The organism is Mucilaginibacter mali, assembly GCF_013283875.1.
GTDB lineage: Bacteria > Bacteroidota > Bacteroidia > Sphingobacteriales > Sphingobacteriaceae > Mucilaginibacter > Mucilaginibacter mali.
Window position 1 is genome coordinate 2071022 of the sequence record NZ_CP054139.1, and the last position, 57671, is coordinate 2128692.

A 57671-nucleotide genomic window follows, 5' to 3' on the forward strand; every position below is an offset into this window, starting at 1 on the left:
AGATCACTTAACGAGCGGCCGGTTTTTGCCATGAATTCCCAAATGATCAGGCCAATCCAAACGCCATCACGCTCAGGGATGTGACCGGCAGCAGCGATACCGCCCGATTCTTCACCACCAACCAGGAATGGTTTACCCGAGTTAACGATCAAATCGCAGATATATTTAAAGCCGATCTTGGTAACGGTATTGTTCAATCCGTAAGCATCGCACAGTTTTTGGATCTTGCTGGTACAGCTAAAGGTAGAATATACCTCGCCATTTTGCTTTTTCACTTTGTACATATAGTGGATCAGCAGTAGCAGGATGTGGTGCGAATCAACAAATTTGCCATCAGCATCATACAGGCCGATACGGTCGGCATCACCATCGGTTACCAAGCCTGAAGCGATCTCGCCGTCTGATAACTTGATCAGGTCTTCAAACTCCTGCAGGTTACGCTGGATAGGCTCAGGAGCCTGGCCATCGAAGCCCGGGTTATGATCGCAATGTAAAAAGGTGATATCAGGAAACAGGCGGCGCATTACATTTTGGCCGGCACCGTACATGGCATCATAAGCCCAGCTCATGCCGCAAGTGCGGATAGCCTCCAAGTCGAAGCTGTTCTCTACGTGGGCAACGTACATGTCTTCCAGGTTGGTAAATTCAACCAGGCCATCCTTTTGGTAATCAGCAACCGATTTTAACTGGATCTCAAACGTATCCGGGATGGTCGATTCTACTTTTTCAATATCATCCGGTGTGGCAGGGCCGCCGTATGATGCTTTAATTTTATAGCCATTGTACGATGGCGGGTTGTGGCTGGCGGTAATAATAATACCTGCCGATGCTTTGTGGCGCACGGTTCCCAGCGAGATCATTGGGGTAGATACAAAAGTATTTTCAGCACGGAAAACCTTTACACCCTGCGATGCCAGTACAGCGGTAGTAACATCGGCAAACAGCGGGCCGGCAAAACGAGGGTCGCAACCTACAACAGCACTTGGGTTTTCAAATTCCTTTTTTAACCATAGGGCGGTAGCATAGGCTACACGCTTAACATTTTCAACGGTAAAGTCGTCTGCAATAATGGCTCTCCAGCCATCTGTGCCAAATTTAATTTTGATCATTTATAGAAGCGATATGTGTTTAAAATCCTATTTTTAGCCCCTTGAAAAAGCTTATACAAGGATAGAAATATTTTCAATAACACAGCTAAAAAATAATAGTTTAAATAATATCAAATAAGCCCCTCCTGATCTGTCCCCGGGAGTGCGGATCTTAAAATAAAAAGCCCCTCTCCCTTGGGGAGGGGTTGGGGTGGGGTTAAAACATCATGTTCAATTCAGACACTATCAGCCGCTTTCAGCAATTAGAAACGCCTTTTTATTACTACGATATCAACCTGCTTAAGCAAACGCTTAAAGCTTGTTATGATGCATCGTCAAAATATAACTTCCATGTGCACTATGCCATGAAAGCCAATTTCAATCCAAAAGTGTTGGAGGCTGTACAGTCGTTTGGGTTTGGCGCCGACAGTGTGAGCGGTAACGAAGTAAAAGCCGCAATTGAGAACGGTTTCGCGCATGATAAAGTGGTATTTGCTGGCGTTGGTAAATCAGATAAAGAGATCAACTATGCGCTGGATACCGAGATCTTTTGCTTCAATGTAGAATCGGTACAGGAACTAACCATTATAAACGAACTGGCTAAAGCTAAAGGCAAGACTGCCCGTGTGGCTATCCGCATCAACCCTAATGTTGATGCTAAGACCCACCACTTTATCACCACTGGTTTAGAAGAAAATAAGTTTGGGGTAGATACCTGGCAGTTACCTAACGTGGTTGAAGCTTTAAATGCTTGCACTAATTTGGAGTTTATCGGCATCCACTTCCACATCGGTTCGCAAATTACCGATATGGAGGTATTTAAGAACCTGTGCGAAAAAGTAAACGTGCTGGATAAATGGTTCGAAGAGCAGGGTTTCGATATAAAAGTACTGAATGTGGGTGGCGGCTTAGGGGTGGATTATTATAATCCGGATACCAATAGCATCCCCGATTTTGAAGCTTACTTTAAAGTTTTTGCCGATAACCTTACGGTTAAAGCAGGGCAGGAGGTGCACTTTGAATTAGGCCGCGCGCTGGTAGCGCAATGCGCTACGCTGATCTCGCGCGTGCTGTATGTGAAAAACGGTTTAAAGAAAAACTTCCTGATACTGGATGCCGGCATGACCGAACTGATCCGCCCGATGCTTTACCAGGCTTATCACCAAATAGATAATATCAGTAAAGGTTTAGACCATGGACCATCGACCATGGACCATGGACTTGAAATGACCAAATACGATGTTGTTGGCCCGATATGCGAAAGTACCGATTGTTTCCGCAAAGATGTAGTACTGCCCGAGTCGTTCCGTGGCGACCTGGTGGCTATCCGCACGGCAGGGGCTTATGGCGAGGTGATGGTATCTAATTACAATTTAAGGGATAGGGTACAAAGTGTTTATCCCGAATAGTGCCTAAATAGCTGTAAATAAAAACGGCTCCTGGTTATTACCCGGAGCCGTTTTTATTTTCTTAAAGAAAAGATTACATTTTTTTAGCAGCAGTGTCTTTCTTAGCAGCAGTATCTTTCTTAGCCGAATCAACGATAGCTGAAGAATCTTTCTTAGCTGAATCAACGATAGCTGAAGAATCTTTTTTAGCTGAATCAGCAGCAGAACCTGAACCAGAACCTTTGCAAGCTGCAACTGATAAAGTGATAGCTAAACCTAAGAAAGCAAATTTGAATGCGTTTTTCATTTTTTTAAAGTTTTATAGTTTTTGCCTCTTAATACCGGGTTTTAAAAAAGGTAACCCAAGATTTTTAATTTTTTTTAAATAAAAATGCCCGGTTATTAACCAGGCATTTTTGCTTCTTGCTAAAGCAAGAATTACATTTTCTTAGCAGCAGTATCTTTCTTAGCTGAATCAACGATAGCTGAAGAATCTTTCTTAGCTGAATCAACAATAGTTGCAGAATCTTTTTTAGCCGAATCTACCGGGGTGCTTGAGCCTGAACCAGAGCAAGCGGCAACGGTTAAAGTGATAGCTAAACCTAAGAAAGCGAATTTGAATGCGTTTTTCATTTTTTTATAATTTTTAGTTTCGTGAGTTTGTATCCTTAATACTATTAATTAAAAAAGGTAACCCACAAAAAATATTTTTAAACAAAAAAACCCGGTCTTATCAACCGGGCTTTTTGTTTTGCTAAAGCAAAAATTACATTTTTTTAGCAGCAGTGTCTTTTTTAGCAGCAGAATCTTTCTTAGCTGAATCAACGATAGCTGAAGAATCTTTCTTAGCTGAATCTACAGTAGCAGCAGAATCTTTCTTAGCTGAATCAGCAGCAGAACCTGAACCAGAACCTTTGCAAGCTGCAACTGATAAAGTGATAGCTAAACCTAAGAAAGCGAATTTAAATGCGTTTTTCATTGTTGTTAAGTTTTTTAAAGTGATTTTAAATTTAGTGTTAATACCCGCAAATATAAAAAGGTAACCCACATATTTTAAAAAAAATAACAAATTACGCCAACAATGTTAAAAATATTACAATTATGGCTTCTTAACTATCGTTTTCTTCACCACTTTTTGTTTGATAACTGTTTTTAATACCGTATCCACCTTTACGGTCGGGGTATCGGCAACCAGTTTGGTGGTATCGGTTTTGCGGGCGGTATCTGTTTTTAACAGGGTATCGGTATGCGTGCTTACGCTTGTAGATGAATCGGTTTTGGTTGAGTTGCCCGACCCGCTGCAGGCGGCTAAAGATGCCGCTATAATTAAAGCAAGGCCGCTGGTTTTAATTGCTTTTTTTATGGTAGTGTTTTTAATTAATGCTAAAAACAAATAACCAGGTGCCTGGCTTTTATGTTTGCATGTTAATAATATAGCTTATTCAGCATCAGCATAAAGAGCGGTTTACCGCAATATTATTACCGATTTATTTTTTTTTATCAAATATGGGTTACAATTTAGCGCAAATTGTATTAAGTAGTGAGTAAAGAGATGAACAACAGCGTGCCTACCGACAGCGAAGTGATATTGGGCATACTGAATAACCAGGATACGGTACTTAAAAAGTTGTACATCGCGTACTTTCCGATGGTGCTGCAGTTAATTATTAATAACAACGGCACACAGGATGATGCCAAGGATATTTACCAGGAGGCCATCATTGTTCTTTATAATAAGGTAAAAGGCGGCGAGTTTGAACTGAGCAGCAAACTAAAAACCTTTATCTACTCGGTATGCCGGCGCTTATGGCTGAAGCGATTGAACCAGATGAGCCGTTACGGTGGCGATATCAGGGATTTCCAGGAGCATTTGCCGGTAGAGCAGGATGTTGACCTGCACGACGAGCGCGACATACAATTTGGTAAGATGCAAAGTTCGCTGCAATTGCTGGGCGAGCCTTGTAAGACGATCATCGAGGACTTTTATATCAACAACAGATCGATGCAGGAGATCTGCGAGAAATTTGGCTATACCAATGCGGATAACGCCAAAACACAGAAATACAAATGCCTGCAAAGGCTGAAGAAATTATTCTTTCAGCAGAAATAAGTAAGAAAATGAGTAACTACCAGTTAACAGAAGCAATTGAGCGCTATTTAAGCGGCGAAATGAGTGGCGATGAACGCGCCCATTTTGAGCAAATGCGTAAGGATAACGCTGATATTGACAACAAGATAGCCGAACACCTGCATTTTACAGGGCTATTAAAACAATATCGCGAACGTATTGAGCTGGAGAATAAACTGAACGCCATCCATAACGAAATGGATATCCATAGCCTGGTTGAAGAAATGACCATTCATCCATCGTGGGTAGTGCAAATGTGGCGTAATCACCACTCTAAAATATCTGTAGCAGCATCGGTGGCCATCTTCGCTGTGCTAACCGTTATGTTATCTACCGGCTTTTTTAAAAAACAGCCCGATGTTCAGTTACTGAGCAGGGAGATGGAAAAAATCAAAAGGTCGAACGCGGCTTTAACGCATGCTACCAGTGCTTTAGCAACCGAAATTCATAAAAAATCGTTAGGGCCGGGTAATTATAGCGGTTCGGGCTTCGCGCTGTCTTCAAACGGATACATTGTTACCAATAACCACATCATAAATGGTAACAGCAGCAAATCGCCCGACTCGATATATGTTCAGGATGCGCTGGGTAATGCCTATAAAGCTAAGCTGGTTTATTCCGAACCTAAGTACGATATCGCCATATTGAAAATAACAGACGATTCTTTCGAAGAACTACCGGCGTTGCCTTATAATTTCAAAAAAGGAAAAAGCGATCTGGGCGAGGACGTGTTTACACTGGGCTACTCAGAAGGTGATGCCCCGGTTATGGATAAAGGCTATTTGAGTTCTGAAAACGGCCGCAAAGGAGATTCTACCGGTTATCGTATCTCAATCCCGGTTAACCCGGGCAACAGTGGCAGCCCGCTGATCAACAGCAAGGGTAATGTGGTAGGTATCATATCAGGCCGCCAAACGCAGGTGGAGGGCGCGTCTTACGCTATTAAAACAGGATATTTATACAAGGCTATACAAAATGTGCCATTAGATTCGTTAAGTGGTAAATTAAGTCTGAGCAACAAGAACACGTTAGCCGGTTTAAGCCGGGTTCAGCAGATCAAAAAAATGAAGAATTACGTGTTCATGGTTAAAGTATACTAAGCAGGTTTATCCTGCAAAACCATACAGAGAGACGTAAGCATTTGCGTCTCTTTTTTTATGTGATTAAATTTGGCGATATGTTAAAATACCTTTTGATATTTTTTTGTGTAATAGGGTGCAGCCAGGTAAAGGCCCAATCTACAGCAAACGATCCCGCGCGCGATGAGTTTATCGATGACATGGCCAAATTTGCCAAAAAACAAAGTTTTGTGCAGGAGATCCCGAGGTTTAAAGGCGGCGCCGGCGATCTGTACGATTACCTGCAAAGCCATATTATCTACCCGCCCGAAGCAAGAAAAGAGCAGTTATCTGCACAGGTATTCGTTTCTTTTTTAATTGACTGGAAAACCGGTTTGCCAAAAGAAGTAAAGATAGTGCAAAGCAGCAACAAGATTTTCGAGGCGGAGACCTTACGCCTGATCAAAGCCATGCCCGCCTGGACACCCGCCAAACAAAACGGTACAAGCGTAGGGATGATCCTTACCATCCCCGTTTATTTTCATCTTGATTAATATTAAACAGCCGCGGTATAATACTCTTCCTTTTCGGTAGTGTGGATGCTGATAACACCCGAAAGGATCAGGTTTACTAATATGCGTTGCGCGTTTTTACGGCTGATGGTAAGTAGTTTGCAAAACTCCTTAATGTCAATACGGCTATTATGCTCAAGGTATTGCATCAGGGTTTGCTCATTGGCCGAGTAGTTGATCAGTACGCCTTGCTCTTCTGCCGAACGTTTCAGCACATCAACCACAATTTTGCTGGCCAGTACGCTTTTATCTTTTACACGCACATATACCCACCATTTGCCATCTTCACCAAGGGCGTAATGGGGTTTGGTGGTACTGTTTTCTATATTGACGATCAGCACCAGCTTATCATCAACATATACTTCCTCAAAAACAGGCTCAAGCGCCGGGCGGATAAAAAAGTTGGCCGCCCTGGTGATCATGTATTTCTCTTCTTCCTCAAACTTTACGCCCTTTATGCTGCCGTCATCGGCCACGCCAATTAGCAAGCGGCCGCCCTGGTTATTGGCAAAGGCCACCATGGTTTTGGCTATCTTTTCGCAGCGCGTTATGGTTTTTTTAAAGTCTAAGGTTACCCCTTCGCCCTCAAATATCAGCTTCTTGATATTCATCTTCAGTTTCCTCTTAGTTCTGTTGGGTAAGATAAGGCGAAAATATTTCCATCCATCTTTCCGGTTTGCTGATAACGGTGAACCCAAATTGCTCGTACAGGCCATGCGCATCGGCCGTAGCCAGCGACCATCGCCTTAAACCCTGCAGGTCGGGATGCGCCATAATGGTTTGCATCAGCCATTTGGAAAGCCCCATACCACGGTACTCATCCAAAACAAACACATCGGCAATGTACGCAAAAGTTGCTTTATCAGTGATTACCCGTGCAAAGCCAATTTGCTTTTTTACATCATAAATACCAAAGCACAGCGCGTTATCTATCGATAGGCGCAGTCTTTCAGGTGGTATGCCTTTTGCCCAGTACGAGTCGTTTTGCAGGAAGTTGCAGATCGTATCAAAATCGAGTAAACTGTTATCGGTTGAGATATGAAAACCTTTTGCGGTTAGTTCGGTAGCGTCCATTTTAGTTTAATTTACGGGCGTAAGCTTCGGTTTGTACAGTTACACATAGCTCACCTTGTGTATTGAAGATCTCAACGGTAAAGGTTTTAATAAACTTACCTTCGGTCATCAGCATGTGCTCGGCTTCGGCAATGGTAGCGTCATCCAGCATAATATCAAAATGTAAATGGGTTGTGGCGGGCTTTAAATATTGTATCTGTGCCGATTTAAGCCAAACGATAACCTGGTGGCCCCGGCGCAAAAATAATTGATGGAAAAGCAGGGGGTAAAAAGGATCGGCAGCGGCAAAGAGCGTTCCCCCGAAAATAGAGTTATTATAATTTTTATTGAAGATACTTTTCCTGATATTTACACTAACGCCCTTAAAACCAGGTGCAAACGATTTTACCCAGATACGCTGGAAAAACAATGGCGGATAGAAACGGATTGCCCATTTTAAAGTTTTTTCGGATACGATCATGGCGGTTAAATATCATAAAAAAAATAATGAAAGCCCAAATTTGTTAATTAAGCACACTGGTATAAATAGCTTAATGATTTGCTGTTTTAGCATACCAGCCATAGCTGCTTATTGATTTGTTTAGCAATAAATATAAATATTAAATGTTCGAAAGAATACGGTCTAAAGTTGTTGATAACAAGGGTCTTGCAGCTTTAAGGGCTCAAAATCAGCAAAAGAAAATTGTTTTTTGCAGTGGATGTTACGATATCCTGCAATCTGGTCACGCGGTATTTTTTAATCACGCCCGCCAGTTTGGCGATATATTGGTGGTAGGAGTGGGCCGCGATGCTACGCTTACTGCCTTAAAAGGTCCGGGCAGACCCGTTAATCCCGAAAATAACCGTGTTTATTTAGTTGCCGCCTTACAGGATGTAGATTACGCCGTATTGAACGACCATACTATTGGTGCCGGTAAAATAGACTTTAAGGAGGTGTTGACCGCCTTGCGTCCCGATATATTTATTTTGAACGATGACGATTCGGCCATTGCCATCAAACAGCAAATGTGCGATGAATTGGGGATAACCATACAATTGGTTGGCCGCGATGTACCGCCCGAATTAAAGGCCACATCTACATCGAACATTATTAACAAGATCAACCACTCGTACAAAGCAGCGCTTCGTATCGATTTTTCGGGCGGATGGACGGACGTGCCTTATATTATGCATGGCAAAAAGGGCTATGTATCAAACGTGGCCATTAAGCCGGTTATCGAACTAAAGAACGGTAACTTCAATTTTTCAGGTTATCCGCGTGGCAGCGGTTTAAGTACCTCTACCGCGGTGAAACTGCTGGAGTTGATCAGCGCGAGGAATTATAATGCCGAGGCCAAAACACTTACCGATATTGCCGAAGACCTGTTTAACCTTGAAAATAAAGAATTAAACTGGGCCATCGGCCGCCAGGATCAGTACGGCATTGTATTTGGCGGTTTCCATTGTTTTGAATCAGGTGACGATTATTCTAAGCCGATTGAAGTGGCCGTATCTAAAGAAACACTTGAAGGCTTCCGTAAAAACCTGTTACTGTTGCATACAGGTATTTCGCGCAACGCGCAGTCGGCAGTAGAGCAGGTATACGAGAACCACGACACACCTGAAGGCCGCGAAGCGCTGGATATTATAGGCGACTGCGGCTACAAGTTCGCGCACGCGCTTGCCGGTGCCGATTATATGGAATGCGCCCGCTTAATGGAGCGTAACTGGAATGCCCAAAAACAATTGGCCAGCGCCAGCACCAACGAAACGCTTGACCAAATGTATGCTTTCGCTAAAGAGAACGGTGCACACGGCGGCAAAATATGCGGCGCGGGTGGCGGTGGTGCATTTGTGTTTTATTGCCAGGATCCGTTTGAACTGAAACAGGCTATGAAGCGCAAGTTTGTTGATTGCTTTGAGATAGATTTTGAGTTTGAATACAGCAATATCAAGCAACTTAATTCGCTATAAATTTAAAATATACTGCGGCAGCGGGAGTTTAATTTGAGATATATTTGTATTTTTCTGTAACTTTTTTGCTTAATATGAAAAATACATAAACAAAGACTTCTTTAAGCGGGTTATTAAGCTATAAATGCTATTAATTCACTTATCAGAAGACCATGAAAAAGCAAATTTTAAGTTTCGCCATAGTCGCGACAATGATCGGTTCAATTGCAGCGGGCTGCAGTTCCGGGAAATCTGCCAGCAGTAGTGCAGATAGCGTAAAAAAGGATTCGATGGCTACCATGAGTGCCCCTAAGGACACGATGATGAAAACCGATACCACAAAGCGGGATACCACCAAGACCCCGCCAAAAATGTAAGTTAAACACAAACAAAACAGGCCCGATAACCGCGGGCCTGTTTTGTTATGCAAAGTTTTATAGTTTTAAACCTTTGCTACTTCCTTTATCTTTTTAACGGCCCTTGTTAAGGTGTTTGTTTTTGCCAGGCATCCAGGCGTTTGGTAATTGATTGATCGCTAATACTGCCCTTATTCAAGGCCAAAACCTCTGCATATATTTCTAAAAGCTTCATTACTTTTCTGCACTTCGCTGTATTTAGCCAGGAACAATTCATCCTGCATACCGCTGCGTTTTAAGGCCGATCGGTTAGCGTATTGATAGATTATGGTATCAGACATGGGGTAGAGATCCTGTTGTATAGGTGCCATCTAAAATACATAGAAATACCTTATTTAAAACACCTGTAACTAATTAATTGCAGGCATAGTTACGTTATCCCGAATGCCCGGAGCAAGCCATTGGCAAACCTTGCGGCCCGAATTTTGTTGTAGAATAGATCATCGTTGAATGATGATCCTATGAAAAAATAAAAGACCTATGAAACTGAAATTTATATTGCCGGCCTTGGCTCTAACGGCTGTGCTGGCGCAAGGTTGCGTAAGCAACAAAAAGTATGCGGAGCTGCAAGCCAGCTACAATAAGCTACAGGACGATACCCGCGACCTGAACGTAAAATATCAAACCAGCCAGCAACAATTATCCGGAGCAAACAGTCGGGTTAAGAGTTTGGAAGACCAGATAGCCGAGGCAAGAAGAAACCAATCGGCCTTACAAGCAGCTTTAGATAAATGTTTGGCATCGGGCAGCCAGGGGAATATGAACGTATCTAAACTGGTGGACGAGATCAACGCATCGAACAAGTACATTAAGCACCTGATCGAAGTAAAAAGTAAAAGCGACTCGCTTAACATGGTGCTGACCAATAATCTTACCCGCTCATTAAGCCGCGAGGAGATGAAGGATGTGGATGTGCAGGTGCTGAAAGGCGTGGTTTATATTTCGTTGTCGGATAATATGCTTTATAAATCGGGCAGCTATGAGATCTCGGACAAAGCCGGCGCTACGCTGAGCAAAATAGCCAAGATCATTATGGATTACCAGGGCTACGATGTGCTGATTGAAGGTAATACCGATAATGTGCCGATCATGCAAACCAATATCCGTAATAACTGGGACCTGAGCGCGCTGAGGGCATCTTCGGTGGTGCAGGCGCTGCAAAAGAATTATAATGTAGATCCTAAACGATTGACAGCCGGCGGCCGTGGCGAGTACAACCCGCTAACGGATAATACCACCGATGCCGGTAAAGCCCGTAACAGGCGCACGCAAATTATCATCACACCAAAACTCGATCAGTTTATGGAGTTGATAGGTAAAGCGCCTGCAACCGCTACTGAACAGAAGTAATGCAAGCCTTAAGCAAAAAGAAGGGGGGCGACTAATTAGTCGCCCCCCTTCTTTTTGCTTAATAATTCGTCATTCTGAACGTAGTGAAGAATCCCAAACTGTGCATTGCTGCCCTGCTTACCGGGGATACTTCACTGCCTTCAGTATGACGTTTGGAAGATCAGTGCCCATGCACCTTTTCACTGGTCAGTAAAGTAACACCATCGGGGAAATTCTCCACACCGTTGGCAAAGCTGTCATGGTCAATATTCATGCGTTCGTTCTCGATATAAATGTGCGAGCCGGCTACTTTAAAGTTACCTTTAATAGTAAATACCGGGTCGGGGTGTTGCGAGTGGATCTCGTTGGTGATATGGCTCGACAGGCCGGCATATTCGTGCCTGTCTAATTGATAAACATCCAACATGGGTTCGGCATGATTGGCATGATACAACCTTATACGATTGGGTTCGGTTACGGTATGAACATCCGCGCCATCCTGCACCATATTGCCGGTAACACGCACCGGGTGGTGGTCATCAACCGTATGGATATCCGCGTCTATTACCAACTCCTGGTCGGGCGAGCCATGGTTTTTATGGTAAAAACTACGGATGGTTAAAAATACAGTGCTGCTATCACCATCGTTATAGCTAATAGTACGGTGGTTACTCAAAAATACATTGGTGCCAAAAATGAATGCGTGTTTCATACTGTAATGCTTTATGGTTAATTGGTTAACTATTAGGATAAGTAGTATAAATGTATAAATGTTTTTGTGTAAACAGAAATAGTTGATAGTTAAATATTTAGATAAAATATGCTTAAACAGGCACTATTGTTGTGCTATTTGTAAGGTGATGGAAGCATCGTTATAAATTAATATTCATCTAAAACAAACTTTATGAAAACGCAACAGGATACAAAGAAGAGTGGAAACATGCAGGGGCAGACAACATCAGACAGGGCTTTCAATAAGCAACGCGAAGATCAGAAGCAGCAGGGTATCAGCAATGCCGGCGGGCAACAGTCGTTCCAAACATCAAGTAAAGATAGTATGCACAAGCCCGGGCATAAAAATCATAAAAAATAATTGCTTCAGAAAACGCCTCACCGAAAACGTGAGGCGTTTTTGTTTGGTAAACAGTTACATAACGTGGTTGCTGTAAAAACATAAATTAAATAAAAAGCTTTTTATACTTTTGGTGTAACATCATTTCAACAATCCTCGTCAAACAAAACAAAAAGCAAGCTATGAAAACTCTAAAACTTAAAATATTATTAGCCGGTTTGGCATGTGTTACAGCGTTTAGTTCGTGCATGATGAATTGCGTGCATGGCTCGGGTAATCAAATAACCGAAAGCAGGAAAGTGGCCGATTTTACCAGTATCGATATATCTGGCGGTTATGACATTGTGTTGAAGCAGGATAGTTCCTTATCCCTGAAGATAACCGCTGATGATAATGTGATGCAATACCTGCGCACCGAAGTGAACGGCGATAAGCTGAAGATCAATACTAAAAAAAATATCTGCGCTAAAAAAGCCATTTCTGTGGTTATCGGTGTACGCAACCTGGAAGAGATAAAAGGGGCCGGCGCTATAGAAATAAAATCAGATGGTAAACTGAATGTTAAAGACCTGAATATTAAATTATCAGGTGCAGGCAAGGTAGATCTTGACCTTAACGCGAATAACTTAACCACCAGGGGTTCAGGCGCTACCGAACTTATTTTGAAAGGGCAGGCATCCAGCCATAATGTTAATATTACCGGCAGTGGTAAATTAAACGCCTTTGATTTTGTGGTGGGTAAATATGATTTGGAAACCACCGGCGCAAGCGATTGCAAGATCAACGTGCTAACCGATCTGAATGTACATTCAACCGGCGCGGCCGATATCCAGTATAAAGGCAATCCAACCAATGTAAATACCAGCAAAACCGGCGCGGCAAGCATTAAAAAGGTTGATTGATTTCTATATAGAAAATTTGCCATTGCTGTAAGGAGCATAGCGACGTGGCAATCTCATAGGTAGGTCAGTATAGAGTGTCCTATAAGATTGCCGCGCTATCGCTTGCAATGACATATTTTAGAGTTTCCTTACCTCCAGGCACCCAGTATAGCACCCATCAGCACCAACGATACTACACTGTAGCCGCCGTTGATAAATATCAAACGCCAGCTTCGCAGTTCAAAAAGGCTGTGTATGGCAATGGCAGAGAAAGTCCAAACGCCTGCCAGGAAACCGGCCTGCGCTCCGGTTGTGGTGGTAGGGGCAGCTAAAAACGCGGCTAAATTTGCCGACATGATCAGCGAGAAGAAAGCCGTCATCCCGAAGGCGCGCGCTTTGTTACCTTTCCTGATCTCATCCTGGCTTAAACCAGTGTCCTTCATCCAGGTATTACCAAAAACCTTTGGCGAATACCATATACCGCCAACCATAAACGACGACAGCGCTGCTACAATAACAGCCAGCCAGTTAATTAATTTGGGATCCATAAATTGTTAAATTGTTTTAGGTGAATTACTGATTAAATATATGACTTATCAAGTAAATTAAAAACAATTGAATGATAATCACCCCTTTAAGGTGGCCGCTTATTAAAACTGTATCATAACCGTACATCAGGTGTAACACTTGCGTACACAATTGCGTCTTGTGATAAACATAAATAGCTAATAATCAGTTTATTGCTGCTGTGGTATAGCTTTAGGAGTATCGCGGTACACGTATCAGCTATCAATACCTTGTCAAAATGATCAAAAACTACATCAAAATAGCCTGGCGGAATATTAAAAGGCATAAAGGCTTTTCGCTTATCAACGCGGGTGGGCTATCTTTGGGTATGGCCAGCTGCCTTTTGCTGCTGCTATATGTGGGCTACCACTTCAATTTCGACAAGCAGTTTGATAACCTCGACCGTATTTATATTGTAGAGAACAACCAGCCCGGCGAGGACAAGATATATACTTTCTCAGCAACGCCGGCACCTATGGCCAATGCTATAAAAACGCAGGCACCGGGTGTGGAGGCCGTAAGCCGATTATGTTCATACACAGCCGGCGGGTTGATATCTTATAAGGATAATGGCCTGAAAAAATCGGGTGTTTTTGTGGATGCGTCATACTTTTCGATATTCAACTATAAGTTTTTGCAGGGCGATGCTGCCAAGGCCCTGGCACAACCTAACAGCATTGTGATCACGCAGGACCTGGCTATCGCTTTATTTGGTAAGGAGGAAGCGCTTAATAAAGTGATCAGGCGTAACGATAAAACGCCGCTTACAGTTACCGGTGTGATAGAAAATCCGGCACCTAATACCACTTTTCAGTTTGATTACCTGCTGCCATGGGCAGTGTTTGAGAACGAAGTATCCTGGGCTAAAACATCGGGCTGGGGCAGTAACTTTTGCCGCACTTTTGTTAAGTTAAAAGATGCAGCTGATTTTAAACCGGCCGATGGTGTAGTACGCAAACTTATCGCCCAAAATAATACCGGCGATAAGGCTGTTGCCATGCTTTTCCCTTATGGCGATATCCACCTGCACAATACTTTCGAGAATGGCAAATCGGTAGGCGGAATGATCAGCCAGCTGCATATTTTTGAGATCCTGGCATTTTGCATCCTGCTTATCGCCTGTGTGAATTTTATGAACCTGTCAACCGCCCGGTCGGAAGAACGCGCGCGTGAGGTGGGTATCCGCAAGGCTATTGGTTCGGGCCGTAACATGCTCATCTGGCAATTCATCAGCGAATCGGTGTTGTTATGTATTTTCTCCATGGTGGTAGCTGTCATCATTTTGGCGGCCGTGATCCCATCGTTCAATAACTTACTCAACATCAAATTGTCGCTGCCTTATCAGCAATGGTATTTCTGGGCAGGTTTGTTAAGTTTGGCGTTAGTTACAGGGCTTATTTCCGGCAGTTACCCGGCGTTTTACCTGTCATCCTTTAAACCGATAAAGGTTCTGAAAGGTACATTTAAGGCAGGTGCCAACGGCCTGCCGGTGCGTAAGGTATTAGTGGTGGTGCAGTTTGTGTTCGCCGTGTTTTTAATTTCATCAACCATCTGTATTTACAGGCAGATCAAATTTATCCAGGATAAAAGCATCGGTTACGATAAAAACAACCTGGTACAAATTAAGGCCGAGGGCAGCCTGGCCAATAAAAGCGAAGTGCTGATCAACCAGTTAAAAAGCGAAGGTATTATCACCCATGCCACTACGCTGCAACAGGATATCACCACCAATGGTAACAATACCTGGGATTTGGATTGGCCGGGCAAGCAGCCTAATAACCGCATCCTGTTCGATGCCTTTTTTACAGGATATGACCTGGTGCATACGGCCGGCCTGACCCTGGTTGCTGGTCGCGAGTTTTCTACCGAATACCCATCTGATACCGCCGGCACCACCATGATGATCAATGAAACAGCTGCAAAGGCCATGAACCTGGCGCATCCGGTTGGCTCTATTATTAAATATGGCAACAGGCCGGTAACCATTGTAGGTGTGTATAAGGATTTTGTATGGGGATCGCCTTATCAAAAAACGGCGCCCATGTTTAGCCAATGTATTGGCAGCAACGCCAGCGTGATAGCTATGCGCCTGAATAACAACAACAGCATCAGCCATAATATTGAGGCTATTGAAAAGCAAATGAAGCTGATCAACCCCGCTTATCCACCCGTAGTGAAATTTGTAGATGCTGATTTTGAAGCTAAATTTCAAAACGAGAAGTTACTGGGTACGCTGGCTAACCTGTTTGGCGGTTTAGCCATTGTAATCTCCTGCTTAGGGCTATTCGGTTTGGCCGCTTATGCTGCCGAGCAGCGCACCAAGGAGATAGGCGTTCGTAAAGTACTGGGCGCAAGTGTAAGCAGTCTTGTAGCCCTGCTATCGAAGGATTTTTTGAAGCTGGTGGGTATAGCCATTGCCTTAGCAGTGCCGCTATCGATATGGTCGCTTAATAAATGGCTGCAAAATTACGAGTACCATATCGGCATCAGCTGGTGGATATTGGCCATGGCGGGTATGATCACCATCATGATCGCTTTAATAACGGTAAGTTTTCAGGCCATAAAGGCGGCGTTAAGTAACCCGGTAAAGAGTTTAAGGAGTGAATAAAAAATAGTCCGGAAGCAATATAGAAAATAACGTCTTCCGGATTTGCGGACTTTCGGAGAAAACGAAGAAATATGATCAAAAATTACTTTAAAACCGCGTGGCGGAGTTTGTGGAAGCATCCTAAAACAACAGTGATCAACCTGGTAGGGTTAACCGTTGGCATTGTAGCCGCGGTGCTGATAACCCTTTGGGTGCAGAACGAATTGAGTTACGATCGCTATCATAAGGATGCCGGTAACATTTATCGTATAAAAACCATCTTAAAGCTATCGCCGCAGCAAACCTGGATCTGGGAAACCTCATCGCATAACCTGGGCGAGTTCGCGCAAAAACAACTGCCGCAGATAACGCAGGTTGCCCGTGTTTCCACTGCCTACGGAGGTTTGCTTTTAGATTATAACAATAAGCAGCTAAAGGAAAAACACTGCGCCTATGTAGATGAGCAATGGTTTAACATGTTTCACTACGATTTTGTGGAGGGCAACGAAGCTGCCTTTAACAAAGATCCATACAGTTTAATTTTAACCGAATCGACCGCTAAAAAGTATTTTGGCCGGGGAGAAGCTATCGGGCGCGTTATCAGGATAGACACCATTAACTATAAGGTGCAGGCGGTGTTGAAGGATAACCCCACCAACTCCAGCTTTCAGTTTGATGTTTTACTGCCCAATGCCGCGCGGACTGCTACCGCCAAGGCTAAAAAGAACGATCTTTCCTGGGGAAATTATAACTATCAAACCTATTTAAAGCTGAAGCCCGGCAGCAATACCGAAAAGTTAGGTAAAGCTTTAACCACCATACAACGCACTAACCAGCAAAAATCATCGGCTTCATTTAGTCTCATTAAGCTTACCGATTTGCATTTTGAAGACGACCTGCAAAGTTCAGAACTGCAGCATGGTAATCATAAAATGGTAAATGTGTTTGGCATTTTAGCGGTATTGCTAATGATCACCGCCTGCATTAATTACGTTAATTTAACCACCGCCCGCGCCAGCGTAAGGGCTAAGGAGGTAAGCGTTCGCAAGATCGTCGGCGCGGACAGGTCGCAACTGTTCGGTCAATTTATGGCCGAATCGTTCATTATTACAGGTCTTGCCCTAATGGCGGCTATTGTGGTCATCCAATTCAGCATGCCGGCCTTTAATAGCATTACCGATAAGCATTTTACCCGGCCATTGGCCAACTCCATCACCTGGATAATTTTATGCTCGACCCTGTTTGCCTGTACCGCACTTAACGGGATTTACCCGGCCGTGATGCTGTCGTCGTTCCAACCCATGAGTGTATTCAGGGGCAAAAGCATGCTGAATATTAAGGACACCGGCTTGCGCAAGGTTTTGGTGGTTACCCAGTTTGCCATATCGGTAATGCTAATAGTGGCCACTATGGTGATTTACCTGCAAATGAGTTACCTGCGCAATACCGACCTGGGGTACAACAAATCGCACATTTTCACCTTCGAATTGCCCTGGAAGGCAATGAGCAGCGACAATAAAAAGAATATCACCTTACTGGCCGCCGTCCGTAACGATCTGCAACAGCAAACCGCTATAGCGCAAGTTACGCAGGCCAGCAATAACATTGTTGAAATGAAGGGTGGTAATTCAGGTGGATTTGACTGGGATGGCCGCGACCCGAAGTTCGATCCGCCGTTTTGTGTCATGTCTGCCGATGTGGACTTTAACTCGATGATGCATTTAAAGCTGAAGGAGGGCCACTGGTTTGGCAAGGCCGATCAGCATAATGTGATCCTGAATGAAACAGCGGTGCAGGCTATCGGTTTGCGGAAGCCGTATATCGGGCAGCGCTTTAAAAATCGCGATGACTCGGGCATGGTGGTAGGGGTGGTAAAGGACTTTCACTACCTGAGCCTGCACGAAAAGATCGGGGCGGTATTGATTGATTGCCACCCCGATTACCAGGCGTGTTTTTACATCCAAACCCGTGCCGGTAATACGCCCGGGGCGGTAGCGGCCGTTAAACGCATCTGGCAAAAATATGTAACTACCGATCCGTTTGAATTTAGCTTTATCGATGACAAATACAACGGCCTTTACCGTGCAGACGAACGGATATCAGTACTGATCACCATTTTTGCAGGCATTGCTATTATGGTCTCTGCGTTGGGTTTGTTAGGCCTGGCCGCGTTTGCTGCAGAGCAGCGCATCAAGGAAATAGGTATCCGTAAAGTATTAGGAGCCAGTGTGAAGAATATTGTAAGCCTGCTCTCGGCCGATTTTGTGAAGATGGTAGTAATAGCCAGTGTACTGGCATTCCCGGTAGCCTGGTGGGCAATGAATAAGTGGCTACAGGATTTTGCTTATCGTATAGAAATAACATGGTGGGTGTTTATAGCGGCTGGTATGGCCGCGCTGATTATTGCCCTGGCTACTATCAGTATTGAAGCGATAAAGGCCGCGGCAAGCAACCCGGTAAAGAGTTTAAGGAGTGAATAATACCCCTCCTAAATCCTCCCCGAAGGGTCAATGTCATTAAGTTAAGGATGATCAGCCGAATAAAGCCTCCTCTAAATCTCCCCCGGTAGGGGAGACTTAGGCTGCACAAGCGCAAAAATCTTAAAGTCCTCCCCTTTGGGGAGGATTTAGGTGGGGCTTAAAAGCTTAACTTAATGACATTGACCGAAGGGGGGGACTTGAAAAGGGTACCATGGTATAACAAATTAATATAAAACAATAGTTCCTCCCCGAAGGGGAGGTTAGGAGGGGTTCATGATCAAAAACTATATCAAAACGGCAATCCGCAATTTATGGAAGGGCCGCGTATTTAACGGCATGAATTTGTTGGGCTTATCGGTAGCCATTGCATGCTGTACTTTACTGTTCTTAACTGTATACTTCGAACTTTCGTTCGATAAATTCAATAAGAACCTGCCCGATATTTACCAGTTCTATTTTACATCGAACCGGGCACAAAAGGTAGAGAAGAATTCATCGATGCCAGTGCCATTAGCGCCGGCTATTAAGCAGGAGTACCAGGATGTGAAGCGCATTACCCGTGTGGCCAATGGCGGGGCGCAGGTAACCTATGGCGATAAGCAGGTAGGCGAGAACATCCACTTTGTTGATGAGGATTTCCTGAAGATCTTCACCTATCCTATTGCAAAGGGCAATGCTAATAACCCGCTGAAAAACCTGAATGATGTGGTAATTACCGAGTATGCGGCAAAAGCCATATTCGGCAGCCAGGAAGCGATAGGTAAAACCATCGAAATGAATTATGATGGCAAGCCGCAAAGCTTTATCGTAACAGCGGTAGCTAAGGATTTCCCGGATAATTCCAGCATCAGCTTTGATATATTAATGCGCTTTGAACATTACCCGGGCTATACAGATAACCTTACCCAATGGGAAAATCAAAATCATTCGGTTTATATCCAGCTGAATAGCAACACCAACGTACAGGGCTTTGAAAAGAGGCTGCAAGCGTTTATTCCCAAGCATTTTTCGGAAAGTGTGAAGAATATCATCCGCGATGGCGCCAAGCCTGATGCTGATGGACATGTAATGACGCTGAATATTATGCCTTACGCTAAAAACCACGTTAACGATGGTTCAAATGGCGCGGTTGAGGGTACTTCGGTAAGCGCGTCGTCGCTTGTGTCGCTGCTATGCATCGGTGTGTTTATCCTGTTTATCGCCTGTATCAATTTCGTAAATCTTTCGGTAGCGCGTTCGTTTACCCGTGCCCGCGAGGTGGGGGTGCGTAAAACATTGGGGGCCAGTAAACTTCAATTGCTTGGCCAGTTTTGGGTAGAAACCATTATGGTATGCTTTGGCGCGCTGCTTATCGGCCTGCTGATCGCGTATATGATCCTGCCGGGCTTTAAGTCGGCTTTTAAAAGCAATATCACAATGCAGATGCTGCTGCAGCCGGTACAATTGCTGAGCATGCTGGGGCTGTTCATCTTCATCACTTTTATAGCGGGTTTTTACCCGGCTTTAATTATGCTGCGTTATAAAACCGTGCAGGTGCTAAAAGGCACGGTAAATGCGGTTAAGCCAGGCAAAGTGCGTAATATCTTGCTGGTGGTGCAATTCTCTATATCAACGTTATTAATTGTCTGCACGCTTATTACCTGGCAGCAGATGAATTATGTGAAAAACATACCATTGGGCTTTAACAAGGCCGAAGTGTTAAGCATACCTGTAGGCCGTGGGCAAGACGGCAGCAAGGCGCTTGCCCTGTTTAGGAATGTATTAAACGGCGACCCAAATGTGGTAGCGTTGACTGGAGCTTATGACAATCTTGGCCGAGGGCTTGACGGCTCGCAGCGTTCGTCGGTAAACGGGTTCACCTATAACGGGCACGAGTTGCGTACAGCTATACAAAAGGTTGATTATGACTATCTTAAAACGCTGGATATCAAACTAATCGACGGCCGTGATTTTTCCCGCGATTTTGCTACCGACAGTGATGCCGTTGTGGTAAATGAAAATATGGCTAAGCTGATCAACGCCAAACATACGGTAGGTACTAATTTACCCATGAACGAGAACCGCCCATCGCGCGTGATCGGTGTGTTTAAAAATTACAATTTCCGCTCCCTGCACGATGAGATCATGCCACTAACCCTGGTGATGGATAAAAATTATAGCGTTAATTACATTTTTGTAAAAGTTAAGGCAGGCAACCTGGCGCAGGCTTTCAACAATATCAGCCAAAAATGGAAGGCCACCTTCCCAACGGTTGATTTTAAAGGCAGCTGGCTGAACGAGAACACCGAAAAGCAATACAAAAAAGAACAACACCTTTCTACCATATTTATTAGCAGTGCTATCATTGCCATCATCATTTCATGCATAGGATTGGTGGCCATGTCGGTAATGATCATGGTGCAGCGTACCAAAGAGATCGGGATCCGCAAAGTGCTGGGCTCAAGCATAACCAATATAGTAATGCTGCTCTCGGGCGATTTTATCAAGCTGGTTGCCCTGGCGGCGCTAATTTCGTTCCCGGTTGGCTGGTGGGTAATGAACAACTGGCTGGCCGATTTTGCCTACCACATCAATATACAGTGGTGGATATTTGCCCTTGCCGGTTTGATCGCTATTACGATCGCCTTCCTGACGGTGAGCCTGCAATCGCTGCGTGCGGCGCTGATCAACCCGGTAAAGAGTTTGAAGAGTGAATAAGACCCCTCCTAACCTCCCCAAAGGGGAGGAATTTAAAAGGACAGGGGATATGTATAATTAAATCAACAATCAAAATTCCTCCCCTTTGGGGAGGTTAGGAGGGGTAAATGATAAAGACCTATTTCAAAACAGCCTGGCGTTATCTGATGAATAACCGGGTTACAACTTTTATCAGCGTAACTGGCCTGGCGGTTGGCATTTGCTGCTTCCTGTTGCTGGCAACCTACCTGATCAATGAGTTACGGTATGATAAGTTTCATGTCAATGCCGCCCGTATAGTGCGGGTAGATAATCATTTTCAATCAGCTAATGACGACCATTCAAATGATGTAGCGGTTACACCTACGGCCGTAGTCCCCGAATTTAAACGCCAGATAGCCGAGGTTGAGGACGGCGCCCGGGTTTACAATTATTCGGATGGCAGGCCGGTCACCGTGCAGTATGGTGATAACGTGTTTAACGAAAAAAGTATGCTGCTGGCCGATGATAGCTTTTTTAAGATCTTCAGCTTTACATTTTTGAAAGGCAATGCTCAATCGGCAATGACCGATCCGCTGGCTGTCGTTATTTCAGAAAGCATCGCAAAAAAATATTTCGGCAGTACCGACCCGATGGGCAAAATATTAAAGGTAAACCAAAAGTATAATATGGTGGTTAGCGGCGTTATAGCCGATGTGCCCGCCTATTCGCATATTAAGTTTGATTTGATGGGCAATTACGATATCATGGATCGTTCCAAAACCCGTAAATGGGATTCGGCCAACGATTACTCGTACCTGTTACTAAAGCCTGGAATCAGCCTGAAAAATGCGGAGAAAAAGATGAATGCATACGCCGATGCTGCTACAAGCAATGGTACTAAGTCGGGCTATAAATCGTGGTTTACTTTAACGCCGCTTACTTCTATACACCTGTATTCAAACTTAAAGGATGAGCTGGAACCATCGGGAAGTATCAACTACGTTTATATTTTAAGCGCCGTAGCAGTAATACTACTGCTGCTGGCCTGTATCAATTTCCTTAACCTGGTAACCGCTAAGGCGGCCGAGCGCGCGCACGAGATAGGTGTGCGTAAAGTAATGGGAGCAGAGCGCACCCAATTATTTATACAGTTTATTGCCGAGGCCGGCCTGATCACCCTTTTTTCCTTACTGATCGGTATTGGCTTAACATGGTTGAGCTTTTCGGCGTTTAGCAATTTTACGGCACAACGTTTAAGTTTTGATACCTGGCAGCTTTCGTGGCTTATTGGCTTACTGGCAGCCTTATTTGTAGCTGTAACTTTTATAGCCGGTACTTATCCGGCCCTGTACCTGTCGGCGTTTAAACCGGTGGTAACCATGAAGGGCCGTGGCAGTAACAAAAGCGGCAACCTGCGTAAAGGGTTAGTAGTATTCCAGTTTGGCATATCGGTGTTTTTTATCATCTGTACCATGATCGTGGGCGGTCAACTGCACTACATTATGCACCGTAATACAGGTATCGACCGCTCGCAGGTATTAGTGCTGGATATCGGCGGGATGCCTTTTGATAAGATACAAGCCTATAAAACCGTACTCGAATCGCAGCCTAACGTTATGGCTTCCACCGCGTCGTACGATTCGCCGGTGAGTATTCGCGGCGGGTACAGTATCACCAAAGCCGAAGGTAAATCGCCCGATTACAGACTTTCGGTTACAGCCATCCCTGTGGAACGGAATTTTATCAATACCCTGGGTATTAAAATAATACAGGGCAGCAATTTTACCCTGGCGGATGAAGAACAAGTAAACACAACCGATGATACCAAGCGCCGGTATAGCTTTATAATTAACGAAACCGCGGCCAGGGCCCTGGGCTGGAAACCGGAAGAGGCCGTTGGTAAAGCTATTAATATGGGCGACAGCCGTGTAGGGACGATTAAAGCCGTTACTCACGATTTCAACTTCGCATCGTTGCACCAGGAAATAACCCCTGTGGTTATTTTTGCCGAGTATTACTGGTTTGGCAAATTGCTGATCAAAACTTCGGGCAAGGATATGGAAAGCACCATCAGCAATATCCAAACCAGCTGGAAGAAGTTTTACCCAAATGTGCCGTTCGATTACCATTTCCTCGACCAGGAGTACGATGCCATGTACCGCTCGGAACAGCGCACCGGTAATATCCTGAATGTATTTACCGCGGTAACTATCTTTATATCGTGCCTGGGTTTATTCGGTTTGGCTGTGTTTACTACAAAACAACGCTTTAAAGAAGTAAGCATCCGCAAGGTAATGGGGGCAAGCGTGGGCAGTATCGTTAAGTTAATATCGGGCGATTTTTTGAAGCTGGTATTGATATCGGTACTCATCGCATCGCCATTGGCCTGGTATGTAATGAATAAATGGCTGCTGGATTTTGCCTATCGCATCAATATACCATGGTGGGTATTTGTGCTGGCCGGCGGATTATCGATATTGATCGCATTCCTTACGGTGAGCATACAATCGGTAAAAGCGGCGCTGCTGAACCCGGTTAAGAGTTTGAGGAGTGAGTAAGAAATTGTCCGGAAGTCCGTATAAGTCGGAAAGTCCGGAAGATAGAATTTACTAATTATATCATCTTCCGGACTTTCGGTCTCTCCCGACTTTCGGACTAAAGTAATTCCCATGCTAAAAAACTATCTGAAAATCGCTTTTAGGACGCTGTTGCGCGACCGGTCATTCTCGGTATTGAACCTGTTTGGCTTAGCTATCGGGCTGGCCAGTGTCATCATGATCATGGCTTATATCCGCTATGAATTATCTTATGATAAGGGTTATAGCAATTATCCGCAGGTTTACCGCTTATTACAGGTAGATAAGCCCGGTTCGGTTAGTCCGCTACGGGTAAATGTAAATATGCACATGGCCGATGTTTTACAAAAGGAGTTTCCGGCTATCGTCGCGTCTACGCCACTGGGTTGTTCTACCATGCAGTTTAAATATCATAACGATATTGTAAAAGTGACAACGATAGATGCGAAGGCCGATTTCTTTAAAATATTCAACTATCAATTTTTAAGCGGTGACCCCAAAACCGCACTACAGCAACCCGGCAGCCTGGTGCTTAGCCAAACTGTGGCGAAGCAGTACTTTAACGGGATCAACTGCATCGGTAATACTATTACCGATAATTATGGCAATATCAGGCATGTGACGGGTGTGGTAAAAGACATGCCGCAAAACACCCACCTAAGGGCTGATGTGGTTATATCAGATGATAACCCCGACCAGGAGGTTTTCAATATGGAAAGCTACACCTCTATGCCGCAGTACGTATTGCTGAATAAAAATACCAATGCAGCACAGTTAGAACAACAATTTAAATCCATCTACAAAAAATACAAATTCCCCGAGGGCACGGGCGTGCGCTTGCAACCGGTTACCGATATCCATTTAAGATCGCACTATTTTAGCGAGATATCGGTTAACAGCGATATTAAATACATCTACATATTTGCTTCTATCGCGTTGCTTATCCTGTTTATCGCCTGCATTAATTATATTAATTTAACTACCGCCCGCTCATTGCAGCGTGCCCGCGAAATTGGCTTGCGCAAAGTATTAGGTGCGTTAAGGAAGCAATTGATCGTGCAGTTTTTAACCGAATCGTTCCTGTTTTTCCTGATCAGCACCATATTGGCTATTGTTATCGCTTACTCGCTTTGGCCGGTTTTTTCGGCAAAGATAACCGCTTACCAGCAGGTGCCTTTGTTTGATATCGCTGGCATGCTCGGTATCGCGCTGATATTTGCTGTTGGCGGTCTGCTTTCGGGGGCGTACCCGGCGTTTTTCCTTTCGGCGTTACAGCCGGTTAAGGTGCTGAAAGGTTTATCTAAGTTCGGTATCAATATCAGTCTTCGTAAGGCGCTGGTTGTTTTGCAGTTCAGCATTTCGGGGGTAATGATCATTGCCACCTTGATTGTCAACCGGCAGCTTAGTTATATCAGCAACGCGCGCCTTGGTTTTAACAAGGATAATTTGATAGACGTGCCTTTTTTCATCCGCAAAAGCCAGGTTACCGCTTTTAAAAGAGAGTTGCTTAAAAACAAGGATATTAAAGCGGTTAGCGTAGCATCGTGGCGTATGGGACAGGATTATGGCATGTGGAATAATTATAAGGACCGTACTGATACTACCAAAGACATAAGATACAACTTTACCTACGCCGACCTGAATTTTGTGAATACCATGGGGATCCGCATTTTAGAGGGCCGCAATTTTTCACGGGCATATGGGCGCGATATGTTATCGCCCGATTCGGCATGGCGGCTTTCAAAAAAAATGGGAGATGACGAACGGGCGGCTTTCCAGGCATCGTTTCCAATTATGCTTAACCAGGAGGCGGTTAATGCACTTGGCTTGAAAAACCCGGTGGGCAAGGTATTAACAAAACCCATAAAAGGCACCGTTATTGCCGTGGTAGAAAACTTTAATGGATTATCGCTGCATCAAAAAATAGGCCCTGTTATTATAAAAAGCGATCCGGAATGTGAGCAGGGCGATATGTACATCCGTGTTTCGTCGGCTAATATTTCGGCAAGCATTAGTTATATCGAAAGCAGGTGGAAAAAGTTTTATCCTGATAAACGGTTTGAGTTTGCTTTTACCGATGATAAATTGCAGCAATTATACACGGCAGATCAGCGCTTAGGTTCATTATTCAATATATTTTCTTCGCTGGCCATTATTATTGCCTGCCTGGGTTTATTCGGTCTGATATCGCTAACTGTACAAAACCGGGTAAAAGAAATAGGTATACGCAAGGTACTTGGCGCCAGTGTTTTAGATATCGCTAATTTGGTTTCTATGGATTTTATAAAGCTGGTAGTGATATCTTTCGTTATCGCTTCGCCCATAGGCTGGTATTTTATGAATAAATGGTTGCAGGACTTTGCTTATCGCACAAGTATCGATTGGTGGGTGTTTGCACTGGCCTGCGGCATTACCTTATTCATCGCCGTAGCTACGCTAAGCATCCGATCGGTAAAAGCGGCAATTACCAACCCTGTTAATAGTTTACGGAACGAGTAGGCAGGAGTCCGCAAGTCGGAAAGACCGGAAGTCCGAAAGATATGATCGGTTATATCTTTGGACTTCTGTCTTTCCGGACTTTCCGACCAACCTTTTATCTTCCGGACTTTCCGTCTTTACCGACTTCCGGGCTAACTGTATCATAACCGAACGCTCCGTGTTACATAAGCGGACGGTGAGTATCGTTATTTTCTTTTTAATGTATTGATATTCAGTTGATTTAATGTTTGGTACATTATTCAATAGGTTGGTATTGATCTGGTAAATAACTTAGTTGCAATAACAGGTCAATTATTTAAATCAAAACACAACAATTTAAAATGCTATCACTACAGCACATTTCAAAATACTTCCAGGCGGGCGGCAATAAAAACATTGTACTGAACGATATCAGCCTTGAGATAGAAGAAGGCGAGTTTGTATCTATTATGGGGCCATCGGGTTCGGGCAAATCAACTTTGCTTAATATTATCGGTATGCTGGATGAACCATCTGAAGGCTTCCACTATTTTATGGGCCAGGCGGTGCACCAGTTAAAAGAAAAGCAGCGTTCGTCCCTGTATAAGCAATATATCGGGTTTGTATTCCAGGCTTATCATTTAATTGATGAGCTTACCGTTTACGAAAACATCGAGACCCCGCTGATCTACCAGGATATCAAAGGTGCCGAGCGTAAGGCATTAGTTGCTGATATGCTCGACCGCTTCCAGATCGTGGGGAAGAAAGATCTTTTCCCGGCACAACTTTCAGGCGGGCAGCAGCAGTTGGTAGGTATTGCCCGTGCATTGATCGCCCAGCCACGCCTGATACTGGCGGATGAGCCTACAGGCAACCTGAACTCCAAACAAGGCGAGGAAATTATGGAGATCTTCCAAAAATTAAATAAAGACCACGGCGTAACCATTATACAGGTTACCCACTCAGAAAAAAACGCGGCATACGGTTCTAAGATCATCGAATTATTAGACGGTAAAATTGCCTCATCAACCAAATTATAATACACTGATGCGTTACTTTAAATACCTGTTATTACTTACTTTTTTAAGCGCTAAGGCATTTAGCCAAAGCGCCGATTCTGTACTCACCCTGCAGCAATGTATTGATATTGCCATTAAAAACAACCTTGATGTGCACAAAAGCCAGCTGCAAATGGAAGCCGATCGTATTTACTGGCAACAAGCACGCGAAAACCTGCTACCCGGATTCAGTGGCGATGTAAATCATTCGTTAAGTACCGGCCGCAGCCAGGACCCTACAACCTATACTTACGTTAACCAATCGATCACTACCGGCCAGTATGCCTTAAATGCTAACGTTACACTGTTCAACGGGCTTACCCTGCAAAACCGTATCAAACAGCAATCATTAGCTTACCAGGCTGGCCAAATGGATTACCAGCAGGCTAAGGAAAATATTACGCTCAGCGTGATAACAACCTATTTGAGCGTGCTGGATAACCAGGATCAGTTAGCGCAGGTGCAAACCCAGCTTGAAGTATCTAAAAAGCAATTAGACCGTAACGAGATATTGAACAAGGACGGTAATATTGCTCCGCAAACCCTTTACGATCTGCGCGGCCAGTCAGCAAACGATAAACTGTCTATCGTAAACACGCGTAACGCGGTATATGCGGCCAGGCTTAACCTGCTGCAAATTATGAACGTGCCCTTTGATAAGGAAGTAAAATTGCAGCGCCTCACAGCCGACCAATTACCCGGTGCCTACACAGCAACATCGGCACAGATATATACCAAAGCATTAGCAGACCTTTCTTTGGTTAAAGCGGCCGATCTTCGCCAGAAAAGTGCTGAAAAAGCTGTAAGCGCAACAAAGGGTAACCTGTTGCCATCCCTTTCGTTGTCAGGTGGTTTATTGACTAATTACTCCAGTGGCTCAAGTGCCGCCTTTAGCGATCAGTTTAAAAATAATTACAGCACTTACGGCGGCTTGGGTTTACATATTCCTATCCTAAACTCGTTTAAAAGTCGTAACGCGGTAGCATTGGCTAAGATCGACCTGCAAAATGCTAAATATGTAGCCGAAAATACCAAGATACAATTGAAGCAAAACATTGAGCAAGCCTACATCAACATGACCAGCGCTTACGAACGCTACCAGATATTAACCGACCAGGTAGCAGCCTATAGCGAATCGTTCAGGATAGCCGAAGTACGCTTTAACGACGGCGACTTAAACTCGGTTGATTACCTGGTGGCTAAAAGTAATATGGATAAATCCAAAACCAGCCTCATCAACGCGCGTTACGATTACTTTATCCGCACTAAAATATTAGATTACTACCAGGGTAAACTGGCTTTGTAATAGCTGTGGCAATTTAACCACAAAGCACACAAAGATTTTTCACAAAGACCACAAAGAATAAAAACTGATATTCTTTGTGGTCTTTGTGTTTATCAGCAAAAACAAATCCTTTGCGCTCTTTGTGGTTAAATTGCCTATATGGTTCATGGATTTTAAATACCTTAGCGTAAAATTTAACCTGTCATGAAAAAGCATCTCGCCCTGTCTGTTATTTGTTTGTTAGCCATAAAACTGGCATCCGCCCAAATCATCCCATCGTTTGAGTTTGGCCTGAAGGGCGGCATGAACCTTTCTAAGTTTTCGCATACGGCCACATTCGCTACCGGGAACAGGGCAGGGTACCTGGGCGGTGTATGGGCAAGGGTAGGGGGCCTGGGCTTCAACTTTCAGCCCGAGTTGTATATCACCGGCAAAAACGTAACCATAAATAACAACAACGGAACGGTTAACAAGGCATCGTTCACCAGTTTGGATGTGCCCTTGCTGTTGGGGAGTAAAATTGGCGCGTTTGGTGTTGGCGGCAGGTTTTATACCGGCCCGCTGTTCTCGTTGGCACTTTATAAAGATCAAAACCTTGGCGCGGCCTTAGGTAATGTAGCCCGCCTGAATTATAAAGACCAAAGCATGGCCTGGACGTTTGGCGCCGGATTGGATATCAAAAAAATATCTGTAGACCTGCGTTACGAATATGGCTTAAGCAAACAGCCCTACAATAACGGCCAGGACGAAACGCGCGTGAATATTTTTAACCTGACGCTGGGTTACCGTTTATTCTCGTTGTAAATTAAGCGGTTACCGCCGTTACCATCAGCATCCCTATTACACATATTATTGCCATTGCCCAATACATAACCGCAATGCCTGTCATTTTACTAATGGTACGCCAACGACTGCGTTGATATACTACCCGCAGGGAACGGTAAATGTAATAGACCGTATAGACCGTCACAAAAAGGGTAAGCAAATCGCTGAATGAGTGCCAGCTTGCGGGCAGGATGCGCTGAATAAGGAGTATAACGCCCGAAAACAGGAAGAAGAAGCAATGCAGATGAATGCTGTAGATGAGGTGCTCTACATAATACTTCCTGTTCTTCCAGAAGGTGATCTTGAGTATCAGGGCGAATAAGGGCAGCAGTACAAACATTACTTTAGGCGCGTTATGTTTCACGTCTTCCTTAAAGTGTTCCATCGCCTGTTCCTTGCCATATTTTTGTTCGTAAAGCAAAGTCCGCTCTTTAAAAAAGTGATCGAAAAAGCCATCGCGCTTAGCCGCGGGTAGTTTGCTTTGGCTGCGGTTATATAGTTCGGCCGTGCTATCGGTATCATCGCCGGTTCTGGTAATGGTAACCGGCGCGTGGATGCTATCCACCTTTACACCTTCTGCTTTGCCGGCCACGTGGTTTACCGTTTGCGATAATTTATCCCGCTGTTTGGCACTAAGGCTGCTGTCCTTAGCGATATCCTTCTTTACCGCGTCTATGATCTCGCTGTTCGAGTTTTTTTTCGTTTGATCATCGGTTCGGATAATATTATGATCGCCTTTAAAAAGCAGGATGAAGTATACCAAACTGATGAAAATATACATCTTAACAGGGTGCAGGTATTGCCCCCGCCGGCCGGCCATATATTCAATAGTGAGTTGCCCTGGTTTAAGCAGCAGGGGTTTTAGGGTGTGAAAAAACTGGTGATCGAAATGGAAGTAATCGCTTACGGCATGGTTAAGCATGTGGCCAAAACTTTCCTTTATTTCAAGGTTCTCCTGCCCGCAATTGTGGCAAAATTTGCCTTGAAGGTCGGAGCCGCAGTTCAGGCAGTCGTGCTCGTGGCGGTAGTGTTTCTTCATGGGTGATAGAGCCGGTAGATTTTTGTGCTTAAAAATAATAAAAAAGCCCGGTCTGCAATTTTAGCGGCCGGGCTTTTTTATTATTTATGCCTGAATAATTGTTAAGCGTGTTTATAAGCTTCCACCAACGCTTTATTGTGCTTATATCTGAATACAAACGGGAAGATAACGGCAATTACTAACGCGTAAGCGGCAAAGCTTAGCCAGATGTTATGCCAATCCTTTGCTCCATGGGCATCGGTAAAGAATTTTTGGATCACATTTCCACTGATCATACTGCCAAAGTATGCACCGAAGCCGTTCACCATCATCATAAACAAACCCTGGGCGCTGCCACGTATCTCGGGCGTGGTTTGGGTTTCTACAAACAACGAACCTGAGATATTAAAGAAATCGAAGGCCATGCCATAAACAATGCACGACAGGATGATCATCCATAAGCCATCGGCTGGGTTGCCAAATGCGAACAAGCCGAAGCGCAACACCCAGGCCAGCATGCTAAACAGCATCACGTTCTTAATACCAAACTTACGCAGGAAGAACGGGATAGCCAGGATAAACAAAGTCTCGGAAATTTGCGAGATGGACATGATGATGGCCGGGTATTTCACCGTGAGCGTATCCTGATAAGCGGCTATATTTTTAAAATCGTGGATGTAGGTATCACCATAGGCATTAGTTAACTGCAGGGCAGCCCCTAATAACATAGAGAAAGCGAAGAAGATAGCGAACTTAGGCGTTTTAAACAGCGCGAAGGCATTTAAGCCAAGCAGACTGGCAACCGATTTGTTATCAACCTTGCTTAACAGTGGCGGGCATTTCGGCAGGCTGAAGGCGTATAGGCCCAGCATTAACGATACCGCCGAAGCGATGTAGAATTGATTTGGCGATGTTTCGTTATGCGTAAGGCTAACTACCCAAAGCGCTACAATAAAGCCCACTGTGCCCCAGGTGCGGATAGGCGGATATACCTTTACCACATCTTGTCCCTCACCTTTTAATGCTGAATAGGCCACCGTGATTGATAGCGATAGGGTAGGCATGTAGCAGATCATGTTTAACAGGATGATCCAGAAAAAGGTATCCGGGTTGGTTACCATAGGCAGGCAGAACAATACGCCCGCACCAAGGATATGCATAATGCCGTATAATTTTTCGGCGTTGATAAGCCTATCTGATATAATACCTGTTAGGGCCGGCATAAAAATAGCCGAGATACCCATGGTGGAAAAAATAGCGCCAAACTGCGAACCCGACCAGCCTTTATTTTGAAACCAGTATGCACCAATGGTGATCAGCCACGCCCCCCAAATAAAAAACTGCATAAAATTCATCAGTATTAAGCGAAACTTAATATTCATATAGGTGCCGGTTTATATGTTATAGCTATGTTAAATTAAAGCGGGAAAGTAGTGATTTATTTGCGAAAGCAAAAAAATAGGGCAACAGATTTTTGCGGCACCCCAATTTATGAAAATTTTATTCGGTTCGATTACGATAACTTACCCGCTTTACAACATTTGCGTACTATTTACATTAATACTAATTTTGGTGTATGCCGGTTAATCAAAAAATAAAGGTTGCTGTTGATGGTGTGGTGTTTGGATATACATCAAAAGATGGTTTATTAATATTGCTGATAAAACGCGATGTTACACCATTTAAGGGCGATTGGGCGCTGCCGGGCGGTTTGGTGCTGGACGAAGAATCGCTGGAGGATGCTATTTACCGGGAACTGAAGGAGGAAACCGGTGTGCAGATCAACTACCTTGAACAACTGTATAGCTTCGGCAAGCCGGGCCGCGACCCGCGGAATAGGGTAGTGTCTATCACTTATTATGGCCTGGTTAAACCCGACGGCCTAATGCTTAATGCCGGTACCGATGCCGGCGATGCGCGCTGGTTCAACGTGAAGAACATGCCCGAACTGGCTTTCGATCACCGGGACATCGTATCGGTAGCCTTGAAGCGCTTGCAAAGTAAGATCGTATACGAACCTATTGGCTTTGAATTGCTGGATGAAAAGTTTCCCTTCTCCGAACTGGAGAAGTTATACATGGCTGTACTCGACCGGCCTATCGATAGGCGGAACTTCAAAAAGAAGGTCAGCAAGTTCGGATTCCTGATCGAAACTAATGAAAAACAAGCCCTCGAAACCGCTGGCCGCCCCGGTAATTTATTCTGCTTCGACCAGGAGAAATACTTCCAACTAAAAAAAGACGGCATTAACTTCGAGATTTAAAAGATTGATTTATAGTTATTTGTAAAATAATGTAAAATTTAATTTGCGTATTAAAAACGCATATTTATATTTGTGTATAATTAACGCAAATATAAATCATGAAAACAGCAGTAATTATCGCCCGGTTCCAATCGCCATACCTGCACGAGGGGCACCACAGCCTGATTAAACAGGTGATGTCCAACCACAATAAACTGGTAATTGTATTAGGGGTAAGCCCCATAAAAGGCAGCCGTAAAAATCCGTACGATTACTACACGCGTGAAAAGATGATCAAGAAGGAGTATCCCGAGGTGATCGTGCTGCCCATCAGCGATCACCCGAGCGATATCACCTGGTCGCAAAATTTGGATATGATGCTGAGCGGCGTTTTCCCGGCCGAGCAGTTTGCCCTGTATGGCAGCCGCGACAGCTTTATCCCATACTACAGCGGCAAATTTGAAACTGTAGAACTGCCCGAACATGGCGACTATAACGCCACCGAATTGCGTAACCAATTTGCAGATAAGGTTTACGACTCTACCGATTTTCGCGCAGGCATTTTGTACGCTTATCATAATCAGTATACCAAGGTGTTCCCAACGGTTGATATCGCCCTGTTCAGGAATAATAAAACCGAGTTGTTGCTGGGTAAAAAAGCCACCAACAATAAATGGCGCTTTGTAGGCGGCTTCGCCGATCCTGAAGATGCAAATTATGAAAGCGCTGCCGCCCGCGAACTGAAAGAGGAGTGCGGCGAACTGGAGTTTGGCGGGATGAGCTACGAAACATCGCGCAAGATAAACGACTGGCGTTATCGCAGTGAAGCGGACAAGATCATCACCCTGCTTTTCAGTTGCGATTATACAGCCGGCGAGCCAAAAGCCCAGGATGATATCATCGGCTTAGGCTGGGTAAAACTAAGCGAGATCCCGCAGTTGATAGATACCGGGCAGATCAGCGATGAGCACCTGGAACTATTTCAGCATATTTTAAACAAGTACCTTAAAAACTAATGTTATGAAACGCGCAAATTTTGTATTACTGGCCGATGCCTATAAATACTCACACCATAAATTATACATTCCCGGCACCACCCATATTTACAGCTACCTGGAAAGTCGTGGCGGCTTATTTAACGAAACCATTTTCTTCGGCCTGCAATACTTTTTAAAGGAGTATGTGGAAGGAGTGGCCTTTACACAGCAAGACCTGGACGAAGCCGGACCATTTTTAAAACAGGTTTTTGGCAGGGATGATGTGTTTGATAAAAGCCGGTTTCAGTATATCCTTGATAAATACAACGGCAAACTACCCGTAAAAATAAAAACCGTTGCCGAAGGCACCGTAGTGCCCACCGGAAATGTGCTGATGACCATTGAAAACACCGACCCGGAATGTTTTTGGCTGACCAACTTTTTAGAAACCTTGCTGATGCAGGTTTGGTACCCCAGCACCGTGGCTACTTTAAGTCACCAGGTGAAAAAGGTGATCGGCCAGTTTTACAGCGAAACCGCCACCAAAGGCAGCGAAGCCGGGATTGATTTTGTATTGAACGACTTTGGCTTCCGTGGTGTAAGCAGTGTGGAGAGTGCCGGGTTAGGCGGCAGCGCTCACCTGATAAGCTTTTTAGGGAGTGATAATTTAGCCGGTTCTGTACTGGCACAGCAATATTATAATGCCAATAAAGTATATGGTGTAAGCATCACCGCTACCGAACATAGCATATGTACCTTATTAGGTAAAGATGGCGAACTGGATGTGTTCAGGCATATACTGAAAACGTTCCCAACCGGGATCATCGCCTGCGTATCCGACAGCTATAATATCTTCCGCGCCTGCGAAAGCTATTGGGGCGAAGAATTGAAGCAGGACATTTTAAAACGCGACGGCGTATTGGTGATCCGCCCCGACAGTGGCGACCCGGTAATGACCTTGCTGGAGATCTTTAAGATCCTGTTTGATAAATTCGGTTATATTACAAATAAAAAAGGCTATAAGGTGCTGCCACCGCAATTGCGCGTAATACAGGGCGATGGGGTAAATTACCATGCCATTATCGATATCTATAAGGCTTTACAAGCCAATGGCATCAGCGCCGAGAATTTGGTTTTAGGCATGGGCGGTGCCTTACTACAAAAGGTTGACCGCGATACCCAGCGCTTCGCTTTAAAATGCAGTTATGCTACCATTAACGGCCGGGATGTAAATGTTGAAAAAAGCCCCACCGAAATGGATAAAAACGGTAACATTACCGAAAGTTTTAAAAAGAGCAAGGCCGGCAAACTAAAATTGGTTAAAGCAGATGGCACTTACCGCACCGTAAAGCAACACGAATACCCTGAATTGCCCGACGAACTGGTAACCGTTTTTGAAAACGGCGAAACCGTAAAGGAGTGGAGCTTTGAGCAGGTAAGGGAACTAGCCAATAATAATTTATAAGAAATGAAAAAGCTACTGTTTCATATTAACGGATACCGCTACCTGGCCGAAAAGGTATTAGCCTGCGGCAAGTTTGAAGAGGGTGTAGTGGAGATAGACACCTTCTCGGACGGGGAATGTTACCAGCGGATCTGCACCCCGGTAGAGAACCGCGATGTGGTGTTGATCGGCGGAACGGTGAACGATGCGGCGACACTTGAACTGTTCGACCTGGCTTCTTCACTGGTGAGTTATGGGGCAAATTCGCTGAGTTTGGTGGTGCCGTACTTTGGCTATTCAACTATGGAGCGGGCCGTTAAGCCCGGCGAGGTGGTGACTGCCAAAACAAGGGCACGGTTGTTTTCGGCTATTCCACGCGGCAATAAAGGCAATAAGATCTACCTGTTTGATCTGCACACCGAGGGCCTGCCGCATTATTTTGAGCACGAACTTTACCCGGTACATGTGTATTGCAAGGATATTGTGATTGATGCAGCGAGGCAATACGGCGGCAATAATTTTGTAATGGCCAACACCGATGCCGGCCGGGCCAAATGGGTAGAATCGCTGGCTAACGATATGGGCGTTAATGCCGCCTTCATCTTAAAGCGCCGCCTCAGCGGCGACCATACCGAAGTAAGCGCCATCAACGCCGATGTGAAGGGTAAAACAGTGATGATATATGATGATATGATCCGCTCGGGCGGCAGTATCATCAACGCTGCACAAACTTATAAAGATGCCGGCGCGGCGGCCATTTATGTTATCTGCACACACGGTTTGTTTGTAAACAATGGCCTGGAGAAATTAAAGGCAAGCGGATTGATAGAAAAAGTGATCTGTACTGATACACATAAGAACATAAACCCTATCCACGATGAGTTTTTGGAGGTGAGGAGTGTGGCGGATTTGATTTGCGCTGCGGTTTAATTGGTGTGATCAAAAGACCGGCAATGGGCACCAATAATTTATTATTAATAAAAGATATTTAGGGAAACCACTATATTCGACCAAACTTTATTTACAATTTATGAGAAAAATTTTAACCACACTGCTAATTACGGCTGGATTTTGCACGGCCGCTTTTTCACAAACAAAGGGCACTACCGAATTTGGTATTAACGTTGGCTACAATGGCGCCACAGTAACAGCAGGCAACCTTACAAACACCGATTACAAAAGCGGTTTTAACGCGGGTGTTTCTGTTGAACACTATTTTTCGGAAAGCTGGAGCTTTAAAACAAAATTGCTTTACGATCAAAAGGGCTGGGACAATGGTTTTTACGGTACTAAAACTACTAATTACAGCTTAAACTACTTAACCGTTCCCTTGCTGGCTAACTGGCATTTTGGGCGTACTAAGAACTGGTTCCTTAATTTTGGCCCGTATGTAAGCTTTTTATTAGCTGCGTCGGAAAGCGCGGGAGGCCAGGATGTAAAACCTTATTTTAACACTGTAGATGGCGGGCTTGATCTGGGTATTGGTATAAAATTCCCGGTTGCCGAAAAAACGAAGTTCTTTATTGAACTTAACGGCCAGGGAGGTGTTACGGATATTGGTAAAAACAACAGCGGGTCTTCAATTAAAAACAGCCTGTCTTCTATAAATATCGGCCTTACTTTTTAAGCGTAAACAATAGTGTAAAAAAGGGGCTGTATCATAAATCATGGTATGGCCTCTTTTTTATTTGTGCATAATTTATTGGAATAAAGAGGGGTATTTATTTGATATAATAATCTGATTTTCATATATTTATGTATCGAAAGTAGCGTAGTATGTCCTCTAAAAGACCTGTATTCAAGCCCTACCAGCAACGGCAGTTGATGGCTATTCCTCCGACACTTGACGAATTAGTTCCGGCATCGCACCCGGTGCGTGTAGTTAACGATGTGATCGACAGGCTCTATCTGGAACCATTGCTGAAAGCTTATCATATCCGCGGGAGTTCAAGCTATCACCCGCAAATGTTGTTAAAGGTGCTGGTATATGGGTATGTAACCAACACCTACTCCAGCCGAAAGCTGGCAGCAGCCTGCCGGGAAAGCGTTTACCTGATGTGGCTGAGTTCGATGAACTATCCTGATCATAATACGATCAACCGTTTCCGGGGCGTACGTTTGAAGCATGCGCTGCGTGATGTGTTCGAAGATGTGGTGAAACTTTTGGCAGAGGAAGGCCTGCTCAGTATTGAAGAAGTGAATACGGACGGGACAAAGATAGAGGCGAATGCAAACCGGTATACCTTTGTCTGGAAGAAAGCGATTCAGACCAATAAGGAAAAGATGAAAAAGCAGCTGTCAGAGATATGGGACTATGCCCAAAGCGTAGCAAAAGAAGAAGACAGGCTGCCTGATCCGCCTGACTTTACTGTTATTGACAGTGAAAAGGTCAATGCCGCAGTAGATAAACTCAATGAGAAGCTTTCCTCGCGTGAGGATGTTTCCAAACAGGTCAAAAGCAAGCTGCGGTATATCAGCAAACATTACCCGCAGGCCATTGCCCGCTATGAGCAGCAGGAAGCTCTGCTGGGTGAACGCAACAGCTATTCCAAGACCGATACGGATGCCACATTCATGCGGATGAAGGAAGACCACATGAAAAACGGCCAGTTAAAACCGGGGTATAATGTTCAGATATCCACATCCAACCAGTTCATTGTCAATTACACCATTCACTCCAACACCACAGACACCAATACATTAAGTGCTCATTTAGCGCAGCATGAAGTCAGCTTTGGCAAAGCACCGCAAGTGCTTACAGCCGATGCCGGATATGGCTCCGAGGAGAACTACACGCGGTTGGAACAAAAAGGAACAATCGCCTTTGTAAAGTATGGGATGTTCGATAAGGAACAAAATGAGAATCACAACAACAAGCACCCTTTTGCAGCAAATAAGCTTTTTTACAACCAGGAGAAAGATTGTTACATCTGCCCGATGGGCCAGCAAATGAATTTCATCGGAACAAGTAAAAGAAAAACAAGCACGGAGTTTGAACAAACGGTAAAAAGATACCAGGCAGTTAACTGCGCTAACTGTCCGCTGAACGGTATTTGCCATAAATCAAAAGGGAATCGGATCATTGAAATCAATGAAAACCTGAACCGCCTGAAACAAAAGGCGCACGAGCTGTTAAACAGTGAAGAAGGCATACAACGGCGAAAGAAACGCTGCTTTGATGTAGAACCTGTATTTGGTAATATTAAGCAGAACCATGGCTTTAAACGGTTTATGCTCCGCGGCAAGGAAAAAGTAGAAATAGAATGGGGTTTAGTTGCAATCGCACAAAATCTAAGGAAAAAAGCGGCTTAAATGAGTCGTTTTACCACTCAGGTTCGCCCAAGAAAGCTACCCCCTCCCCCTCAAAAAATTCCATAGAAACTCAATACCAAATTCAGCTATTAGGCTAAAAAAATAAAGACCGCATCATTTGATTTATGATACGGCCTCTTTTTATTTGTTCCGATCTACAAATTCATCGGTAGAGAATTTAGATTTTAACGCTTGTGGATATAAACCAGTCTATAGGGATAAATTAATTAATACATTTATGTTAATAAAACCTGCAACATGGGACTTTTTGACTTTTTAAAACCTAAAGACAAGGGCAACAATAAAAACGCCTTTGTAAAACCATCGATAGAGCCTGATATTAAAGGCGGGTTTGATTTAAAGCTATCTGATTTTTATACCCAAACACAATCGGCACAGGTTATTTCGGTAAAAGTAAGTCCCGACTTTTACGAGCTGTTTCCTGAAGCTAAAGCGCCGGCAGAAACCGGCGATAAACTGGAGTTAAAAACCGCAGCAATTAATATTGTTTTTTGGGGACAAACTGTTGAAGTAAGTTTTAACCCGAACGATATCCCTGACAATTCCGAAGCATTTATCACCCAAATAAACAAGCAATTAAACTGGCTGATAAAGAACCCTGAAGCGGTGAACGAAGTGATCATCCGCGATTTGCTACAATTAAAAAACGACAATTGGCTAAATGAAGATGAAACACCGCTCACCAAAGAAAGCTTCTTAAAGTCTATAAGGCTAACATCGATAGGCTTTTATGAAGATACAAATTTCAGCTTGTACTATGACGATGGGGACTTATTCTTTGGCCACACGATCATCGTTGAAATAAATGCAGAAAGAGAAGTACAAGAGGCGTCTATAGCGGGGTAAATATGGCAAGACCTAAACCAGATCCACGTTATATCACCCGGGAGGCATTTATCTCCATAAGAGAAAAAATTGAATGGCCTTACGGTGATTGGATGCAAGATTGGCCCCTCGAAATTTCCGATAAAATAGATTTAGCTTCTTGTCTCGGGTTGTACCCTCGTTTAATCGACGAGGATGAAAAGTTTCTTTTAATGCAAGGCATGTTGTTCGCGTTAGATGAAGCCAACGAAAATGATCTTAAGCTTTACAGTCAGAAAATTACTGAAGTTTTAAAATCTGACTTCGATATTCATAAATCAACAATATACTATTGGACGCTTTATGGAACTGAGTCTGAAGATGGATTTACCATCACTCCATTGATGCAGCGGATATGGGATTCTCAACCCTAAGCACTATATATATTTATAAAGTTTGTTCGTATGCAGCAGATAAAACCCGCTACTGTCTGAATATCAAGACTTAATTTTACATTTTTTACATTTTTATTTACAATCCAAATTCCCCGCGCCGGATGATATCAAGGTAGTTTTGCCCAATCACTTTGATATAAAAAAAAATGAAAACACACTCACAAATCTGCATTTTATTCATGATGCTTGCTTTTTGCACCTATTGCCAGGGACAAAACAAAACAACCCTTTTAAAGGAAAACGCCGCCTCCGGGCCTAAAGAGGTGATCATGCCACAGGCACCAAACAAGCTTGTCCGCAGCATCAGGCAAGACAGCAAGGGCAATATCTGGCTTGCTTCAGCGAAAGGGGTTTTTCGCTACGATGGTAAATCCTTTACTAATGTTACCGATAAGGCGAGTTCGGCCGGCTTTTTTTCTGTTTTGGAAGATAGAAAAGGGAATTTTTGGTTTAGTTCTGCTGGTTCAGGGGTTTATTATTACGATGGGAAATCCTTTAAAAATTATACCATCAACAATGGACTTCCCGGTAATGGGGTTACCTGTATTTATGAAGATAAAGCCGGTAATATTTGGTTCGGCACGGAATCAGGAGCAAGCCGGTACGATGGCAAATCCTTTCGGACCTTTAAAATGAAGGAAACACTGGCGCCGCCCGGCGCCGGCGATTCTGTCCACGTATCAACTTTCGAAAGCGAGCTTTGGAGGCATAATGATATTAATGCCATTATTGAAGACAAAGCAGGCAAGTTATGGTTTGGTACCAAAGGCGATGTTTACGTTTATGATGGTAAAACATTTACCGCTGTCAAAAACACTAACGGCAAATCGTTTACAAATGTTGGTACCATAACAGAAGATAAAAAGGGCAATATCTGGCTTGGGGGTAAAGATGGCCTATGGCGTTATGACGGCCACATGTTTACCAATATCTCCCCAAACTTTATTAATTATATCTACGAAGATAAAACAGGCAATATCTGGACTACTTCGCAAAGTGCCAATGACCACGACTGGACACTTTCCCGTTATGATGCAAAATCACTGACCGACAAAGCGCCGGTTGTAACCGAGATCAAATCAAAATATAAAGGCAATAAAGGAATACTTTACGGGATCATGGAAGCTAATGACGGAAGTATTTGGTTAGGATCAGGCGATGGGGTTTCCCGGTATGATGGAAGTACGATTACGGAACTTAAAAACGCGGCCGGTCGGCAATAATGTGTATTGCTGATCTTAACATCATCTGTCAGTTATTTCAATCAATCTAATTCTTGTAGTATGAACAATAAGCTATTAACCAGTTACTTATTTTTAATTATTACTTCTTTTTTCCTGGGTTGTAGTGCAACCGGGGAAAATAAAAACAATACATCGTCGAGCTCCATATCCTTACATGTTGGGGATGAAAAATATTTTACTATAGATACAAAGGAAAGCGTTGTAGCATGGACAGGTTCAGGTGTTCACGGGAAGCATGACGGGTATGCCTATATATCAAAAGGAGAATTGATGATTGAAAACGGCCAACTTATGGGCGGTACTGTTGAAATAGACATGACCAAAACTGAGGGGCCTGGTCACGCGACGAATAATAACCTTATTAATCACTTAAAAGGTCCTGATTTTTTTGATGTTGAGAAATTCCCCTTTTCTACAATCGTAATTACCAAAAGCGCAGCAATAAACGGTGAGAATAAAACAGTTACAGGGAAGCTGATGATTAAAGGTATCACAGAGCCGGTTACCTTCCCGGCCAGAATAGAAATCAGGGACGGAATTGTAAAAGCGAGTGCCAGGCTGATCATCGATCGGACAAAATGGGGTATCCGTTACAATTCAGGAAAGTTCTATGATAATTTGGCTGATAGAGCTATTTCGGATTCCATTGGATTTCAGATCAATATCGTAGCAAAAAAATAAATAAGCTTGATACACAGCCTGAACTATGTAATGCCTTAAGACACGCGCGTGCGCAAACAATGGTTCAGGCTGTGTGTATCAAGCTTATTTTACAATTTTTACAATTTTATTTACAATCCAAATTCTTCATCCGGAAACATATCAAAGTAGATTTGTTTCATCAAAACTTATAGGACATGAAAACTAAAAAAACGAACAAATTATTTGTGTTTATTCCGGTTATCATCCTGGTACTGTTTTTACTAAATTCTTTTGTACTAAAAGAAAAGAAAGCGATGGTAAAAACAACAGGGACTTTGAATATCGTTTTCAGATCTACCGACGGCGGACAAACATGGCAGAACATTAGCAAAGGCCTGCCCGGAAATTTGCAGAGAGAAGGTGTGCCGGCGTATGGTTTTTTTGCAAATGACCGTGGCCTGTATTTACGTGCCGGCAATGGGGTTTATCACAGTGAGCCAAATTCCGCAACTTCGTTTTGGGCAAAAGAGACCATTCCCGGTATACAGCGTAACATTGTCCCCGGCAAGGATGGAATTTTTGCTTATGATTTTAGGGGGCAGTTTTTACAAAAGATAAACGGGCAGCGTGATTGGTCGCCCATGTACACCAATTTTCAAGAGCAGGCCGTACGCCTTAACAAAACGGTAGATTGGATGTACAAAAACTATAAAGAGAAACAAGTAAGCAGCCTTTTTGAAAGCACGGAGGGTACAGTTCTCGTCGGCTCCAACAACGCCGTTTATAGATCAGCTAACAGTGGGAAAACCTGGGAATATGTGCAGGTTGAAGGCTGGGTAATGAAAATGATAGAGTCGAACGGTGTACTCCTGGCGCTCAGCTCACGGGGAATATTACGGTCGGACGATGATGGTAAAAATTGGGACCGGGTGATCAGTAAAGCGGGTGCTGGCGTAGCTGTGGAATGTATTGACGGCGGATTTGCCGCTATAGCCTACAACTCCACAACAAAAACCAACACCCTGCACATTTCACGGGATAATGGAAAAACCTGGAACGACATAGGAGCAGGACTTCAGCCTTCCTGGGGGAGTTCATTATTCAAAAAACTATTCGATCCTAAATTTTCATTCTATATTTCATCAATTAAACAAGCGGGCAAATATTTAATATGTAGTAGCTCAGATGGTGTTTTCCGGTCGGCTGACATGGGCAAAACGTGGGAAAAACTATTACTTCCTTCTATAGAAAATAAGGGCTTCAGTTTATCTGCTTCAGGCAATGTGATTTATCTTATGCCAAACAGAGGGTGTTAAAAAACGCCACAATAGCTTTTTAGCTTTTTGAAATTCTTATCGATTAATAAACATGCGATACACACACGTATATGCTTTGCTACTGGCGTTTGTTTTTTGCGGCCGCTGCATGGCGCAAACCCAAGCAGACTTGCCCAAAGACAATGGCAAGCCCGATGACAAAAACGCAAGCACAACTGCCGGGCCTAACAGCATCACCCGGAATATCATACAAGATAGGAAGGGCAATATTTGGATCGCCTCGTGGGAGGGGGTGTTCCGGTACGATGGGAGATCATTCATCAACATTACCCGTAAAGTAAGTTCGGCGCGGTTTTTTTCTCTTTTAGAAGATAGCAAAGGCAACCTGTGGTTCGGCTCTATTGGTTCCGGCGTTTATCGTTACGATGGGAAGTCCTTTAAAAATCTGACCATTAAGGATGGCTTGCTTAATAATGATGTTGGCAGTATTTACGAAGATAAAAAAGGCAATATCTGGTTCGGTGTTTTCGGGGGCGCAAGCCGTTACAATGGGAAGTCATTCCGCAATTATATCATCAACGGCCAGGCGATGAATGAAGACCGGACTGGTAAAACTTTTGCGGATAGGCCGCCTTACGAGGTGAACGCCATTATTGAAGATAAGGCCGGCATGTTTTGGTTTGCCACCAGGGGCAATACCTTTGTGTATGACGGAAAAACCTTTACCGTTGCAATGCACGAAAACCAACCTTTTCAAAATGTCCGTACGATGATGACAGACAAAAAGGGCAATATTTGGCTGGGCGGCAATGATGGCCTTTGGCGCTATGACGGCAGCACATTTACCCTTTTAAAACCGAAGTTTACCGGTTATATCTACCAGGATAAAAAGGGCAACATCTGGACCAGTTCAGAAAAGGATAACAGCCGGGACTGGGCAGTTTCCCGGTACGATGAAAAGACTTTATATACCGCGAAGCCAACTGCAGCCGAAATAATTACTAAACCAATGACTTTCGGGATAACGGGAGATAGCAAAGGCAATATTTGGTTTGGTGCTGTTGACGGGGTGTATCGTTATGATGGGGTTGGTGTTAGTGATTTTAGAGGTGCGGGTTATTTGATGAAGCAATGGGAGTAATAAGCAAGCTTTGTTGGTGTTGGCGCATTTGTGGACAGTGTGTCATTAGTGTGGATCTGATTCCCGCTTTGAATACGCCCATTCAAGCGTGCCGCTTGAATGCGTGGATTTATTAAGCGTGCCGCTTAATTTTTTTGTGCCAATACATCAATTTAAGCGGAACGCTTAGATTGATGTATATCCAAGCGACACGCTTGGATAGGCGGGTGATGGGAGTACTGTTACCGATTTTAAAGATAGCAATGGAAAGCCTTTGATGAATGAGTGGAATTGAGCGGGCGTTGGATTGGTTGGTTTTAACAACCAGCACTGCGAAGTGGTGCCGTGATAAGATCGACTACGGGCTGAACTTTAATTAATTCCCTCTCCGCTACCCGAAAGCGTCCCCATTTGTGGTAAATTATCAGTCTATTGCAGAACATACTCATGTCTCTGGAAACTTTGGTGGCGTAAGTCTGTCAGTACCTTAAAAAAACAGCTTAGTGGTGAGCAAATGAAATTCTGAACAAACGCATATATTGAATTATAAATCAATAGGTTGCGTGTTCAATTTTTGTTCAAAAAACAAGGATTTTTGTTCATTTTTTTTATTCCACTGAAACATTTTTGCGCTGAAAGTGCACATGCTATAGCCCGTAGAAGGAAACCTTACGATGCCTTCCGCTTATTCAACTCATCCCTGATCTTGGCTGCTTTTTCGTAAGCTTCATCGGCAAGGGCTTCCTGCAGCATGGTTTTTAACTCATCCTCACTTACCGATTTGTAATTGCCGGCGGGGGAGGCTGGGTTCTTTTCTTCGGCGGGTTGCTCGTTCAGGTTTTCGAGGTATACAAAATCGTTGCCTTCGATAACGATGCCGGCGGTTGAGAGAATAAACTCGTAGGTATGGATAGGGCAGTCGAAACGGACGGCCATGGCAATGGCATCGGATGTACGGGCATCTACTTCAACAGTCTTTTTACCGTCCGAGCAGATGAGTTTGGCGTAGAAGATGCCATCTACCAGGTTGTAGATAATGATCTCCTGGATCTGGATATTATAAGCCTGGGCAAAGCTTTTAAACAGGTCGTGCGTTAGGGGGCGGCTCGGGGTCATCTTCTCTATCTCGATGGCGATAGCCTGCGCCTCGAAGCTGCCGATAATGATCGGCAGGCGGCGGCGTCCATTCACCTCGCCCAAAACCAACGCGTACGCACCGGATTGTGTTTGGCTGTATGACAGGCCAACAATATCCAGCTCTATTTTCTTCATGTTATTACCCATAACCCGGCTCAATCCATGTTATGCGGTAGCCTTGTAGGCCTTAACCGCTTCAATTAATTTAGGGACAACCTCAAAAGCATCGCCAACTATACCGTAATCGGCCACTTTAAAAAATGGCGCTTCGGGATCCTTGTTGATAACCACAATAACCTTTGAACGGCTAATGCCCGCCAAATGTTGGATAGCCCCCGAAATACCGATGGCAATATACAAATTTGGGCTGACAGCTATACCGGTTTGTCCCACGTGTTCGCTATGCGGGCGCCATCCCGCGTCGGATACCGGCTTAGAGCAGGCCGTAGCAGCACCCAGCAGGTTGGCCAGTTCTTCTACCATACCCCAGTTCTCCGGGCCCTTCAGGCCACGGCCGCCGGATACTACAATATCGGCATCGGGCAGGGAGATCTTATCGGTAGAGCGAACGATCTCCTTTAGCATCGCCTTAAAGTCCGATTCCTTTACATCAACGCTAAAGTCTTCCACCTTAGCCGATGTACCCTTATCAACAACCTGGTACGAGTTTGGTGTTAAGGCAATCACTTTTTTAGCCGATGTCAGTTCTACCACAGCAAAAGCTTTGCCCGAGAACGCAGTTTTTTTGATGCTGAATTTACCGCCGCTTAGTTCGGGCAGGGAAACCGCGCCATCAGCCACACCGGCATCCAGCTTGGCGCCAACGCGCGGTGCCAGTCCGCGACCTGAGAACGAGTTGGATAATACTACAATATCGGCACCCTCGCTTTTGGCGGCTTCGGCAATTACCGAGGCGTAGGCCTGGTTAACAAAGTTTTTCAGCTTATCGGCCGATACATTCAGCACCTTATCGGCGCCGTATTTACCTAACAAGGCAAGGTCATCGGCACTAACATCGCCGATAGATATAGCGGTAAGGGTAGTGCTTTGCGCATCGGCAATAGCCTTAGCGTAGGAAACTACTTCGAATATCGATTTTTTGAATTTGCCCCCGGCATTTTCGGTATATACTAAAACTGGCATTGTTTTATTCAGATTTTAGACGTGAGATATGAGATTTGAGACCAATTGATTAACCGGTGATGCGAGGGTCTCATATCTCACATCCCGGTTCTCATATCTCTCTTAAATAACTTTGGCTTCGGTGTGTAACAGGTCAACCAGCTTAGCAGTTTCATCGGCGCTTACCAATTTTACCTGGCCGCGAGGGGCAGGGGTTTCGTAGGCGGTTACCTCCAGGTTCAGGGCCACATCCACCGGTTCTATCACCTGTAAAGGCTTGGTACGTGCCGACATGATGCCGCGCATGTTCGGGATCTTCGGTTCGGCAACGCCCTCGGCAGTACCGGCTATAAACGGCAACGGGATGCTCAGGATCTCCTTGCCGCCCTCAATCTCGCGTTCAACCGTAGCATGGCTGCCGCTGATATCCAGCTTTTTAATGATGGATACCGATGGGATATCCAGCAGTTCGCCAACCATGGCAGCCACTTTTGATCCGTTATAATCGATGGACTCGCGGCCGGTCAGGATCAAATCAAAAGCATTTGCTTTGGCGTATTCAGCAATTTGTTTGGCCACAAACCAGGCATCGTGTGCTACGGCGTTCACACGTACGGCATCTGTTGCGCCAATGGCCAGGGCTTTGCGAATGGTTGGTTCGGTGCCTACATCGCCAACATTAATAACGGTTACTGTGCCGTTGCCGCCGTCGGTTAGTTCGATGGCGCGGGCCAGGGCAATTTCATCATAAGGGTTCAGGATAAATTGAACACCGGCAGCATTAAATTGCGTGTTATTGCTGGTAAAAGTTATTTTTGTCGTGGTGTCGGGCACGTTGCTTATGCACACTAAGATCTTCATCATGCAGAGGTTTTTGCAAATTTAGTAAAAAAAGAGAGCGTTTAAAATGCAGGTTAACCGATTAGAGAAATTACTGGAGTTTTTAAAGAACGAACCCGACGACGAGTTTTTATTATATGCCCTCGCCACCGAATATCTGCGTTTAAATCAAACAGATATGGCCCTTAGCTACTACGAAAAGCTGGTGAACGAACACCCCGGTTATGTGGGTACCTACTATCATTTAGGTAAGCTGTACGAAGCACTTAACCGTAATGATGACGCCCTGAAAACCTATCAAACCGGTATGCAAACCGCCCGTGCGGCCCGCGATAACCATGCATTATCGGAGTTGCAATCGGTTTATAACCAGTTGAACGGTTTTGGGGATGATGACGATGATGATTATTGAGTAAGTTCATGGTTCATAGATAATGGTTCATAGTAGTAAAGCTCCTAACCATGAACTATGAACCATCAACCATGAACCATAGATGAACAAACGGCAACTCCTATTTCTGCGCGATGTATTGGTGTATACCTTTACCTCTTTTGGCGGGCCACAGGCCCATCTTGCCATGTTGCTGCGCGATTTTGTAGAGAAGCGCCGATACGTTAGCGAAGAGGAGTTAATGGAACTGAACGCGCTTGCTCAGGTGCTGCCAGGGCCGTCGTCAACCCAAACCGTTGTTGGCATAGCGTGGAAGGTAGGAGGGTTGCCGCTTGCTATTGCCACTTTTTTAGTCTGGATATTGCCATCAGCAGCTATAATGGGCGCCGCAGCCATATTTTATAAAACCTTTGCCGGCCGTAACCAAATTGCTGAAGTGCTAAAATATATCCGGCCAATGGCGGTAGGCATAGTGGCTTACGCTACTTACACATTTGCCGTTAGATGCCTGAAAACGCAGGCGAGTGTGATGCTGGCCATCGGGTCGCTGATCGCTACGCTGATATTGCAAAACGCTTATGCCTTCCCGATTTTGATCATGATGGGGGGCATCATCTCATCGGCATGGGAAACACAACCGCAGGAAACGGAACTACGGGTAAAATTATTTGCCAACGTAAACCGCCGTAAGGTAAGCTACTTTATCGGTATCCTGTTATTATTTGCCGCCATGGGTGCGCTGATCAACCGGACATCACCATTTAGCTTACCTGTGCGTTTGTTCGAGAATTTTTATCGTAACGGTATTATGATATTTGGGGGAGGGCAGGTACTGGTGCCACTGATGTATACCGAATTTGTGGAGGTGAAGCACTATCTCAGTAATACCGAATTCCTTTCAGGCTATGCCTTGCAGCAAGCTTTACCCGGGCCGACGTTCGCTTTTACTTCATTTGTTGGTGGCATAACTTTAGGTAATCAAGGGTATGGCCTTGCTGGGCAGGTAGTTGGCGCCATAGTAGCCGTTATTGGCATTAATCTGCCCGGGCTGATATTGATACTATTTATCGTCCCCTTTTGGGAGGACCTGAAAAAGATCACCCGTATAAAGAACTCCTTAAGCGGCATCAACTCGGTAGCCGTTGGTTTTATGGCTACGGCTTTTATATTGCTTACCAAACCGTTTTTAGGCGATTGGATGGCTTATGGATTGATGATCGGGACGTTTGCGTTGCTTTATTTTACTAAGATCAAAACGCCGGTGATTATTATCATCGGGGTGTTGCTGGGGTTGATATTTTGAGAACTCCAAGGTTATAAGAATTACATATTAACATGGAAAGAAACCTAACACTGGAATTTAAGGCAATTGTAAAGAATACAATTGCGCCGATATTAAAAAGTATTGATTTCAAAAAGAACGGCCTGAATTTTACTTGTATTAGTAATGATTTAATACAGTGTGTAAATATTCAACTCAACAGATTTAATCATAGCGAAAGAGTCGAGTTTACTGTTAATCTGGGCTTTTTTAACACAAAACTATATCAAGTTTCCACAAATAGAGAAATTCCCACGTCTGTCAAGAGTGATGACTGTTATGTAAGAGTGAGAGTAGGCCGTTTGATACATTCAAGAGACAAGTGGTACTTACTCGACCCAACTACCTCGGATGTAATTTTAGCCAGCGAAATTGAAAATGATTTTAAACAATATGTTATACCATTGTTTAAGAAATTGAAAAATCCTGTTTCTTTATTAAATGTATTACGCGATGAGGATAATCCTTATCATTTAAAATGCGATCCCAATGCTATTGCGATAATGGAATTGGAATATGGTGCCCCCGAAACAGGTAAAAGACTTTTATTGAATAGTTATCGCGAAGCAATTATACCAAAGTCAATTAAAAATACAAGTATTTATCCCGATGGGCGCAAGGAATTAAAATGGTCAGAACCTTTTATTAACCAAGACTATATAAACAATTTAATTCGAATGGCCGATATATACGATATTATGCTGTGAGCAATATAAATCATATAATTGAGTAAAAACTAATCAATCGCCATTATCAATTCTGTTTCCAGTTTAGTTTCATCCTCTGTCCAGTGCCCGTATATCTCAATATAAGGCAGGCGGGAGTGTAGCCCTAATTTTTGTATCTCGGCCCGCATGTTATCGCTCGATTGCCCGAGCAGGCTGTAAGGGCCGATGTGTTTGTAGTAAGCATACTTTTTAAGCACTATAGTTTTAAGTTCCAGTCCTGTATCTTTCGTGGAAGGATCCTGCAATCCAACCCCGGGAAAAAACATGATGATTGTCTTCGTATATTCAAATATTCAGGCCTTTATGTTTTAATCCCTGCGATTTTACAATCGGTCAGTCCGAAAGCCGTGGCACCATAGTTCTTATTGGAGGCTAAACCCGAAAAACCAGAAACTTCCAGTTTTAGTTCGTTATTAATGATTTCTATCGGCATATTGCTTAATTTATTGGATATCAGAAACTAACATTCATTAAAAATAGAATTGCGAAATGAATAAACGAAATAAAATAAGCGACTTAAAAATGGGGCAGGAACGTTCCGTTAAGAGCTGCTTTAACAAGTAATGCCGCATAAGCGTTATCCACTTCGGCCAACGTATGGAAATCGATGTCGCCACGCCAGTAATCCGGGGCTTCGGCATGAATGCCGGTAAGGATAACAAATCCTTTTCCGCATTTGCCCTCAGCTACAGCGGGCGTGTTATCGGGATATTTGGCTACCACTGTACCCCAGCCCGAAAGTTGCGGGCCATCTTCCCAATACTGATCGAGTGTTGGCGCACCGGGACGGCTTATTGCCACAGATGCTTTACGTATCCCCTTATTTTCAGCACTATAAAAGCCGAATGTTATGCCCGATGCAAGATTGAAGCTATTATAATATTTCGAACTGCCCGCAAGAAAAGCTCCCGCGCATATACCGTGGTAGTTTAAGCCATGTTGTACCGCATAGCGAATGTTTGCAGATGTTGCGATAGTTAGACTCTTTCCCATAGCGATAAAATCGCCACCCGGCATAATAAGTAAACGATAGGTCATGATCTGTGACCGGTTCATACCGTTTAATTCCGAAGAGCTGACTGTAGCGTAATCAAGATGCTCATGGTCAAGAATGGCAATAATGGCTTTAACATCGTTGGACGAGGCTCCGGTTCCGTTAAACAGGAGTATCAGCGCTGGTTTATCAATGCGGCTACAGGCAGTAAAAGTAATTATGATTAATAAGAAAAATACCTGTTTAAATACTATCATTCACAGCATTTTGATAGTATTGAAGGTAAGTAAATTTGGCCGATATTCGGAAATAAGGGCTTATCGTGTTTTTGTCCAATAATTTTGTGCCCATCTGCCAACAAATGCGAAGCACATGCCACTGATTATCGCCGCTATCATCACTATGCCCGGGGCCAGTTCATCAGCAGGTGAGGTACGGTCGAGGATGATAATCTTAAAAAGAAATAGGAAAGCGGTCATGCCAGTTATAAAGCCCAATATCATACCGGCTTTTGATCTCAGGAAGTTTACAGATGTGTTTTGCTTTGTCATTATGAACTTGTTTAAACTTATCGATATAAAGATAAATAAAAGTACTTTGTATTTCAAAGTTTAATTGTAAAAATAAAATAGGTACATAGAAGTTGCTTTAAAAAGATGGAGGCACATGATATCTGTCAATACCATTAAAACAAAAAAAGCGCCCCGGTATTCCCGGAACGCTTTCTTATCATCTGCATATCTGCACATTAAAACGGCGCCTCATCATCCATATCATCCATGCGCGATGGCCGGATGATCACATTGCTTGGCCTGTCGAAATTGGTTGAGGGGGTTAATCCGCCAAACGGACTTTCCATGCCACCGCCGCCGCCGCCAAAGTCCATGGTGTCAAGGTCGGTGAATTTAACGTATTTACCAACGAATTTCAATCGTACTGTACCCGTTTCACCATTACGGTGCTTAGCTATAATTACCTCACCCACACCTTGTGTTGGGTTGTTATCTTCATCAACAGTTAAACCGTAATATTCCGGACGATAGAGGAACAATACCATATCCGCGTCCTGCTCGATAGAGCCCGACTCACGTAAGTCCGAAAGCATTGGCTTTTTAGAACCACCCGGTCGACTTTCTACGGCGCGACTTAACTGCGACAGGGCAATCACCGGCACATTCAATTCCTTAGCAACCGATTTCAGCGCGCGGGAGATACTACCGATCTCCTGCTCACGGTTACCACCCTTACCATCAGCCTTGCCATGCATCAGCTGCAAGTAGTCAATGATGATTAGCTGGATATCGTGCTGCGATTTCAAACGGCGACATTTAGCGCGGAACTCGAAGATGTTCAGCGCCGGGGTATCGTCAATAATTAATGGGGCTTGCTCCAGGCGACCAACCTTGCTGTGGATCTGCTGCCATTCCCATTCTTCCAGTGTGCCCTTACGTATCTTTTCCTGCTCAATTTGCGCCTCGCCCGATATCAGACGGTTAACTAACTGAACCGAGGACATTTCTAACGAGAACACCACAACCGGTTTGGCAAAATCGACAGCAGCGTTACGGGCACAGCTTAATACGAATGCCGTTTTACCCATCGCCGGACGCGCCGCGATGATCACCAGGTCGGATTTTTGCCAGCCTGAGGTCATACGGTCTAAGTCGGTAAAGCCTGAAGGGATACCGGTCAGGCCGTCCTTTTTATCTTTTAACGCCTCAATATCACGCAGGGCTTCCTGAACCAGGTCGTCCATCTTGCGCGAATCGCGCCGCAGGTTATTTTGGGCAATCTCGAACAGGTTTTTTTCGGCTTTATCCAGCAAGTCCAGCACATCCGACGTATCGTCATAAGCGTTGCTGATCGTTTCGGTAGAGATACGGATCAATTCGCGCTGGATATATTTTTGGATGATGATACGGGCGTGGTACTCGATATTGGCTGCAGACGCCACACGATTGGTCAGTTCAGTGATATAATAAGCGCCCCCGATCATCTCCAATTCACCCTGTTGACGTAACTGGGCGGTTACGGTAAGGATATCGACAGGAGAGGTGCGTTCGAACAATACACGTATGGCTTCGAAGATCTTTTGGTTGCGTTCTTCGTAAAAAACCTCGGGCTTAATGATGTCAATTACCGAAGAAAGGGCATCCTTCTCCAACATTAGGGCGCCCAACACGGCCTGTTCCAGGTCGAGCGCTTGTGGTGGTAATTTACCTAAACCGCTGCTTACAGGGTTGTTACGTGTAAAATTTCGCCGGTCGCTATTTTTAAAATTGGATCTGCTTTGTTGGTCGTTATCTGAAATCATAAGGACAACAAAAATATACTAAAATTTGTCGGTTTTAGTAAGGGTTTAAATCTTTTTTGAAGAAAAAATTAAATGCCTTTAACCATAAAAAAACGCAACATTTTTTTAATATATTGTTAACAATGTTGTGTTGGTAACTATTATTAATTATCTGTTTTACAGGTGTATATGATAGTTGTTAGTAAAATAATTTTGCTATTTACTTAAAAAATAGTGATTAAAAACTGCCATGTGTTTTATATCTGCCTTATTTAATTAATATGGCTATTTTTGACCCTCAATTCAATACGGTATGGCATTCAATAATAATCGGGATAACTACAGGGATAACAGGGAAAAGCGCGAAAGCAATCAAATGGTGTTTGGCATCCGTGCCGTAATGGAAGCCATTACGGCCGGCAAGGAGATCGAGGCACTGTATATACAACGCGGCCTGTCAGGCGGCTTATGGCACGAGTTGCGCGAGTTGCTGACCGAATACCATATCACAGCGCAACAGGTACCTATTGAAAAGCTGAACCGCCTTACCATGAAGAACCACCAGGGCGCCGTAGCTTTTATATCGCCTATCACTTATCAAAAAATAGAGGACATTATCCCCCAGATATTTGAAAAAGGGGAGGTGCCGCTGGTTTTGGTGCTTGACGGTATTACCGATGTGCGCAATATGGGTGCCATAGCCCGCACGGCCGAATGTGCAGGTGTACACGCTATTGTGATACCATCAAAAGGTTCGGCACAGATCAATCCCGATGCGATTAAAACATCGGCCGGAGCATTATATAAAATCCCGGTTTGCCGACAGGATAACCTGGTGCAATCGGCCAAATTTTTACAGGAGAGCGGCCTGCAACTGGTGTGCTGTACCGAAAAAACCAACGATTATATCTACAAGCCCGATTATACTATGCCAACGGCTATCGTGATGGGCTCGGAAGATGGGGGTATCCGAAATGAACTGATCCGCATATCCGACCATTTGGCCAAAATACCTATGCACGGCGAGATTGAATCGCTGAACGTATCTGTATCCGCAGGTGTCATTATTTATGAGGCGATAAGGCAGCGCGCTGTCGCGCAGTGATTAGAGATTAGTTAGAAGTTACGAAAAACTTAAGTTGTCCTTCTGTAGATAGTGGCAAAGTTTGTTGCGAAAGCAGAATGTACGACCTTTTGCCACCAATCGCCTGGGATGCCCGGAAACTTTTTTTCTAATTGATCAGTAAATTCATCCCAACCTTCAGTTTCTTCCGTGATTCTAAGTACCCGATCATTGTAGATTATCTCCATAACGATATCATCGGTCGTCATTATGTCGGCCTTATGCACGTTGATTTCCGAGATGTTATCCCAAAATATTTCTAATGTTCTATCGCTCAGCTTTATTACAAAGCTGGTTTCCCGAAATTCGAATATTCCAAATGTGCCTAACATGGTACCAACAAAAATAGCGATGAATTTGAAGATTCATCGCTATTTTAGAATGATTAGAACCTAATCTCTAATCAACCAATCACTAATCTCTAACATTATATATACTTCGTACCAAACTGCTGCTTCACATCGGCAACAATTTGTTTAACGCCTTGCTCTTCCGAGCGTGGGCTGATCAGTAGGGTATTGTTCGATTCAACCACGATAAAATCGTGCAGGCCTTTAATAATCACCAGTTTACCCTCGGGTACATTCACCATACAGTTTGATGAATCGTACATGATCACCTTGTCCGACGGGATCACGGCGTTACCTACGTAATCTTTCTCGGCCAGATCATAAATTGATGCCCAGGTACCCAGGTCGCTCCAGCCAAACTCTGATGGTAATACGTATACGTTCGAGGCTTTTTCCATAATACCGTAATCAATAGAGATGTTGGTGCAACGCTGGTAGGCGGTGTGGATATACGGCCTTTCATCGTCGGTGTTATAAACCGAGCGGGCATCGGCAAAAATGTCGTTCATATCGGGCAGGTGCTGGCCAAAAGCATCCACTATAGCTTTGGCCGACCACACGAAGATGCCCGCGTTCCATAGGAAATCGCCGCTTTGTAAAAAGGTTTTGGCAATTTCCAGGGTAGGCTTCTCGGTAAAGGTTTTTACTTTATGGAAATCGCCATTGATGGTTTTATCGGTGAATTGAATATAGCCATAGCCGGTATCGGGGCGAGATGGCTTAATGCCCAGGGTAATAAGGCAATCGTTTTGCGATGCCGTCTCCAGCGAACGTTCGATAGTAGCTATAAAACCCGGCTCATCCAGTATCAGGTGGTCGGAAGGGGCAACCACAATGGCCGCATCGGGGTTAATGCTTTCTATCTTAAAACAACCATAGGCCACGCAAGGCGCGGTATTGCGCATTACGGGTTCAGTCAGTATCTGCTGATCGCCAATGCCCTGCAATTGCTCCTTAACCAGGTCGCTGTAAATTTCGTTGGTTACAATGTAGATATTTTCCTGCGGGCAGATCTTCAGAAAACGATCGTAGGTTTGCTGTATAAGGGTTTTACCGGTGCCTAAAATATCGATAAATTGTTTGGGATGCGATGTGCGGCTGATGGGCCAAAAACGGCTGCCGATGCCGCCGGCCATGATAATGGCGTAGTTGTTTTTATTCATTTGATGTAACTATCAGTGAGTTGACGTTTTTTTATATAAAAAGCAAATATTGTTGTACCAATTAATGTAAAAGATACGTTTAATAAGCGCTTTACTTACGAGCATAAAAATGAATAAAAAATTGAATTGTTTGTACCGATTATCATTTTTATTTAAAAAAACGGTTGGTATGTATGGTTTATATGGAAAATTTTGTTATTTTGAACTTTTAATACACGAGTAAATATTTATAAATGATAGAGACAAAAAAATCGCTCTTTGACAACCTGCAAAACTTTTTCGGTTTTGATAATTTTAAAGGTGAGCAGGAAGCGATCATAACCAATATCTTGTCGGGCAATGATACTTTTGTGATCATGCCTACGGGTGGTGGTAAGTCTATGTGCTATCAACTGCCCGCTTTAATGAGCGATGGTACGGCGATAGTAATTTCCCCACTAATTGCATTAATGAAGAACCAGGTCGATCAGCTTCGTGCGTTCGGTGGTTCAGATAGTATCGCGCACTTTTTAAATTCATCCTTAACCAAGTCGGAAATAGCACGTGTTAAAGAGGATGTGCTGGGCGGCAAAACCAAACTTTTGTACGTTGCCCCCGAATCGCTGACCAAGCAGGATAATATCGATTTTTTACGCCTCAACCATGTATCGTTCGTTGCGGTTGACGAGGCGCACTGTATATCAGAATGGGGACACGATTTCCGCCCCGAATACCGCAAGATCAGGCAGGTGATCAGTAACATTGGCGAGAACATCCCGATCATTGCCCTTACCGCTACCGCTACGCCAAAGGTACAGCAGGATATCCAAAAGAACCTGCAGATGAACAATGCCACGGTATTCAAATCATCCTTTAACCGTACCAATTTGTTTTACGAGGTTCGCCCTAAGCAAAATGTGCTAAAGGAGATCGTTAAGTTTGTGAAGCAGCAACCGGGTAAATCGGGTATCATTTATTGCCTCAGCCGTAAAAAGGTAGAGGAGGTGGCCCAGGCGCTTACATTAAATGGCGTTAACGCTTTGCCATATCACGCCGGTCTTGATGCCAAAGTGCGTGCCGATACACAGGATAAGTTCCTGATGGAAGACTGTGAAGTGATCGTGGCGACCATCGCCTTTGGTATGGGTATTGATAAACCCGATGTACGTTACGTAATACACCACGATATGCCAAAAAGTATGGAAGGTTATTACCAGGAAACTGGTCGTAGCGGCCGTGATGGTGGCGAGGGTGTTTGTGTGGCTTTTTACTCGGAAAAGGATATTGATAAGCTGCAGAAGTTTATGAAGGATAAGCCGGTTTCTGAACGCGAGATCGGTACACAGATACTGAAAGAAGTTATCGACTACGCCGAATCGTCGGTTTGCCGTCGTAAGCAGATACTGCATTATTTTGGCGAAAACTTTAACGAGGCGGGCTGTAACAATATGTGCGATAATTGCTGCGCCCACAAACAGCACTTTGATGGCGAAGAGCATTTGCACAGGGTTTTAAGCCTGATTAGGGACCTGGGCGAGAAGTTTGATGATCACCATGTCATCAGTGTATTAATGGGCGAGGATATCCCGCAGGTACATCATTACGAACACCATTTGCTGGATACGTTTGGATCTGGAAAAGACGCAGGCGAACTGGTTTGGAAATCGCTGCTACGCCAGGCCATGCTGGATAATTATGTATCGAAAGATATTGATTATTATGGTTTGCTGAAGCTTACGCAAAAAGGGCACGACTTTTTAGAGAACCCGCATAGCATACGTTTTATTATGAACAGGCCGATAGGTGCTACCGATGACGATGATTCGGAAGATAGCCCTAAAACCGGCGGCGGCGCATTGGATACCGAACTGCTGCAAATGCTGAAGGACCTGCGTAAAAAGATAGCCAAGCAAAAGAACCTGCCGCCATTTGTGATCTTCCAGGATCCATCGCTGGAGGAGATGTGTACGCATTATCCGATCACTACCGATGAATTGAAGCAGATCTCGGGCGTTGGTGCCGGCAAGGCCCTGAAATTTGGCGCACCGTTTACCGAATTGATTAAAAAGTATGTTGAGGATAACGATATCGACCGGCCGATAGACATGGTGATCAAAAGCGCCGCCAACAAATCGGCACTTAAGGTTTATATCATCCAGAACATCGACAGGCATTTAAACCTGGAGGATATTGCCGCTTCAAAAGGTATTACTTACGAGGATATCCTGAAAGAGGTGGAAACC

At 44.2% G+C, this 57671-nt stretch carries 57 protein-coding genes (2 of these 57 running past the window's edge); 34 read left to right on the forward strand and 23 right to left on the reverse strand.

Annotated features, from left to right (window positions below; genetic code table 11):
- Nucleotides 1-1109 carry the 5' portion of a phosphohexomutase domain-containing protein gene (locus tag HQ865_RS08715; protein ID WP_173414525.1) on the reverse strand. The gene continues 304 nt to the left of window position 1, outside the view, so 1109 of the gene's 1413 nt are visible here — the first part of the coding sequence; the start codon lies at nt 1107-1109; its stop codon lies beyond the left edge, outside the window.
- 206 nt (nt 1110-1315) lie between these two features.
- Here HQ865_RS08715 and lysA point away from each other — a divergent pair, with 206 nt between their 5' ends.
- Nucleotides 1316-2497, forward strand: a complete 1182-nt coding sequence (lysA, locus tag HQ865_RS08720; protein WP_173414526.1) for a diaminopimelate decarboxylase — start codon at nt 1316-1318, stop codon at nt 2495-2497.
- Nucleotides 2498-2570: 73 nt separating this feature from the next.
- Here the strand turns inward: lysA and HQ865_RS08725 are convergent, their stop codons facing one another.
- From HQ865_RS08725 to HQ865_RS08740, 4 genes are all read right to left on the reverse strand, one after another.
- Nucleotides 2571-2783, reverse strand: a complete 213-nt coding sequence (locus tag HQ865_RS08725) for a hypothetical protein (RefSeq protein ID WP_173414527.1) — start codon at nt 2781-2783, stop codon at nt 2571-2573.
- A 131-nt stretch (nt 2784-2914) separates the two neighbouring features.
- Complete coding sequence (locus HQ865_RS08730) at nt 2915-3109, reverse strand: hypothetical protein (RefSeq protein ID WP_173414528.1); 195 nt, start codon at nt 3107-3109, stop codon at nt 2915-2917.
- A gap of 133 nt (nt 3110-3242) precedes the next feature.
- A complete protein-coding gene (locus HQ865_RS08735) occupies nt 3243-3455 on the reverse strand; it encodes a hypothetical protein (protein WP_173414529.1) in 213 nt (70 codons plus the stop codon).
- A gap of 120 nt (nt 3456-3575) precedes the next feature.
- A complete protein-coding gene (locus HQ865_RS08740; RefSeq protein ID WP_173414530.1) occupies nt 3576-3869 on the reverse strand; it encodes a hypothetical protein in 294 nt (97 codons plus the stop codon).
- A 147-nt stretch (nt 3870-4016) separates the two neighbouring features.
- Between HQ865_RS08740 and HQ865_RS08745 the strand changes: the two genes are divergently transcribed.
- The 3 genes from HQ865_RS08745 to HQ865_RS08755 all read left to right on the forward strand — a co-directional run bounded on the left by HQ865_RS08745 (nt 4017) and on the right by HQ865_RS08755 (nt 6216).
- Entirely contained in the window at nt 4017-4586 is a 570-nt protein-coding gene (locus tag HQ865_RS08745) for an RNA polymerase sigma factor (protein WP_202020460.1), read from the forward strand.
- Nucleotides 4544-5704: a S1C family serine protease gene (locus HQ865_RS08750; protein ID WP_237073779.1), complete on the forward strand. Its 1161-nt coding sequence runs from the start codon at nt 4544-4546 to the stop codon at nt 5702-5704. Before HQ865_RS08745 ends, HQ865_RS08750 begins: the two co-directional genes overlap by 43 nt.
- Nucleotides 5705-5781: 77 nt before the next feature.
- On the forward strand, nt 5782-6216 hold the full coding sequence (locus tag HQ865_RS08755) for an energy transducer TonB (RefSeq protein WP_173414531.1): 435 nt from the start codon (nt 5782-5784) through the stop codon (nt 6214-6216).
- A 2-nt stretch (nt 6217-6218) separates the two neighbouring features.
- On the opposite strand, the gene HQ865_RS08760 is transcribed toward HQ865_RS08755, so the two are convergent.
- The 3 genes from HQ865_RS08760 to HQ865_RS08770 are packed head-to-tail and all read right to left on the reverse strand — an operon-like array spanning nt 6219 to nt 7768.
- Nucleotides 6219-6845, reverse strand: a complete 627-nt coding sequence (locus HQ865_RS08760) for an RNA-binding domain-containing protein (RefSeq protein ID WP_173414532.1) — start codon at nt 6843-6845, stop codon at nt 6219-6221.
- Between the two features lie 13 nt (nt 6846-6858).
- Nucleotides 6859-7308, reverse strand: coding sequence for a GNAT family N-acetyltransferase (locus HQ865_RS08765; RefSeq protein ID WP_173414533.1), 450 nt, complete (start codon nt 7306-7308; stop codon nt 6859-6861).
- A 1-nt stretch (nt 7309) separates the two neighbouring features.
- Nucleotides 7310-7768, reverse strand: coding sequence for a PaaI family thioesterase (locus HQ865_RS08770; RefSeq protein ID WP_173414534.1), 459 nt, complete (start codon nt 7766-7768; stop codon nt 7310-7312).
- Between the two features lie 143 nt (nt 7769-7911).
- On the opposite strand from HQ865_RS08770, the gene HQ865_RS08775 reads away from it, so the two are divergent.
- Nucleotides 7912-9261, forward strand: a complete 1350-nt coding sequence (locus HQ865_RS08775; protein WP_173414535.1) for an adenylyltransferase/cytidyltransferase family protein — start codon at nt 7912-7914, stop codon at nt 9259-9261.
- Between the two features lie 152 nt (nt 9262-9413).
- Complete coding sequence (locus HQ865_RS08780; RefSeq protein ID WP_173414536.1) at nt 9414-9617, forward strand: hypothetical protein; 204 nt, start codon at nt 9414-9416, stop codon at nt 9615-9617.
- A gap of 170 nt (nt 9618-9787) precedes the next feature.
- Here HQ865_RS08780 and HQ865_RS08785 read toward each other — a convergent pair whose 3' ends face one another.
- Nucleotides 9788-9937: a hypothetical protein gene (locus HQ865_RS08785; protein WP_173412908.1), complete on the reverse strand. Its 150-nt coding sequence runs from the start codon at nt 9935-9937 to the stop codon at nt 9788-9790.
- A gap of 199 nt (nt 9938-10136) precedes the next feature.
- On the opposite strand from HQ865_RS08785, the gene HQ865_RS08790 reads away from it, so the two are divergent.
- Complete coding sequence (locus HQ865_RS08790) at nt 10137-11006, forward strand: OmpA/MotB family protein (protein WP_173414537.1); 870 nt, start codon at nt 10137-10139, stop codon at nt 11004-11006.
- 160 nt (nt 11007-11166) lie between these two features.
- Here the strand turns inward: HQ865_RS08790 and HQ865_RS08795 are convergent, their stop codons facing one another.
- Nucleotides 11167-11697, reverse strand: coding sequence for a hypothetical protein (locus tag HQ865_RS08795; RefSeq protein ID WP_173414538.1), 531 nt, complete (start codon nt 11695-11697; stop codon nt 11167-11169).
- Nucleotides 11698-11889: 192 nt separating this feature from the next.
- Here HQ865_RS08795 and HQ865_RS08800 point away from each other — a divergent pair, with 192 nt between their 5' ends.
- The gene (locus HQ865_RS08800) at nt 11890-12078 is read left to right on the forward strand and encodes a hypothetical protein (protein WP_173414539.1); all 189 of its coding nucleotides are present in this window, start codon (nt 11890-11892) and stop codon (nt 12076-12078) included.
- Nucleotides 12079-12239: 161 nt separating this feature from the next.
- Entirely contained in the window at nt 12240-12959 is a 720-nt protein-coding gene (locus tag HQ865_RS08805; RefSeq protein ID WP_173414540.1) for a head GIN domain-containing protein, read from the forward strand.
- Nucleotides 12960-13087: 128 nt separating this feature from the next.
- On the opposite strand, the gene HQ865_RS08810 is transcribed toward HQ865_RS08805, so the two are convergent.
- Nucleotides 13088-13486: a DUF1761 domain-containing protein gene (locus tag HQ865_RS08810; protein ID WP_173414541.1), complete on the reverse strand. Its 399-nt coding sequence runs from the start codon at nt 13484-13486 to the stop codon at nt 13088-13090.
- Between the two features lie 257 nt (nt 13487-13743).
- On the opposite strand from HQ865_RS08810, the gene HQ865_RS08815 reads away from it, so the two are divergent.
- The 8 genes from HQ865_RS08815 (at nt 13744) to HQ865_RS08850 (ending at nt 29410) form a co-directional block, all read left to right on the forward strand.
- Nucleotides 13744-16113 carry an ABC transporter permease gene (locus tag HQ865_RS08815; protein ID WP_173414542.1) on the forward strand — a complete coding sequence of 790 codons (2370 nt, stop codon included), beginning with the start codon at nt 13744-13746 and terminating at the stop codon, nt 16111-16113.
- A 71-nt stretch (nt 16114-16184) separates the two neighbouring features.
- A complete protein-coding gene (locus HQ865_RS08820; RefSeq protein WP_173414543.1) occupies nt 16185-18572 on the forward strand; it encodes an ABC transporter permease in 2388 nt (795 codons plus the stop codon).
- Between the two features lie 273 nt (nt 18573-18845).
- Nucleotides 18846-21269, forward strand: a complete 2424-nt coding sequence (locus HQ865_RS08825; protein ID WP_173414544.1) for an ABC transporter permease — start codon at nt 18846-18848, stop codon at nt 21267-21269.
- A 107-nt stretch (nt 21270-21376) separates the two neighbouring features.
- The gene (locus HQ865_RS08830) at nt 21377-23788 is read left to right on the forward strand and encodes an ABC transporter permease (protein ID WP_173414545.1); all 2412 of its coding nucleotides are present in this window, start codon (nt 21377-21379) and stop codon (nt 23786-23788) included.
- A 111-nt stretch (nt 23789-23899) separates the two neighbouring features.
- Entirely contained in the window at nt 23900-26305 is a 2406-nt protein-coding gene (locus HQ865_RS08835) for an ABC transporter permease (RefSeq protein ID WP_173414546.1), read from the forward strand.
- A 320-nt stretch (nt 26306-26625) separates the two neighbouring features.
- Nucleotides 26626-27303, forward strand: coding sequence for an ABC transporter ATP-binding protein (locus HQ865_RS08840; RefSeq protein WP_173414547.1), 678 nt, complete (start codon nt 26626-26628; stop codon nt 27301-27303).
- A gap of 7 nt (nt 27304-27310) precedes the next feature.
- Nucleotides 27311-28627 (forward strand): TolC family protein, encoded by a 1317-nt coding sequence (locus HQ865_RS08845; protein WP_173414548.1) that lies wholly within the window; start codon nt 27311-27313, stop codon nt 28625-28627.
- A gap of 183 nt (nt 28628-28810) precedes the next feature.
- Nucleotides 28811-29410: a porin family protein gene (locus tag HQ865_RS08850; RefSeq protein WP_173414549.1), complete on the forward strand. Its 600-nt coding sequence runs from the start codon at nt 28811-28813 to the stop codon at nt 29408-29410.
- A 1-nt stretch (nt 29411) separates the two neighbouring features.
- Here the strand turns inward: HQ865_RS08850 and HQ865_RS08855 are convergent, their stop codons facing one another.
- Both HQ865_RS08855 and HQ865_RS08860 read right to left on the reverse strand, forming a co-directional pair.
- The gene (locus HQ865_RS08855) at nt 29412-30470 is read right to left on the reverse strand and encodes a DUF3667 domain-containing protein (protein WP_173414550.1); all 1059 of its coding nucleotides are present in this window, start codon (nt 30468-30470) and stop codon (nt 29412-29414) included.
- A 101-nt stretch (nt 30471-30571) separates the two neighbouring features.
- Complete coding sequence (locus HQ865_RS08860) at nt 30572-31831, reverse strand: nucleoside permease (RefSeq protein ID WP_173414551.1); 1260 nt, start codon at nt 31829-31831, stop codon at nt 30572-30574.
- A gap of 194 nt (nt 31832-32025) precedes the next feature.
- Between HQ865_RS08860 and HQ865_RS08865 the strand changes: the two genes are divergently transcribed.
- The 12 genes from HQ865_RS08865 (at nt 32026) to HQ865_RS08920 (ending at nt 44008) form a co-directional block, all read left to right on the forward strand.
- The gene (locus HQ865_RS08865; protein ID WP_173414552.1) at nt 32026-32712 is read left to right on the forward strand and encodes an NUDIX hydrolase; all 687 of its coding nucleotides are present in this window, start codon (nt 32026-32028) and stop codon (nt 32710-32712) included.
- A 98-nt stretch (nt 32713-32810) separates the two neighbouring features.
- Nucleotides 32811-33707 (forward strand): NUDIX domain-containing protein, encoded by an 897-nt coding sequence (locus HQ865_RS08870; protein ID WP_173414553.1) that lies wholly within the window; start codon nt 32811-32813, stop codon nt 33705-33707.
- Between the two features lie 4 nt (nt 33708-33711).
- Entirely contained in the window at nt 33712-35133 is a 1422-nt protein-coding gene (locus HQ865_RS08875; RefSeq protein ID WP_173414554.1) for a nicotinate phosphoribosyltransferase, read from the forward strand.
- 3 nt (nt 35134-35136) lie between these two features.
- Nucleotides 35137-36042, forward strand: coding sequence for a ribose-phosphate diphosphokinase (locus HQ865_RS08880; RefSeq protein WP_173414555.1), 906 nt, complete (start codon nt 35137-35139; stop codon nt 36040-36042).
- A 100-nt stretch (nt 36043-36142) separates the two neighbouring features.
- A complete protein-coding gene (locus tag HQ865_RS08885; RefSeq protein ID WP_173414556.1) occupies nt 36143-36739 on the forward strand; it encodes a porin family protein in 597 nt (198 codons plus the stop codon).
- Between the two features lie 149 nt (nt 36740-36888).
- Nucleotides 36889-38424, forward strand: coding sequence for an IS1182 family transposase (locus HQ865_RS08890; protein WP_173412997.1), 1536 nt, complete (start codon nt 36889-36891; stop codon nt 38422-38424).
- 258 nt (nt 38425-38682) lie between these two features.
- Nucleotides 38683-39291 carry a DUF2262 domain-containing protein gene (locus HQ865_RS08895; RefSeq protein WP_173414557.1) on the forward strand — a complete coding sequence of 203 codons (609 nt, stop codon included), beginning with the start codon at nt 38683-38685 and terminating at the stop codon, nt 39289-39291.
- A gap of 2 nt (nt 39292-39293) precedes the next feature.
- Nucleotides 39294-39683: a hypothetical protein gene (locus HQ865_RS08900; protein WP_173414558.1), complete on the forward strand. Its 390-nt coding sequence runs from the start codon at nt 39294-39296 to the stop codon at nt 39681-39683.
- A gap of 167 nt (nt 39684-39850) precedes the next feature.
- The gene (locus HQ865_RS08905) at nt 39851-40927 is read left to right on the forward strand and encodes a ligand-binding sensor domain-containing protein (protein WP_173414559.1); all 1077 of its coding nucleotides are present in this window, start codon (nt 39851-39853) and stop codon (nt 40925-40927) included.
- A 60-nt stretch (nt 40928-40987) separates the two neighbouring features.
- A complete protein-coding gene (locus HQ865_RS08910; RefSeq protein WP_173414560.1) occupies nt 40988-41629 on the forward strand; it encodes a YceI family protein in 642 nt (213 codons plus the stop codon).
- Between the two features lie 176 nt (nt 41630-41805).
- On the forward strand, nt 41806-42906 hold the full coding sequence (locus tag HQ865_RS08915; RefSeq protein WP_173414561.1) for a WD40/YVTN/BNR-like repeat-containing protein: 1101 nt from the start codon (nt 41806-41808) through the stop codon (nt 42904-42906).
- A 109-nt stretch (nt 42907-43015) separates the two neighbouring features.
- Nucleotides 43016-44008 carry a ligand-binding sensor domain-containing protein gene (locus HQ865_RS08920; RefSeq protein WP_237073780.1) on the forward strand — a complete coding sequence of 331 codons (993 nt, stop codon included), beginning with the start codon at nt 43016-43018 and terminating at the stop codon, nt 44006-44008.
- A 648-nt stretch (nt 44009-44656) separates the two neighbouring features.
- On the opposite strand, the gene HQ865_RS08925 is transcribed toward HQ865_RS08920, so the two are convergent.
- From HQ865_RS08925 to HQ865_RS08935, 3 genes are all read right to left on the reverse strand, one after another.
- Nucleotides 44657-45259 carry a bifunctional nuclease family protein gene (locus HQ865_RS08925; RefSeq protein ID WP_173414563.1) on the reverse strand — a complete coding sequence of 201 codons (603 nt, stop codon included), beginning with the start codon at nt 45257-45259 and terminating at the stop codon, nt 44657-44659.
- A gap of 30 nt (nt 45260-45289) precedes the next feature.
- Entirely contained in the window at nt 45290-46267 is a 978-nt protein-coding gene (locus HQ865_RS08930; RefSeq protein ID WP_173414564.1) for an electron transfer flavoprotein subunit alpha/FixB family protein, read from the reverse strand.
- A 102-nt stretch (nt 46268-46369) separates the two neighbouring features.
- Entirely contained in the window at nt 46370-47107 is a 738-nt protein-coding gene (locus HQ865_RS08935; RefSeq protein ID WP_173417760.1) for an electron transfer flavoprotein subunit beta/FixA family protein, read from the reverse strand.
- 46 nt (nt 47108-47153) lie between these two features.
- On the opposite strand from HQ865_RS08935, the gene HQ865_RS08940 reads away from it, so the two are divergent.
- The 3 genes from HQ865_RS08940 (at nt 47154) to HQ865_RS08950 (ending at nt 49505) form a co-directional block, all read left to right on the forward strand.
- Nucleotides 47154-47498, forward strand: a complete 345-nt coding sequence (locus HQ865_RS08940) for a tetratricopeptide repeat protein (RefSeq protein WP_173414565.1) — start codon at nt 47154-47156, stop codon at nt 47496-47498.
- Between the two features lie 82 nt (nt 47499-47580).
- On the forward strand, nt 47581-48780 hold the full coding sequence (gene chrA / locus HQ865_RS08945) for a chromate efflux transporter (RefSeq protein ID WP_173414566.1): 1200 nt from the start codon (nt 47581-47583) through the stop codon (nt 48778-48780).
- A gap of 32 nt (nt 48781-48812) precedes the next feature.
- On the forward strand, nt 48813-49505 hold the full coding sequence (locus HQ865_RS08950; protein ID WP_173414567.1) for a DUF4304 domain-containing protein: 693 nt from the start codon (nt 48813-48815) through the stop codon (nt 49503-49505).
- 29 nt (nt 49506-49534) lie between these two features.
- Here HQ865_RS08950 and HQ865_RS08955 read toward each other — a convergent pair whose 3' ends face one another.
- The 5 genes from HQ865_RS08955 to dnaB all read right to left on the reverse strand — a co-directional run bounded on the left by HQ865_RS08955 (nt 49535) and on the right by dnaB (nt 52834).
- A complete protein-coding gene (locus tag HQ865_RS08955; protein WP_173414568.1) occupies nt 49535-49723 on the reverse strand; it encodes a hypothetical protein in 189 nt (62 codons plus the stop codon).
- Between the two features lie 104 nt (nt 49724-49827).
- A complete protein-coding gene (locus HQ865_RS26045) occupies nt 49828-49959 on the reverse strand; it encodes a hypothetical protein (RefSeq protein ID WP_262889722.1) in 132 nt (43 codons plus the stop codon).
- An 83-nt stretch (nt 49960-50042) separates the two neighbouring features.
- Nucleotides 50043-50777, reverse strand: a complete 735-nt coding sequence (locus HQ865_RS08960) for a BPL-N domain-containing protein (RefSeq protein WP_173414569.1) — start codon at nt 50775-50777, stop codon at nt 50043-50045.
- Nucleotides 50778-50837: 60 nt separating this feature from the next.
- The gene (locus HQ865_RS08965; RefSeq protein ID WP_173414570.1) at nt 50838-51071 is read right to left on the reverse strand and encodes a hypothetical protein; all 234 of its coding nucleotides are present in this window, start codon (nt 51069-51071) and stop codon (nt 50838-50840) included.
- 197 nt (nt 51072-51268) lie between these two features.
- Nucleotides 51269-52834: a replicative DNA helicase gene (gene dnaB / locus HQ865_RS08970; protein WP_173414571.1), complete on the reverse strand. Its 1566-nt coding sequence runs from the start codon at nt 52832-52834 to the stop codon at nt 51269-51271.
- Between the two features lie 292 nt (nt 52835-53126).
- Between dnaB and rlmB the strand changes: the two genes are divergently transcribed.
- Entirely contained in the window at nt 53127-53918 is a 792-nt protein-coding gene (rlmB, locus tag HQ865_RS08975; RefSeq protein ID WP_237073781.1) for a 23S rRNA (guanosine(2251)-2'-O)-methyltransferase RlmB, read from the forward strand.
- A gap of 29 nt (nt 53919-53947) precedes the next feature.
- On the opposite strand, the gene HQ865_RS08980 is transcribed toward rlmB, so the two are convergent.
- The gene (locus tag HQ865_RS08980) at nt 53948-54268 is read right to left on the reverse strand and encodes a hypothetical protein (protein WP_173414572.1); all 321 of its coding nucleotides are present in this window, start codon (nt 54266-54268) and stop codon (nt 53948-53950) included.
- Between the two features lie 95 nt (nt 54269-54363).
- Entirely contained in the window at nt 54364-55449 is a 1086-nt protein-coding gene (locus tag HQ865_RS08985; protein WP_173414573.1) for a mannose-1-phosphate guanylyltransferase, read from the reverse strand.
- Nucleotides 55450-55685: 236 nt separating this feature from the next.
- Here HQ865_RS08985 and recQ point away from each other — a divergent pair, with 236 nt between their 5' ends.
- A protein-coding gene (recQ, locus tag HQ865_RS08990; RefSeq protein WP_173417762.1) for a DNA helicase RecQ crosses the window boundary here: on the forward strand, nt 55686-57671 show its 5' portion. The gene runs 207 nt beyond the window's last position; the window shows 1986 of its 2193 coding nt (coding positions 1-1986); the start codon lies at nt 55686-55688; its stop codon lies beyond the right edge, outside the window.

Excerpts from the sequence above, each read along its gene's own strand:
- HQ865_RS08935 (WP_173417760.1), bottom strand. The coding sequence starts at position 47,107 with ATGAAGATCTTAGTGTGCATAAGCAACGTGCCCGACACCACGACAAAA.
- HQ865_RS08960 (WP_173414569.1), bottom strand. The coding sequence starts at position 50,777 with ATGATAGTATTTAAACAGGTATTTTTCTTATTAATCATAATTACTTTT.
- rlmB (WP_237073781.1), top strand. The coding sequence starts at position 53,127 with ATGGCATTCAATAATAATCGGGATAACTACAGGGATAACAGGGAAAAG.
- HQ865_RS08725 (WP_173414527.1), bottom strand. The coding sequence starts at position 2,783 with ATGAAAAACGCATTCAAATTTGCTTTCTTAGGTTTAGCTATCACTTTA.
- HQ865_RS08820 (WP_173414543.1), top strand. The coding sequence starts at position 16,185 with ATGATCAAAAATTACTTTAAAACCGCGTGGCGGAGTTTGTGGAAGCAT.
- HQ865_RS08915 (WP_173414561.1), top strand. The coding sequence starts at position 41,806 with ATGAAAACTAAAAAAACGAACAAATTATTTGTGTTTATTCCGGTTATC.
- HQ865_RS08865 (WP_173414552.1), top strand. The coding sequence starts at position 32,026 with ATGCCGGTTAATCAAAAAATAAAGGTTGCTGTTGATGGTGTGGTGTTT.
- HQ865_RS08850 (WP_173414549.1), top strand. The coding sequence starts at position 28,811 with ATGAAAAAGCATCTCGCCCTGTCTGTTATTTGTTTGTTAGCCATAAAA.
- HQ865_RS08790 (WP_173414537.1), top strand. The coding sequence starts at position 10,137 with ATGAAACTGAAATTTATATTGCCGGCCTTGGCTCTAACGGCTGTGCTG.
- HQ865_RS08840 (WP_173414547.1), top strand. The coding sequence starts at position 26,626 with ATGCTATCACTACAGCACATTTCAAAATACTTCCAGGCGGGCGGCAAT.
- HQ865_RS08940 (WP_173414565.1), top strand. The coding sequence starts at position 47,154 with ATGCAGGTTAACCGATTAGAGAAATTACTGGAGTTTTTAAAGAACGAA.
- HQ865_RS08950 (WP_173414567.1), top strand. The coding sequence starts at position 48,813 with ATGGAAAGAAACCTAACACTGGAATTTAAGGCAATTGTAAAGAATACA.
- HQ865_RS08775 (WP_173414535.1), top strand. The coding sequence starts at position 7,912 with ATGTTCGAAAGAATACGGTCTAAAGTTGTTGATAACAAGGGTCTTGCA.
- HQ865_RS08925 (WP_173414563.1), bottom strand. The coding sequence starts at position 45,259 with ATGAAGAAAATAGAGCTGGATATTGTTGGCCTGTCATACAGCCAAACA.
- HQ865_RS08825 (WP_173414544.1), top strand. The coding sequence starts at position 18,846 with ATGATCAAAAACTATATCAAAACGGCAATCCGCAATTTATGGAAGGGC.
- HQ865_RS08760 (WP_173414532.1), bottom strand. The coding sequence starts at position 6,845 with ATGAATATCAAGAAGCTGATATTTGAGGGCGAAGGGGTAACCTTAGAC.
- HQ865_RS08785 (WP_173412908.1), bottom strand. The coding sequence starts at position 9,937 with ATGTCTGATACCATAATCTATCAATACGCTAACCGATCGGCCTTAAAA.
- HQ865_RS08860 (WP_173414551.1), bottom strand. The coding sequence starts at position 31,831 with ATGAATATTAAGTTTCGCTTAATACTGATGAATTTTATGCAGTTTTTT.
- HQ865_RS08895 (WP_173414557.1), top strand. The coding sequence starts at position 38,683 with ATGGGACTTTTTGACTTTTTAAAACCTAAAGACAAGGGCAACAATAAA.
- HQ865_RS08920 (WP_237073780.1), top strand. The coding sequence starts at position 43,016 with ATGGCGCAAACCCAAGCAGACTTGCCCAAAGACAATGGCAAGCCCGAT.
- HQ865_RS08930 (WP_173414564.1), bottom strand. The coding sequence starts at position 46,267 with ATGCCAGTTTTAGTATATACCGAAAATGCCGGGGGCAAATTCAAAAAA.
- HQ865_RS08815 (WP_173414542.1), top strand. The coding sequence starts at position 13,744 with ATGATCAAAAACTACATCAAAATAGCCTGGCGGAATATTAAAAGGCAT.
- chrA (WP_173414566.1), top strand. The coding sequence starts at position 47,581 with ATGAACAAACGGCAACTCCTATTTCTGCGCGATGTATTGGTGTATACC.
- dnaB (WP_173414571.1), bottom strand. The coding sequence starts at position 52,834 with ATGATTTCAGATAACGACCAACAAAGCAGATCCAATTTTAAAAATAGC.
- HQ865_RS08845 (WP_173414548.1), top strand. The coding sequence starts at position 27,311 with ATGCGTTACTTTAAATACCTGTTATTACTTACTTTTTTAAGCGCTAAG.
- HQ865_RS08910 (WP_173414560.1), top strand. The coding sequence starts at position 40,988 with ATGAACAATAAGCTATTAACCAGTTACTTATTTTTAATTATTACTTCT.
- HQ865_RS08765 (WP_173414533.1), bottom strand. The coding sequence starts at position 7,308 with ATGGACGCTACCGAACTAACCGCAAAAGGTTTTCATATCTCAACCGAT.
- HQ865_RS26045 (WP_262889722.1), bottom strand. The coding sequence starts at position 49,959 with ATGCCGATAGAAATCATTAATAACGAACTAAAACTGGAAGTTTCTGGT.
- HQ865_RS08755 (WP_173414531.1), top strand. The coding sequence starts at position 5,782 with ATGTTAAAATACCTTTTGATATTTTTTTGTGTAATAGGGTGCAGCCAG.
- HQ865_RS08905 (WP_173414559.1), top strand. The coding sequence starts at position 39,851 with ATGAAAACACACTCACAAATCTGCATTTTATTCATGATGCTTGCTTTT.
- HQ865_RS08795 (WP_173414538.1), bottom strand. The coding sequence starts at position 11,697 with ATGAAACACGCATTCATTTTTGGCACCAATGTATTTTTGAGTAACCAC.
- HQ865_RS08875 (WP_173414554.1), top strand. The coding sequence starts at position 33,712 with ATGAAACGCGCAAATTTTGTATTACTGGCCGATGCCTATAAATACTCA.
- HQ865_RS08835 (WP_173414546.1), top strand. The coding sequence starts at position 23,900 with ATGCTAAAAAACTATCTGAAAATCGCTTTTAGGACGCTGTTGCGCGAC.
- lysA (WP_173414526.1), top strand. The coding sequence starts at position 1,316 with ATGTTCAATTCAGACACTATCAGCCGCTTTCAGCAATTAGAAACGCCT.
- HQ865_RS08980 (WP_173414572.1), bottom strand. The coding sequence starts at position 54,268 with ATGTTAGGCACATTTGGAATATTCGAATTTCGGGAAACCAGCTTTGTA.
- HQ865_RS08890 (WP_173412997.1), top strand. The coding sequence starts at position 36,889 with ATGTCCTCTAAAAGACCTGTATTCAAGCCCTACCAGCAACGGCAGTTG.
- HQ865_RS08750 (WP_237073779.1), top strand. The coding sequence starts at position 4,544 with ATGCCTGCAAAGGCTGAAGAAATTATTCTTTCAGCAGAAATAAGTAAG.
- HQ865_RS08855 (WP_173414550.1), bottom strand. The coding sequence starts at position 30,470 with ATGAAGAAACACTACCGCCACGAGCACGACTGCCTGAACTGCGGCTCC.
- HQ865_RS08770 (WP_173414534.1), bottom strand. The coding sequence starts at position 7,768 with ATGATCGTATCCGAAAAAACTTTAAAATGGGCAATCCGTTTCTATCCG.
- HQ865_RS08830 (WP_173414545.1), top strand. The coding sequence starts at position 21,377 with ATGATAAAGACCTATTTCAAAACAGCCTGGCGTTATCTGATGAATAAC.
- HQ865_RS08880 (WP_173414555.1), top strand. The coding sequence starts at position 35,137 with ATGAAAAAGCTACTGTTTCATATTAACGGATACCGCTACCTGGCCGAA.
- HQ865_RS08870 (WP_173414553.1), top strand. The coding sequence starts at position 32,811 with ATGAAAACAGCAGTAATTATCGCCCGGTTCCAATCGCCATACCTGCAC.
- HQ865_RS08805 (WP_173414540.1), top strand. The coding sequence starts at position 12,240 with ATGAAAACTCTAAAACTTAAAATATTATTAGCCGGTTTGGCATGTGTT.
- HQ865_RS08965 (WP_173414570.1), bottom strand. The coding sequence starts at position 51,071 with ATGACAAAGCAAAACACATCTGTAAACTTCCTGAGATCAAAAGCCGGT.
- HQ865_RS08885 (WP_173414556.1), top strand. The coding sequence starts at position 36,143 with ATGAGAAAAATTTTAACCACACTGCTAATTACGGCTGGATTTTGCACG.
- HQ865_RS08900 (WP_173414558.1), top strand. The coding sequence starts at position 39,294 with ATGGCAAGACCTAAACCAGATCCACGTTATATCACCCGGGAGGCATTT.
- HQ865_RS08780 (WP_173414536.1), top strand. The coding sequence starts at position 9,414 with ATGAAAAAGCAAATTTTAAGTTTCGCCATAGTCGCGACAATGATCGGT.
- HQ865_RS08810 (WP_173414541.1), bottom strand. The coding sequence starts at position 13,486 with ATGGATCCCAAATTAATTAACTGGCTGGCTGTTATTGTAGCAGCGCTG.
- HQ865_RS08800 (WP_173414539.1), top strand. The coding sequence starts at position 11,890 with ATGAAAACGCAACAGGATACAAAGAAGAGTGGAAACATGCAGGGGCAG.
- HQ865_RS08735 (WP_173414529.1), bottom strand. The coding sequence starts at position 3,455 with ATGAAAAACGCATTTAAATTCGCTTTCTTAGGTTTAGCTATCACTTTA.
- HQ865_RS08730 (WP_173414528.1), bottom strand. The coding sequence starts at position 3,109 with ATGAAAAACGCATTCAAATTCGCTTTCTTAGGTTTAGCTATCACTTTA.
- HQ865_RS08985 (WP_173414573.1), bottom strand. The coding sequence starts at position 55,449 with ATGAATAAAAACAACTACGCCATTATCATGGCCGGCGGCATCGGCAGC.